The sequence below is a fragment of the Camelimonas sp. ID_303_24 genome (assembly GCF_053543495.1).
Genome location: NZ_JBLLJM010000013.1, coordinates 57,672 through 114,551, shown reverse-complemented (window position 1 = coordinate 114,551; position 56,880 = coordinate 57,672). Strand labels below are relative to the sequence as shown.

Annotated in this window: 46 protein-coding genes, 1 tRNA gene and 1 pseudogene (1 of these 48 cut by a window edge); 26 read left to right on the top strand and 22 right to left on the bottom strand. The window is 67.7% G+C overall.

From position 1 onward, the window contains the following. The 4 genes from sppA to ACERNI_RS13100 form a co-directional block, all read right to left on the bottom strand. Positions 1-486 carry the 5' portion of a signal peptide peptidase SppA gene (gene sppA / locus ACERNI_RS13115; protein WP_448833721.1) on the bottom strand. 474 nt of this gene lie to the left of the window's left edge, so 486 of the gene's 960 nt are visible here — the first part of the coding sequence; the start codon lies at positions 484-486; the stop codon falls past the left edge of the window. Between the two features lie 273 nt (positions 487-759). Continuing rightward, a complete protein-coding gene (rpsA, locus tag ACERNI_RS13110) occupies positions 760-2,466 on the bottom strand; it encodes a 30S ribosomal protein S1 (RefSeq protein ID WP_448833720.1) in 1,707 nt (568 codons plus the stop codon). 348 nt (positions 2,467-2,814) lie between these two features. Further along, entirely contained in the window at positions 2,815-3,540 is a 726-nt protein-coding gene (locus ACERNI_RS13105; protein ID WP_448833719.1) for a DsbA family protein, read from the bottom strand. Positions 3,541-3,549: 9 nt separating this feature from the next. After that, positions 3,550-3,753 (bottom strand): DUF1192 domain-containing protein, encoded by a 204-nt coding sequence (locus ACERNI_RS13100; protein ID WP_448833718.1) that lies wholly within the window; start codon positions 3,751-3,753, stop codon positions 3,550-3,552. Positions 3,754-3,899: 146 nt separating this feature from the next. Here ACERNI_RS13100 and ACERNI_RS13095 point away from each other — a divergent pair, with 146 nt between their 5' ends. From ACERNI_RS13095 to ACERNI_RS13075, 5 genes are all read left to right on the top strand, one after another. Further along, the gene (locus tag ACERNI_RS13095) at positions 3,900-4,907 is read left to right on the top strand and encodes an NAD(P)H-quinone oxidoreductase (RefSeq protein ID WP_448833717.1); all 1,008 of its coding nucleotides are present in this window, start codon (positions 3,900-3,902) and stop codon (positions 4,905-4,907) included. Between the two features lie 230 nt (positions 4,908-5,137). Then, entirely contained in the window at positions 5,138-5,866 is a 729-nt protein-coding gene (locus tag ACERNI_RS13090; RefSeq protein ID WP_448833716.1) for a DUF1013 domain-containing protein, read from the top strand. Positions 5,867-6,157: 291 nt separating this feature from the next. Then, positions 6,158-6,601: an RrF2 family transcriptional regulator gene (locus tag ACERNI_RS13085; protein WP_448833715.1), complete on the top strand. Its 444-nt coding sequence runs from the start codon at positions 6,158-6,160 to the stop codon at positions 6,599-6,601. A 3-nt stretch (positions 6,602-6,604) separates the two neighbouring features. Next, positions 6,605-7,498, top strand: a complete 894-nt coding sequence (locus ACERNI_RS13080) for an NAD(P)/FAD-dependent oxidoreductase (protein ID WP_448833714.1) — start codon at positions 6,605-6,607, stop codon at positions 7,496-7,498. 125 nt (positions 7,499-7,623) lie between these two features. Beyond that, positions 7,624-8,574: an aldo/keto reductase gene (locus ACERNI_RS13075; RefSeq protein WP_448833713.1), complete on the top strand. Its 951-nt coding sequence runs from the start codon at positions 7,624-7,626 to the stop codon at positions 8,572-8,574. Between the two features lie 231 nt (positions 8,575-8,805). Here ACERNI_RS13075 and ACERNI_RS13070 read toward each other — a convergent pair whose 3' ends face one another. Continuing rightward, positions 8,806-10,746 (bottom strand): propionyl-CoA synthetase, encoded by a 1,941-nt coding sequence (locus ACERNI_RS13070; RefSeq protein ID WP_448833712.1) that lies wholly within the window; start codon positions 10,744-10,746, stop codon positions 8,806-8,808. Positions 10,747-11,137: 391 nt separating this feature from the next. On the opposite strand from ACERNI_RS13070, the gene ACERNI_RS13065 reads away from it, so the two are divergent. Beyond that, positions 11,138-12,766: an acyl-CoA synthetase gene (locus tag ACERNI_RS13065; RefSeq protein WP_448833711.1), complete on the top strand. Its 1,629-nt coding sequence runs from the start codon at positions 11,138-11,140 to the stop codon at positions 12,764-12,766. A gap of 187 nt (positions 12,767-12,953) precedes the next feature. Here the strand turns inward: ACERNI_RS13065 and ACERNI_RS13060 are convergent, their stop codons facing one another. After that, positions 12,954-13,154, bottom strand: coding sequence for a YdcH family protein (locus ACERNI_RS13060; protein WP_448833710.1), 201 nt, complete (start codon positions 13,152-13,154; stop codon positions 12,954-12,956). 437 nt (positions 13,155-13,591) lie between these two features. Here ACERNI_RS13060 and ACERNI_RS13055 point away from each other — a divergent pair, with 437 nt between their 5' ends. The 3 genes from ACERNI_RS13055 (at position 13,592) to ACERNI_RS13045 (ending at position 15,655) form a co-directional block, all read left to right on the top strand. Further along, positions 13,592-13,867 (top strand): YdcH family protein, encoded by a 276-nt coding sequence (locus ACERNI_RS13055; protein ID WP_448833805.1) that lies wholly within the window; start codon positions 13,592-13,594, stop codon positions 13,865-13,867. Between the two features lie 129 nt (positions 13,868-13,996). Next, a complete protein-coding gene (purE, locus tag ACERNI_RS13050) occupies positions 13,997-14,524 on the top strand; it encodes a 5-(carboxyamino)imidazole ribonucleotide mutase (protein WP_448833709.1) in 528 nt (175 codons plus the stop codon). A 63-nt stretch (positions 14,525-14,587) separates the two neighbouring features. Next, complete coding sequence (locus tag ACERNI_RS13045) at positions 14,588-15,655, top strand: 5-(carboxyamino)imidazole ribonucleotide synthase (RefSeq protein WP_448833804.1); 1,068 nt, start codon at positions 14,588-14,590, stop codon at positions 15,653-15,655. A gap of 15 nt (positions 15,656-15,670) precedes the next feature. On the opposite strand, the gene ACERNI_RS13040 is transcribed toward ACERNI_RS13045, so the two are convergent. Further along, positions 15,671-16,231: a sugar O-acetyltransferase gene (locus tag ACERNI_RS13040; RefSeq protein ID WP_448833803.1), complete on the bottom strand. Its 561-nt coding sequence runs from the start codon at positions 16,229-16,231 to the stop codon at positions 15,671-15,673. 247 nt (positions 16,232-16,478) lie between these two features. On the opposite strand from ACERNI_RS13040, the pseudogene rpsU reads away from it, so the two are divergent. Then, a pseudogene (rpsU, locus tag ACERNI_RS13035) lies at positions 16,479-16,697 on the top strand (30S ribosomal protein S21); the annotation flags it as partial. A gap of 662 nt (positions 16,698-17,359) precedes the next feature. Further along, positions 17,360-18,193 carry a tetratricopeptide repeat protein gene (locus tag ACERNI_RS13030; protein ID WP_448833708.1) on the top strand — a complete coding sequence of 278 codons (834 nt, stop codon included), beginning with the start codon at positions 17,360-17,362 and terminating at the stop codon, positions 18,191-18,193. 211 nt (positions 18,194-18,404) lie between these two features. Here ACERNI_RS13030 and ACERNI_RS13025 read toward each other — a convergent pair whose 3' ends face one another. The 4 genes from ACERNI_RS13025 to ACERNI_RS13010 all read right to left on the bottom strand — a co-directional run bounded on the left by ACERNI_RS13025 (position 18,405) and on the right by ACERNI_RS13010 (position 22,428). After that, entirely contained in the window at positions 18,405-18,560 is a 156-nt protein-coding gene (locus ACERNI_RS13025; protein WP_448833707.1) for an aa3-type cytochrome c oxidase subunit IV, read from the bottom strand. 122 nt (positions 18,561-18,682) lie between these two features. Then, on the bottom strand, positions 18,683-20,008 hold the full coding sequence (locus ACERNI_RS13020) for an ABC1 kinase family protein (RefSeq protein ID WP_448833802.1): 1,326 nt from the start codon (positions 20,006-20,008) through the stop codon (positions 18,683-18,685). An 88-nt stretch (positions 20,009-20,096) separates the two neighbouring features. Continuing rightward, complete coding sequence (locus tag ACERNI_RS13015) at positions 20,097-20,510, bottom strand: RidA family protein (protein ID WP_448833706.1); 414 nt, start codon at positions 20,508-20,510, stop codon at positions 20,097-20,099. A gap of 61 nt (positions 20,511-20,571) precedes the next feature. Further along, the gene (locus ACERNI_RS13010) at positions 20,572-22,428 is read right to left on the bottom strand and encodes a M3 family oligoendopeptidase (RefSeq protein WP_448833705.1); all 1,857 of its coding nucleotides are present in this window, start codon (positions 22,426-22,428) and stop codon (positions 20,572-20,574) included. 429 nt (positions 22,429-22,857) lie between these two features. Between ACERNI_RS13010 and ACERNI_RS13005 the strand changes: the two genes are divergently transcribed. From ACERNI_RS13005 to ACERNI_RS12995, 3 genes are all read left to right on the top strand, one after another. Then, positions 22,858-24,519 (top strand): sigma 54-interacting transcriptional regulator, encoded by a 1,662-nt coding sequence (locus ACERNI_RS13005; protein ID WP_448833704.1) that lies wholly within the window; start codon positions 22,858-22,860, stop codon positions 24,517-24,519. 154 nt (positions 24,520-24,673) lie between these two features. Continuing rightward, positions 24,674-27,052 carry a L,D-transpeptidase family protein gene (locus tag ACERNI_RS13000; protein ID WP_448833703.1) on the top strand — a complete coding sequence of 793 codons (2,379 nt, stop codon included), beginning with the start codon at positions 24,674-24,676 and terminating at the stop codon, positions 27,050-27,052. A 451-nt stretch (positions 27,053-27,503) separates the two neighbouring features. Next, positions 27,504-29,333: a DUF882 domain-containing protein gene (locus ACERNI_RS12995; protein ID WP_448833702.1), complete on the top strand. Its 1,830-nt coding sequence runs from the start codon at positions 27,504-27,506 to the stop codon at positions 29,331-29,333. A 182-nt stretch (positions 29,334-29,515) separates the two neighbouring features. Here ACERNI_RS12995 and ACERNI_RS12990 read toward each other — a convergent pair whose 3' ends face one another. Continuing rightward, the gene (locus ACERNI_RS12990; RefSeq protein ID WP_132007796.1) at positions 29,516-29,782 is read right to left on the bottom strand and encodes a DUF2312 domain-containing protein; all 267 of its coding nucleotides are present in this window, start codon (positions 29,780-29,782) and stop codon (positions 29,516-29,518) included. 527 nt (positions 29,783-30,309) lie between these two features. Here ACERNI_RS12990 and ACERNI_RS12985 point away from each other — a divergent pair. Both ACERNI_RS12985 and pyk read left to right on the top strand, forming a co-directional pair. After that, the gene (locus tag ACERNI_RS12985) at positions 30,310-30,735 is read left to right on the top strand and encodes a DUF1036 domain-containing protein (protein ID WP_448833801.1); all 426 of its coding nucleotides are present in this window, start codon (positions 30,310-30,312) and stop codon (positions 30,733-30,735) included. Then, positions 30,732-32,180, top strand: a complete 1,449-nt coding sequence (pyk, locus tag ACERNI_RS12980) for a pyruvate kinase (protein ID WP_448833701.1) — start codon at positions 30,732-30,734, stop codon at positions 32,178-32,180. Before ACERNI_RS12985 ends, pyk begins: the two co-directional genes overlap by 4 nt. Positions 32,181-32,509: 329 nt before the next feature. Here pyk and ACERNI_RS12975 read toward each other — a convergent pair whose 3' ends face one another. The 4 genes from ACERNI_RS12975 to cpdR all read right to left on the bottom strand — a co-directional run bounded on the left by ACERNI_RS12975 (position 32,510) and on the right by cpdR (position 34,357). Then, complete coding sequence (locus tag ACERNI_RS12975; RefSeq protein WP_448833700.1) at positions 32,510-33,139, bottom strand: tetratricopeptide repeat protein; 630 nt, start codon at positions 33,137-33,139, stop codon at positions 32,510-32,512. Positions 33,140-33,400: 261 nt separating this feature from the next. Beyond that, positions 33,401-33,526: a type B 50S ribosomal protein L36 gene (gene ykgO / locus ACERNI_RS12970; protein WP_448833699.1), complete on the bottom strand. Its 126-nt coding sequence runs from the start codon at positions 33,524-33,526 to the stop codon at positions 33,401-33,403. 145 nt (positions 33,527-33,671) lie between these two features. Then, positions 33,672-33,746: transfer RNA gene (locus tag ACERNI_RS12965), tRNA-Val, on the bottom strand. A gap of 248 nt (positions 33,747-33,994) precedes the next feature. Further along, positions 33,995-34,357, bottom strand: a complete 363-nt coding sequence (cpdR, locus tag ACERNI_RS12960; RefSeq protein ID WP_132007805.1) for a cell cycle two-component system response regulator CpdR — start codon at positions 34,355-34,357, stop codon at positions 33,995-33,997. A 449-nt stretch (positions 34,358-34,806) separates the two neighbouring features. On the opposite strand from cpdR, the gene ACERNI_RS12955 reads away from it, so the two are divergent. The 3 genes from ACERNI_RS12955 to ACERNI_RS12945 all read left to right on the top strand — a co-directional run bounded on the left by ACERNI_RS12955 (position 34,807) and on the right by ACERNI_RS12945 (position 37,208). Continuing rightward, positions 34,807-35,697 carry an N-formylglutamate amidohydrolase gene (locus tag ACERNI_RS12955; RefSeq protein ID WP_448833698.1) on the top strand — a complete coding sequence of 297 codons (891 nt, stop codon included), beginning with the start codon at positions 34,807-34,809 and terminating at the stop codon, positions 35,695-35,697. Between the two features lie 204 nt (positions 35,698-35,901). Continuing rightward, entirely contained in the window at positions 35,902-36,690 is a 789-nt protein-coding gene (gene hisN / locus ACERNI_RS12950) for a histidinol-phosphatase (protein WP_448833800.1), read from the top strand. An 80-nt stretch (positions 36,691-36,770) separates the two neighbouring features. Next, positions 36,771-37,208 (top strand): HIT family protein, encoded by a 438-nt coding sequence (locus tag ACERNI_RS12945; RefSeq protein WP_448833697.1) that lies wholly within the window; start codon positions 36,771-36,773, stop codon positions 37,206-37,208. 57 nt (positions 37,209-37,265) lie between these two features. Here the strand turns inward: ACERNI_RS12945 and ACERNI_RS12940 are convergent, their stop codons facing one another. After that, positions 37,266-38,294 carry an alpha/beta fold hydrolase gene (locus tag ACERNI_RS12940; protein ID WP_448833696.1) on the bottom strand — a complete coding sequence of 343 codons (1,029 nt, stop codon included), beginning with the start codon at positions 38,292-38,294 and terminating at the stop codon, positions 37,266-37,268. A 158-nt stretch (positions 38,295-38,452) separates the two neighbouring features. Here ACERNI_RS12940 and ACERNI_RS12935 point away from each other — a divergent pair, with 158 nt between their 5' ends. The 3 genes from ACERNI_RS12935 (at position 38,453) to ACERNI_RS12925 (ending at position 45,771) form a co-directional block, all read left to right on the top strand. Then, positions 38,453-38,956 carry an Hsp20 family protein gene (locus tag ACERNI_RS12935; protein WP_448833695.1) on the top strand — a complete coding sequence of 168 codons (504 nt, stop codon included), beginning with the start codon at positions 38,453-38,455 and terminating at the stop codon, positions 38,954-38,956. Positions 38,957-39,421: 465 nt separating this feature from the next. Beyond that, positions 39,422-44,179: a glutamate synthase large subunit gene (gltB, locus tag ACERNI_RS12930; RefSeq protein WP_448833799.1), complete on the top strand. Its 4,758-nt coding sequence runs from the start codon at positions 39,422-39,424 to the stop codon at positions 44,177-44,179. A 173-nt stretch (positions 44,180-44,352) separates the two neighbouring features. Then, the gene (locus ACERNI_RS12925) at positions 44,353-45,771 is read left to right on the top strand and encodes a glutamate synthase subunit beta (RefSeq protein ID WP_448833694.1); all 1,419 of its coding nucleotides are present in this window, start codon (positions 44,353-44,355) and stop codon (positions 45,769-45,771) included. A gap of 225 nt (positions 45,772-45,996) precedes the next feature. Here the strand turns inward: ACERNI_RS12925 and ACERNI_RS12920 are convergent, their stop codons facing one another. After that, a complete protein-coding gene (locus tag ACERNI_RS12920) occupies positions 45,997-47,283 on the bottom strand; it encodes a DUF459 domain-containing protein (protein ID WP_448833693.1) in 1,287 nt (428 codons plus the stop codon). Positions 47,284-47,843: 560 nt separating this feature from the next. Between ACERNI_RS12920 and galU the strand changes: the two genes are divergently transcribed. Together galU and ACERNI_RS12910 are read left to right on the top strand one after the other, a co-directional pair. Then, complete coding sequence (gene galU, locus ACERNI_RS12915) at positions 47,844-48,722, top strand: UTP--glucose-1-phosphate uridylyltransferase GalU (protein WP_448833692.1); 879 nt, start codon at positions 47,844-47,846, stop codon at positions 48,720-48,722. A gap of 318 nt (positions 48,723-49,040) precedes the next feature. Next, positions 49,041-50,042 (top strand): KpsF/GutQ family sugar-phosphate isomerase, encoded by a 1,002-nt coding sequence (locus tag ACERNI_RS12910; protein ID WP_448833691.1) that lies wholly within the window; start codon positions 49,041-49,043, stop codon positions 50,040-50,042. A gap of 37 nt (positions 50,043-50,079) precedes the next feature. Here the strand turns inward: ACERNI_RS12910 and ACERNI_RS12905 are convergent, their stop codons facing one another. The 3 genes from ACERNI_RS12905 to hemH all read right to left on the bottom strand — a co-directional run bounded on the left by ACERNI_RS12905 (position 50,080) and on the right by hemH (position 52,785). Continuing rightward, the gene (locus ACERNI_RS12905; protein ID WP_448833690.1) at positions 50,080-50,523 is read right to left on the bottom strand and encodes an NfeD family protein; all 444 of its coding nucleotides are present in this window, start codon (positions 50,521-50,523) and stop codon (positions 50,080-50,082) included. A 38-nt stretch (positions 50,524-50,561) separates the two neighbouring features. Beyond that, positions 50,562-51,527, bottom strand: coding sequence for an SPFH domain-containing protein (locus tag ACERNI_RS12900; protein WP_448833689.1), 966 nt, complete (start codon positions 51,525-51,527; stop codon positions 50,562-50,564). Between the two features lie 190 nt (positions 51,528-51,717). Next, complete coding sequence (gene hemH, locus ACERNI_RS12895; RefSeq protein WP_448833688.1) at positions 51,718-52,785, bottom strand: ferrochelatase; 1,068 nt, start codon at positions 52,783-52,785, stop codon at positions 51,718-51,720. Between the two features lie 232 nt (positions 52,786-53,017). On the opposite strand from hemH, the gene ACERNI_RS12890 reads away from it, so the two are divergent. Further along, entirely contained in the window at positions 53,018-54,586 is a 1,569-nt protein-coding gene (locus ACERNI_RS12890) for a bifunctional metallophosphatase/5'-nucleotidase (RefSeq protein WP_448833687.1), read from the top strand. Positions 54,587-54,749: 163 nt separating this feature from the next. After that, the gene (locus ACERNI_RS12885; protein ID WP_448833686.1) at positions 54,750-55,505 is read left to right on the top strand and encodes a uracil-DNA glycosylase; all 756 of its coding nucleotides are present in this window, start codon (positions 54,750-54,752) and stop codon (positions 55,503-55,505) included. 99 nt (positions 55,506-55,604) lie between these two features. Here the strand turns inward: ACERNI_RS12885 and ACERNI_RS12880 are convergent, their stop codons facing one another. Continuing rightward, entirely contained in the window at positions 55,605-56,849 is a 1,245-nt protein-coding gene (locus ACERNI_RS12880) for a phenylacetate--CoA ligase family protein (protein WP_448833685.1), read from the bottom strand. Positions 56,850-56,880 lie beyond the last annotated feature (31 nt).

Sequence of the window (56,880 nt, the reverse complement as noted above, 5' to 3'; positions counted from 1 at the left end):
GCCAACCCGGTCAAGCAGGCCGGCGAAGTTGGGAAATTGCATGATGACGCCGATGGAGCCGACCAGCGAGGTCTGCCGGGCGACAATGCGATCAGCGCCCATGGCGGCGATATAGGCGCCGGATGCGCCAAGCGTATTGATCACCGCAACGGTCGGTTTTTTCGCCGCCACGGCGCGGATGGCGTTGTAGACGTCTTCCGAACCAGCGACCGTGCCGCCTGGGCTGTCGATGGAGATCACCACCGCCTGGACATTGCTGTTGTCGCCCACCTGCTTCAGCAGATCGAGCGTCGACCGCGCGCCGGTGATCATGCCGCTGAGGCTGACCCGCGCCACATGCCGGCCGCCGGGCAACCGGTCCCGCGCCGCCGACAGGCCAACCGCCACGACCGCGACAATGGCGGCGAGAATGGCGAGCGCCCGCCAGCCGGTCAGGCGCCGCCGCAGGGCGCGCCGGTCGGTGAGCAGTTCGGCATTGGACAACATCTGGCCTCGACTCCACCCGTCTGCCGCTCCGGCGCGAACCGGAGCGCATGCCTCATTTGCCCGTCCCGGCGCGATCTGTCACCCCAAAAAACGCATAAATTACAGCGGGGCGAGGTTTTTCCTCGCTCACAATTGTGGCGGCAACGGCCGCCCGCCGGCGGAACGGCCAGTAACGCCCCAAACACAAACGGCCAGGCTGCGGGAGCCTGGCCGTCTGCGCGATCATGTCGCGACGGCCCGGAGGCCGCCGCAGCGATGTCTTGCTTCTTCGTCTTACTTCTTCTCGTTGGCGCGACGCAGCGCGGCGCCGAGAATGTCGCCAAGCGAAGCGCCCGAGTCGGACGAACCGTAGTTGGCGATCGCTTCCTTCTCCTCGGCCACTTCCAGCGCCTTGATCGACAGCTGGATGCGGCGGGCCTTGCGGTCGAACTGGACGACGCGGGCGTCGACCTTCTCGCCGGCGGCGAAGCGCTCGGGGCGCTGGTCGGCGCGGTCGCGAGCCAGCTCGGCGCGCTTGATGAAGGAGGTCAGGTCGCTGTCGGCGATCTTCACTTCCAGACCGCCGTCCTTGACCTCGAGCACCTCACAGGTGACCACCTGGCCGCGACGCAGTTCGCCAGCGTCAACGAAGGGGTCGCCGGCAAGCTGCTTGATGCCGAGCGAGATGCGCTCCTTGTCAACGTCGACGTCAAGAACCTGGGCGCGCACAACGTCGCCCTTCTTGAACTCTTCGATGACCTGCTCGCCAGGACGGTTCCAGTCGAGATCCGACAGGTGAACCATGCCGTCGACTTCGCCGTCGAGACCGATGAACAGACCGAACTCGGTCTTGTTCTTGACCTCGCCCTCGACCTCGGAGCCAACCGGGTGCGCTTCCGCGAAAGCTTCCCACGGGTTCTGCAGGGTCTGCTTGAGGCCCAGCGAGATGCGGCGCTTGACCGGATCGACCTCGAGGATCTGAACGTCGACTTCCTGGCTGGTCGAAACGATCTTGCCGGGGTGGACGTTCTTCTTGGTCCACGACATTTCGGAGACGTGGATCAGGCCTTCAATGCCCGGCTCCAGTTCAACGAACGCGCCGTAGTCGGTGATGTTGGTCACGCGGCCGGCGAGACGCGACTCAACCGGATAGCGCTGGGCGATGCCCTCCCACGGATCGGCCAGCAGCTGCTTGATGCCAAGCGAGATGCGGTGCGTCTCGTGGTTGATCTTGATGATCTTGACCTGGACGTTCTGGCCGATGGTCACCACCTCGGACGGATGGTTGACGCGGCGCCACGCCATGTCGGTGACGTGCAGCAGGCCGTCAATGCCGCCGAGGTCGACGAACGCGCCGTACTCGGTGATGTTCTTGACGACGCCCTCAATGACCTGACCTTCTTCAAGGTTGGCCACCAGCTCGGAACGGGCCTCGGCGCGCGTCTCTTCCAGCACGGTGCGGCGGGAAACGACGATGTTGCCGCGACGGCGGTCCATCTTGAGGATCTGGAACGGCTGCGGCACGCCCATCAGCGGGGTGACGTCGCGAACCGGACGGATGTCAACCTGCGAACGCGGCAGGAAGGCCACGGCGCCGTCCAGATCAACGGTGTAACCGCCCTTGACCTGGTTGAAGATGACGCCCTGCACCTTCTCGTTGCCCTCGAAGGCGCGCTCGAGCTTGATCCAGCTCTCTTCACGACGCGCCTTGTCACGGCTGATGACGGCCTCGCCGAGCGCATTCTCGATGCGCTCCAGGTAGACCTCGACCTCGTCGCCGACGGCGAGCGGCTGGTCGCGGCCAGGACCGTTGAATTCCTTGAGCGCCACGCGGCCTTCGGTCTTCAGACCGATGTCGATGACGGCAACGTCCTTCTCGATCGCAACGACCGTGCCCTTGATGACCGAGCCTTCCTGGGCTTCGGAGCGGCCGAAGGATTCTTCGAGCAGCGCCGCGAAATCTTCATGCGACGGCTGATAGGCGGTGGAAACTGAAGACATGCATGCTCCTGGAGCCCCATGGGGCCCATGCGTCGACGGCTGGCGTTGGGTTCCGTTCCACCTGCGGCGATGCGGCCTGGAGGGCCGGATCTTCTGCCTTGCGGCAGGCCGACGCAATCTATTGAACCGCCGGCGGAAACGCACTGGCGAAATGGCGAAATCAGCGCATCCCCAAGGAACCCGCCCATACATCTCCGCCATCATGCCAGATGGGCGCTGATATAAGGCAATGCGCCCCAATTCACAAGCTTTCGCCACGAGCTTTTACGGCAGGCTTTTGCAATCAAACCAGCTTCGCCACGGCGCCGTTTGTCTCCACCCGCCCACGCCGGGTCCGGACGCACGCCCTCACGGCCCGGCCAGGGCGCGCTCCCAGGCCAGCGCCTGCTCAAGCCGGTCATTGCCCCAGAACAGTTCGCCATCGCTGGCGATGAACGCCGGGGCGCCGAAAATGCCGGCGGCAATGGCAGCCTCCGTCTGGGTCCGCAGCGCCAGCTTCACCGCGTCGGAGCCCGCCGCCTGCAACACCGCATCCACATCCAGGCCTGCGCTGGCCGTCGCCAGCGATCCTCCAAAGCCTGCGCTGGCGACTGCCAGCGGGCCCTCAAGACCTGCGCTGGCGACTGCCAGCGCCTGGCGCAACGCCGCTTCCGAGAGGCCAAGCCCCTGCTCGAATTCGGCCGCGAACAGCGCCACGGTGTAGGCCGGCAACGCGGCTTCCGGCAGGGCGAGGGCGATGCGCGCCGCCTGCAACGAGTTTTGCGGGAATGGCTCCGGCCGCGTCAGCGCCAGACCAAGCCCGTCGGCCAGGCGGGCCACGTCGCGCCAGGCATAGACGCCCTTGGCCGGATAGACGTTGAACGGCGAGTCGCTCCAGCCGCTGGCGGCAAAGATTGGCCCCAGCAAAAACGGCCGCCATTGCAGGATGACGCCCGCGGCCGCAGCCTCGGCCTGCACGCGCCGGGCGGCGATCCAGGAATAATTGCTGGCAAAATCATACCAGAATTGCAGGCAGGGCTGATGTCCGCGCCGGGCCTGGGGACGCGGTGATCTTTCATCGGAGGGGCCGGTCATCCTGTGTCCTCAGAATTTGAACACGGAAGCGGCGGCGTCGCGGGAGGCGGCCTTGCCGGCCCGCGCCTGCTCCAGTCGGGCAATTTCAGCCCGCAACAGGGCGATGCGCTCGTCAAGCTCATGCAGCGACAGCGTTGACAGGTCCTGACCGACCTGGTGCTCCGGCTGCTGGCCTGGCCGGCTGCGGGGCTCATCCCCGAACGGATCGCTCATCACGCCCTCCTCTCGCGCTGCGTGCGCCGCCGCCATTGTCCGGCGGCGGCGTTTGCAACAAGGTAGCCGCAGCCTGGGGCCGGGTCGACGGTTGATTCCGCCGGCGCCGGACGGCCTCCCAGCCGCAGCATTACGGAGCCTTGCGCATGTCAACGCCTGACGCCCTGCCGAAATCCATGAACGCCATCGAAATCACCGCGCCAGGCGGCCCGGACGTCCTGAAACTGACGCAGCGGCCGGTTCCCGCCCCCGGCGCCGGCGAAATCCTGGTCCGGGTGACGGCGGCGGGCGTCAACCGGCCAGACGTGCTGCAGCGCGCTGGCGGCTATCCGCCGCCGCCCGGCGCCTCGGACCTGCCAGGTCTGGAGATCGCCGGCGAGGTCGTCGCGGCAGGCGATGGCGCCAACCGCTTCCCCGTTGGCGCCCGGATCTGCGCCCTGGTCGCGGGCGGCGGCTACGCGAAATACGCCGTTGTGCATGAAAGCAACGCCCTGCCTGTCCCCGCCGGCTTCAGCGACCTGGAGGCGGCGGCGCTGCCGGAAACCTTCTTCACCGTCTGGACCAATGTGTTTGAACGCGGCGGCCTTGTCGCCGGCGAGACCCTGTTGGTGCATGGCGGGACCTCGGGCATCGGCACCACCGCCATCATGCTGGCGAAGGCGTTTGGCGCACGGGTGTTCGCCACCGCCGGAACCGATGAGAAATGCGCGGAATGCCTGCGCCTTGGCGCTGACCTCGCGATCAACTACCGCACCCAGGATTTCGCGAAGGAAGTGAAAACCGCCACCGGCGGCGCCGGCGTCGAGGTCATTCTCGACATGGTCGGCGGCGACTACATCCAGAAGAACTACGAGGCCGCCGCCATGGACGGGCGCATCGTCCAGATCGCCTTCCTCAACGGGCCGAGGGCCACGGTGGATTTCACGCGGCTGATGATGAAACGGCTCACCCACACCGGCTCAACCCTGCGGGCGCGCCCGGTGGCGGCCAAGGCGTCGATCGCCCGGGCGCTGGAGGAAAAGGTGTGGCCGCTGCTGGCTTCCGGGGCCATCCGTCCGGTGATTCACGCGCAATTTCCGCTGGCTGAAGCGGCTGCGGCTCACGCCCTGATGGAATCCAGCGCCCACGTCGGCAAGATCATGCTGGTTCCCTGATCCAGCGCCGCCTGTGCGCCGGTCATCGTCAGAACGGCCGGGAACGGGGCGCGAACGTGATTGCGCTCCGGCCCGTCGGGGTTTATATCTGTCACGTTCCCCTCCAGTTCTGATTTTCGTATCCGCAGGATACGCGCTCCGGCCGAAAGCCGGGTCGGAGCACAGGAGGAGTTTGCTTTTTCCGTTCTCCGCGCGCGGCGCGTCGAGAACCCATCGGAGGAATTGATCGCATGTCCGCCGGACCGCTGATGCCGAAAGCCACCGCCATCTGGCTGGTGGACAACACCTCCCTGACGTTTGAGCAGATCGGCGACTTCTGCAAGCTGCACCCGCTTGAAGTGAAGGGCATCGCCGACGGCGAAGTCGCCGCCGGCATCAAGGGCCTCGATCCGGTGACGGGCGGCCAGCTCGCCCGCGAGGAAATCGAGAAGGGCCAGAAGAACCCGGACTACCGCCTCAAGCTGCAGGAATCGCGCGTGCGCCTGCCAGAGGTGAAGCGGTCGCGCGGCCCGCGCTATACGCCAGTGTCGCGTCGCCATGATCGCCCCAACGCCATCCTGTGGCTGCTGCGCAACCACCCGGAGCTGAAGGACGCGCAGATCATGCGTCTGGTCGGCACCACCAAGAACACCATCCAGCAGATCCGCGAGCGGACCCACTGGAACATGGCCTCGCTCAGCCCGATGGACCCGGTGACCCTGGGCCTCGCCTCGCAGATCGACCTTGACCTCGAAGTGAGCAAGGCCGCCAAGGACCGCCCCCCGTCCATGGACGAAGGCGGCCAGACCCTGCTGCCGGCGGAAGTCACCACCGCCGAGCCGGAAAGTCCGTTCGGCGGCAATCCGTTCGGCGAAATCAAGCCGCCGCGCCGCGAGGAAGAGAAGATCGACGTCGGCTCGGTGTTCTCGAAGCTTGGCGGCGCCGCGAAGCGCGGCCACGACGAGGACGACGACTTCTGAGGCGGCCCCGGCCCGAAGCATCCGCCAGAATATATAATCCATATCAAAGCAATGGCCGGACCCAGCGTCCGGCCATTGTCTTTTTGACGCGCGCGCTCAGGGCAATCCCCGAGGCGGAAAACCGGGAGCGCCCGGCCGCCCACCTCCGGTGATCGCCATCCGTCGCCGACCGGTCCCGCCCGGGCCTCGCGCCCCAAACCATTTCCCTGAACACGCTCCTGGGTCACGGCCAGGCGATGGCGGCAGCGTTTGCGGTTGCGTTGCGCCTTAATTCGTAATAATCGAAGTTACATGAAACGCGACAGCCGACTTTCCTCCGTGCTTCACGCCCTGCTCCACATGGCTGAACGCGATGGGCCGATGACGTCCGAAGAGCTCGCCCACTGCCTGCACGCCAATCCGGTCGTGGTCCGCCGCACCATGGCGTTCCTGCGCGAGGCCGGCATGGTTGGCTCCACGCCGGGGCGCGCCGGCGGCTGGGTTCTGACCGCGGACCTTGGCGCCATCAGCCTGCGCCAGTTGCATGAGGCGCTGGGCGAGCCGGCGATCTTCGCCATCGGCAATCGCAACGAAACGCCTGTCTGTCTTGTCGAACAGTCGGTCAACGCCGTTCTGAACACGGCGTTCGCCGAAGCGGAAGCCCTGCTGATGCAGCGGTTTGAACACATATCACTCGCCGATCTGGCGGCGGATTTCAGGCGCCGGCTTCCCCATGCCGGCGTGCAAGGGGAATGAACCATGCGCCATGATGTGATTGTGATCGGCGGCGGCTACGCCGGCATGGCGGCGGCGCTGCAGCTGCTGCGGGCGCGCCGCCAGGTGCTGGTGATCGACGCTGGCCAGCGCCGCAACCGCTTCGCGCGCACATCGCACGGCTTTCTGGGCCAGGACGGCGCCGCGCCGGACGCCATCGCGTCCACCGCCCGCCAGCAGCTTGAACGCTATCCCACCCTGAGCTGGATCGACGGCGAGGCCGCCCAGGCGTCCGGCGCCCGCGATGCCTTCAGCGTCAGCATGCCGGATGGCGTGGTCCATGGGGGCCGCCGGCTAGTGTTTGCGACCGGGGTCGCCGATCTGCTGCCAGAGATTCCTGGCCTTCAGCAGCGCTGGGGCGTCTCGGTGTTCCATTGCCCCTATTGCCACGGCTATGAGCTGGCGCGCGGCCGCATCGGCTGCATCGCCACGGGACCGATGTCGGCGCACCAGGCCGCGCTGCTGACCGAATGGGGCGACGTCACCCTGTTCACCAACGGCGCGCTGGAGCTGGACGCCAGCGCGCGGGCTGAGCTGGCCCGGCGCGGCGTTGCGATCGAAGCCACCCGGGTTGCCGCCGTGACGCGGCAGGCGACGGTGCAACTGGCGGATGACCGGACGGCCGACTTCGCCGGCCTGTTCGTCGCCCCTCGCAACATTCCGGCCTCTTCCCTGGCCGGGCAACTGGGGTGCGCGCTGGAGGATACGCCCTTTGGCCAGCAAATCCGCACCGACGCCACGAAGGAAACCTCGGTTCCAGGCGCCTTCGCCTGTGGCGACGCGGCGCGCGCGCCGCACTCCGTCTCGCTGGCCGTGGGCGACGGCGCATGGGCGGGCGGCCAGGTGCACCGCTCCCTGGTGTTCGACCACGCCGCGTAAACGCATTCCCCGGTTGCACGGCTTCCTGTTGCGCCGCGCCCCGACGCCGTCCAACCTGTCGCCGCGACAGGGCGCTGCGCGCGCCCGGCGCGACGGACGCGGATCAGCCGGCAGGGAGGCATTTCATGGAAAAGCGGGAACTGGGTCGTTCAGGCATTCACATTCCGCCGCTGTGCTTCGGCGGCAATGTTTTTGGCTGGACGGCGGATGGCGCCACCTCCTTCGCCCTCCTCGACGGCCTGCGCGAGGCGGGGCTCAATTTCATCGACACGGCGGACGTCTATTCGGTCTGGGCCCCGGGCCATGTGGGCGGCGAGTCGGAAACGGTGATCGGCGACTGGCTGGCGGCGCGCGGCGGCCGCGACAGGATGGTCATCGCCACCAAGGTCGGGGCGCAGCTGGCGCCGGACAAAAAGGGCCTGAAGCGCGGCTGGATTGAAAAGGCCGTCGAGGATTCCCTGCGGCGCCTGCGCACCGATTACATCGACCTCTACCAGTCGCATTTCGACGACCCGGACACGCCGGTGGAGGAGCCGCTGGAGGCCTACGCCGCGCTCATCAAGGCCGGCAAGGTGCGGGCCATCGGCGCCTCCAATTTTTCGGCGGAGCGCCTGGCGGCGGCGCTGGCCGCCAGCGACAAGGGGTTGCCCCGCTACGAAACCTTCCAGCCCGAGTACAATCTCTATGCCCGCGACAGCTATGAGGGACCGTTGCAGGAGCTGTGCGCCGCCGGGGGCCTGGGGGTGATTCCCTATTTCGCCCTGGCCGCCGGCTTCCTCACCGGCAAATACCGCTCTGAGGCGGATTTCGGCAAAAGCGCCCGTGGGGCCAGGTCGATCCAGAAATATCTCAATCCGCGCGGCTTCAGAATTCTGGACGCGCTCGACGCGGTCGCCGCCCGCCATGACGCGACGCCGGCGCGCGTCGCCCTGGCCTGGGCGATGGCGCAGAAAACCATCACCGCGCCCATCGCCAGCGCCACCAGCCTCAGCCAGTTGCAGGAACTGGTCGCCGCCTCGCAACTGCGCCTCACCGGCGCCGACCTCGGCGATCTCGACGCCGCCAGCGCCCGCTGACCCAGCCCAAGGCAACATGAGCAGGGGGGACATGATCATCCGGCAGAGGGCGTCTCCCGGGCGGCGCGCCCCTGCCTGATGGGACAGGCTTTCGCGGACAGCCGGACCTGTTCCGGCCATCCGCGCACCCCCGCGCTTCCTGCGCATCGACAACCCGACGCCCACGCCGCAAGGACGAAGGCGAGGACAAAAGCGAAGGGAACGGGAGCCAAGCTCCCCTCCCCGGCCAGTTCAGACGCGCGGCTTGCCCAGCGCGTCGGCGACCTCGTCCAGCACCGTCGCGTCCTCGATGGTTGCCGGCATGGTCCAGGTCTCGTCGTCGGCGATCTTCTTCATCGTGCCGCGCAGGATCTTGCCGGAGCGCGTTTTCGGCAACCGTCCGACCGTCACCACGGTCTTGAACGCCGCGACCGGGCCGATTTTCTCGCGCACCAGCGCCACCACTTCCTTCTCGATGTCGATGGGGCTCTGGGTGACGCCGCTTTTCAGCACGATGAAGCCGCAGGGAATTTCGCCCTTGATGGCGTCCTTCACGCCAATCACCGCGCATTCGGCCACAGCCGGGTGCATGGCGATGACCTCTTCCATGCCGCCGGTGGACAGGCGGTGGCCAGCGACATTGATGATGTCGTCGGTGCGGCCCATGACGAAGATATAGCCGTCCGCGTCAATGAAGCCGGCGTCGCCGGTGCGGTAATAGCCAGGGAAATCCTCCAGATAGCTGGAGCGGAAGCGCGCCTCGTCATGCCACAGGTTCGGCAGGCAACCCGGGGCCAGCGGCAGCCTGATCGCCACCGAGCCCATGGTTCCCGCCGGAACCTGCTTGCCGGCCTCGTCGAGGATCTGCACGTCGTAACCCGGCATTGGCACGCCGGTTGACCCATATTTCACCGGCAACTGGCCCAGCCCCACCGGATTGCCGGCGATGGCCCAGCCGGTTTCCGTCTGCCACCAGTGGTCGATCACCGGAACCTTCAGCACCTTTTCGGCCCACTGGATGGTTTCCGGGTCGGCGCGCTCGCCGGCGAGGAACAGGGTGCGAAAGCCCTTCAGATCATATTTGCTGACCAGCTTGCCCTCGGGGTCCTCCTTGCGGATGGCGCGCAGCGCCGTCGGCGCGGTGAACAGCGCCTTCACCCCATGCTCGGAAATGACCCGCCAGAACGCCCCGGCGTCCGGCGTTCCCACCGGCTTGCCTTCATACAGCACGCTGGTCGCGCCATAGACCAGCGGCGCGTAGACGATGTAGCTGTGGCCAACCACCCAGCCCACGTCCGAGGCGGTCCAGAACACCTCGCCCGGCTCGATGCCATAAAGCCCCTTCATCGACCAGTTGAGGGCGACCAGATAGCCGCCCGTGTCGCGCACCACGCCCTTGGGCTTGCCGGTCGTGCCGGACGTATAGAGCACGTAGAGCGGCGCCGTGGCGTCCACCGCCACGCAATCCACTGACTTGCCGGCGACCCGGGCCTTGTCCACCAGCGCCGCCCAGTCATGGTCGCGGCCCTTGCACAGTTTCGCCTCGGCCTGCGGACGCTGCAGGATCACGCAGGCGCCAGGCTTCGCCTCCGACATCTCCAGCGCATCATCAAGCAGCGGCTTGTAGGGCACAATGCGCGCGCCCTCGACGCCGCACGACGCCGCCAGCACCACCTTGGGCTTGGCGTCGGCGATGCGCGTCGCCAGCTCGCGGGCGGAGAAACCGCCGAACACCACCGAATGAATGGCGCCAAGCCGGGCGCAGGCCAGCATGGCGAACGCCGCCTCCGGCACCATCGGCATGTAAATGACGACCCGATCGCCCTTGCCGACGCCCAGATCATGCAGCACGGCGGCGAGCAGGGTCACCTCGGCCAGCAGACCATTGTAGGAAATCACCCGCTTCGCGCCGGTTACCGGGCTGTCATAGATGATCGCCGGCTGGGAGCCGCGCCCGCGCTCGACGTGACGGTCAACCGCGTTGTAGCAGGCGTTCAGCCGGCCGCCCTCGAACCAGCGGCCGTAGACGCCCGCGGCCGGGTCAAAAATCCTTGTCGGCCGCCGCATCCAGTCGATGCCCTGCGCCGCTTCCTTCCAGAACTCCTCCGGATGGCGCGTGGCGCGCTCCCGGACGTTGAAATAGCTGCTGGCGTTCGCTGGTTGCGCGCCCGCGGCTCCCGACTTCTGGACCACGTTGTTCCTCAGGGTTGGAGCGCGCCAAAGCAGCGCGCCCTGGGTAACGATGCGACGGCGCCAGGGGCAGGGCATCAAAGCCCGCGGCAAACCCGGGACCAGCCGCACGGTCGCCCGCGACCGGCGGCGGATATCCAACGTCTGGAAGCCGGCCGTCTCCGGCCAGGACCAGGCGTCGCCGCTGACGCGAACCATCCCGATCATATCTCCAGCCGTGCGCCAGCGCACCCTCAACCTGTGCATGACGCCCCCTGGCCGGTCGGGGTATGCCAAACCGTCCCTCGCGCCTTGCCCGGAAAACATTTTTCCGTTTCAACCTTCGCCGGATTGCCAGCGCGCGCGGAAACGTGTCCATTCCGCCAGAAAACGCCGTACTCCGGAGACCTGCCCCATGACGTCGATGTACGCTCGCGATCTTGATCGCGTCCCGGCGAATTTCCAGCCGCTCACGCCGCTGACCTATCTGGCGCGGGCAGCCGCGACGTTTCCGGAGCATGTGGCCGTCATTCATGGCGGCCTGCGGCGCAGCTATCGCGAGCTTTACGCCCGCAGCCGCCGCCTCGCCTCGGCCCTGCGCCAGGCCGGCGTCGGCCGCCTCGACACGGTTTCGGTCATGCTGACCAACACGCCGGAAATGGTGGAGTGCCACTACGGCGTTCCCATGTGCGGCGCGGTGCTCAATACCCTCAACACCCGCCTCGACGCGGCCATTCTCGCCTTCACGCTGGATCACGCCGAAACGAAGGTGCTGATCACCGACAGGGAATTTTCCGCCGTCGTGAAGGAGGCGCTGGGCCTGGCGAAAGTGGCGCCGCTGGTCATCGACGTTGATGATCCCGAGTTCGACGGGCGCGGCGAGCGCCTTGGCGCCCAGGACTATGAGGCGTTCATTGCCGCTGGCGACCCGGAGTTCGCCTGGGTGCACCCGGATGACGAGTGGGACGCCATCTCGCTGAACTACACCTCCGGCACCACCGGCGACCCCAAGGGCGTGGTCTATCACCATCGCGGCGCGGCGCTGCTGGCCATGGGCAATGTCATCAGCTGCGGCATGCAGAAGCATCCGGTCTATCTGTGGACGCTGCCGATGTTCCACTGCAACGGCTGGTGCTTCCCGTGGACGGTATCGGTCGTCGCCGGAACCCATGTCTGTCTGCGCCAGGTGCGCGCCAGCGCCATTTACGCCGCCATCGCCGACCATGGCGCCACCCATCTGTGCGGCGCGCCCATCGTCATGGCCACCCTGCTCAACGCCCCCGACGACGAGAAACGCGCCTTCAGCCACAAGGTCGCCTTCACCACCGCCGCCGCGCCGCCGCCCGAGGCGGTGCTGGCCGGCATGGCCACCGCCGGCTTCGAGGTCACCCACGTCTACGGCCTCACCGAGAGCTATGGCCCCGCCGTCGTCAATGAATGGCATGCGGAATGGAATGCGCTGCCGGCGGCGGAGCAGGCCACGAAGAAAGCCCGCCAGGGCGTGCCTTACCCTGTGCTCGACGGTCTCGCCGTGCTGCATCCGGACACCATGGAGCCCATGCCCGCCGACGGCGAAAGCCTTGGCGAGGTGATGATGCGCGGCAACGTCATCATGAAGGGCTATCTGAAGAACCCCGCCGCGACGCAAAAGGCCTTCGCCGGCGGCTGGTTCCACACGGGCGACCTCGGCGTCATGCACCCCGACGGCTACATCCAGCTGAAGGACCGCTCGAAGGACATCATCATCTCCGGCGGCGAGAATATTTCATCGATCGAGGTGGAGGACGCGCTCTACAAGCACCCGGCCGTCGCCAGCGTCGCCGTGGTGGCGAAGCCCGACGACAAATGGGGCGAAACCCCCTGCGCCTTTGTCGAACTGAAGCCAGGCAAGACGGCGACGGCGGAAGAGCTGCTGGACTGGTGCCGGCAAAACCTGGCCCGCTACAAGGTCCCGCGCGCCATCGTTTTCGCCGAGATTCCCAAAACCTCGACCGGCAAGCTGCAGAAATTCCAGTTGCGCGAAAAGGCCCGCAACCTGCCGTGAGGCCGGCAGCCCGCGCGCAACCGGCAGCCGGGATCGCGCGCGGGCGCCAAAGAAAAGGCCAATAAAAAAGGGCGCGGCGTAATGCGCCGAACCCCAAACTTGAAAGATCAGTTATATGCTCTTGCCGGGCGCCTGCCAGCACCCGCTGACCCATGTGCGAACCGGCTGCGGCAGCCGCGGACGACGGTCAGTGCAGGGAGGCCGCCGCAAGCGGCATATCCACCTGCTGGCGCAGACGCGCGATCTCGTCCTTCAGCTGCAGCTTTTTGCGCTTGAGCTCACTCAGGGCGATATCGGGCGTAGCCGGCTGCCTCCGTGCGACTTCCAGTTCCCGTTCAACAGCGCGATGACGCTTTTCCAGTTCGGACAGATGGGACTGCACGCTCATGGCGTATCCTTTCGTCGTTGCGGACGACGGAAGTGTGACATGCCGAAGATGGCCATTGGAAGGCCCCCATTCGGGCGCCAGCGCCGGCGAGGCGACGGCCATTCGCCACGCCGATCATGTCCCGACGCGTCCTTTTGGGAGGTTTCCGGTGATTCCCGCACGCTGCCCGCGCCATATCGGCGCTGCCCTTACGGACTGCCGCAGCGGCGCATCACACAATTGTGATACCTTGCCCTGCATGTCGCCGGCCCGCATAATCCGGCGGGGAAATTGCCCGGCGCAACAATCCGCGAACTCTCCGCAGCAGGCTGGAGTTTGCGCAGGCAGGAGTATGCCCAGGCTGGAGTTTGCCCGACAGGCTCCGGCACAACGATCCGCGCCAATCACGGGCAGCTACGACCTGCAGCTACGACCTGCAACAACGACCTGGATGCATGATGATCGAGTCCAACGAACCAGGCGCCGAACCAGCAACGATCGTCCTCCCCCCGAGGGCCGCGAACGCCGCACCGGAGGACGCCTCCGACCGGCTCGGGGTCGAGCTGGCGCGCCTGCGTCAGGAGCACCGCGACCTCGACGCCGCCATCGCCGCCCTGGGCGAAGCCGGCAGCGTTGACCTGCTGCAATTGCAGCGGCTGAAGAAGCGCAAGCTCCTGCTCAAGGACCGCATCCGGCGGCTGCAGGATGAGCTCACGCCGGACATTATCGCCTGAGGTTTTTCCAGGCCGCCGCTGTTCGCGGGCAATACCCCCCTGTCCGAAAAGACTTGACCCTTCGGCCGAAAAGACTTGCGCGCCGTCCAGGCTCCCGATAACAGCGCTTTTTCTGTGTGAGAGATCTTGATGGCCAGAAGCACGGGCGACAGATCCCGAAAGGGTGCTGACGCGGCGGTTCCCGTCGCGATTATCATGGGCAGCCAGTCCGACTGGGCGACCATGCGGCACGCCTCGGAAACGCTGGCGGCGCTTGGCGTCGGCCACGAAAGCCGCATCGTCTCGGCCCACCGCACGCCGGAGCGGCTGTATGACTTCGCCCGCGGAGCGCGCGACGCCGGCTTCAGGGTCGTCATCGCCGGCGCCGGCGGCGCGGCCCATCTGCCCGGCATGGCCGCGGCGCTGACGCCCCTGCCGGTGTTCGGCGTGCCGGTCGAATCAAAGACGCTGTCGGGCAAGGACAGCCTGCTCTCCATCGTGCAGATGCCAGGCGGCGTGCCGGTGGGCACCCTCGCCATTGGCAAGGCCGGCGCCATCAACGCCGCGCTGCTCGCCGCCGCCGTGCTCGCCCTGAACGACGCCGACCTCGCCGCCCGCCTCGATGCGTGGCGCGCCAGCCAGACCGCCAGCGTCGCGGAATTCCCCACGGACGACTGAAATCCATGCCAGCGGCGGCCGCCTCCCTGCGACGGCAACCGCCCCGATGAGATCCGAAACGTGATGCTGCAACCAGGCGCAACCATTGGCATTCTGGGCGGCGGCCAACTCGGCCGCATGATGGCCATCGCCGCCGCGGGCTATGGGCTGAAGGTTTGCGTCTATTGCCCGGACGCCGGCAGCCCGGCCTTCGAGGTGGCCGCCAGCCATATACAGGCGGCCTGGGACGACGAGACGGCGCTCGCGGATTTCTGCGCCCGCGTCGACGTCATCACCTATGAATTCGAGAACATCCCGGCCGCGACCGTCGCCTTCCTGATGGCGCGCAAGCCCATGGCCCCCGGCCTCGCCGCCCTGGAGACCTCGCAGGACCGGCTGACGGAAAAGACCTTCGTCGCCGGCCTCGGCATTGGGGTGGCGCCGTTCGCCCAGGTCGATTCGGTCGCCGATCTCGAAGCGGCGCTGGAGCGGCTGGGTCGCCCGGCGATCCTGAAGACGCGCCGCTTCGGCTATGACGGCAAGGGCCAGGTCCGCATCAACGACGGCGACAGCGCCGCTGCGGCATTCGCCGCCATTGGGGCGGCGCCGGCGATCCTGGAAGGCTTCGTGCCGTTCGATCGCGAGATTTCCGTTATCGCGGCGCGTAGCGCGACAGGCGAATTCGCCGCCTTCGACGTGTGCGAGAATGTTCACCGCCACCATATTCTCGACGTCACCAGCATCCCGGCCAGCATTGCCCCAATGGTGCAGGAAAAGGCTGTGGCGGCGGCGCGCGCCATCGCCGGAGCGCTCAGCTATATCGGCGTGCTGACCGTGGAAATGTTTGTGCTGGCCGATGGCGAAACGCTGCTGGTCAACGAAACCGCGCCGCGCGTGCACAACTCTGGCCACTGGACCATTGAGGGCGCCCGCACCTCACAATTCCAGCAGCACATCCGCGCCGTCTGCGGCTGGCCGCTGGGCGACGCCACGCGGCTTGGCCGGGCGACCATGACCAATCTGATCGGCGACGACATCGACGCCTGGCGGACGATTCTGGCCGAACCGGGCGCCAGCCTGCATCTGTATGGCAAGGCCGAGGCGCGCCCCGGCCGCAAGATGGGCCACGTCACCCGGATCATCCCGGAATAGGTCACGCGGAACTGTTCACGCTTGCGGCCTGACGGGCCGGGCCGGGTTGCCCACCACCGTGGCGCCGGCGGCCACATCGCGCGTCACCACCGCCCCCGCGCCAATGATCGCCCCGTCGCCCACGCTGACGCCAGGCGTGATGATCGCCCCGCCGCCGATCCAGACGTCGGCGCCAATGCGCACCGGCTTGCCGAATTCGATGCCTTTGGCCCGGCTGGCCGCGTCGCGGGGATGATCCGCCGCATAGATCTGCACCATCGGGCCAATCTGCGTGCGCGCGCCGACCGTGACGGCGCAGACATCGAGAATCACGCAATTGAAGTTGAGGAACACGCCGTCGGCCAGCGTGATATTGAAGCCATAGTCGCAATGAAACGGCGGCCGCACCACGGCGCCGGCGCCCACGCCGCCCAGCCGTTCGGCCAGCAGCGCCCGGCGGTCGTCCGGCGACGCCGCCAGGGCCGCGTTATAGCGCGCCAGCCAGGCGAAGGTCGCCCGCGCCTCGGCCTGCAATTCCGCATCGCCCGGATCATAGGATTCGCCAGCCAGCATCTTCTGTTTCTCGCTGCGCAGCATCACGGCCCACTCCTCTTTTCATCAGGCTGTTCTGGCCATAGACGCGGAGCCTGGCGATTTCGCGTCAGCCATTCCGGCCATGAGACGCTGATTCAGCGATTGCGCCGAACTGGCTCCAGAAACTCGCAAACACGTCATGCTCTATGGACACGATGGCGGTTATCTGGTACCGCAAGTCCAACGGCGCCATGTATCGTTCGCTCCGAACGGTAGCCTTTTTTCAATTCAAACACTGGGACGAATTCGCGTGCAGGTACTTGTCCGTGACAACAACGTCGACCAGGCCCTCCGGGCCCTGAAGAAGAAGCTGCAGCGGGAAGGCGTTTTCCGCGAGATGAAGCTTCGCGACCATTACGAGAAGCCCTCCGAGAAGCGCGCCCGCGAAAAGGCCGAGGCCGTCCGCCGCGCCCGCAAGCTGGCCCGCAAGAAGCTGCAGCGCGAAGGCCTGCTGCCGATGAAGGCGCGCGCCAGCCGCTAAGGCCCGCCAGCCGCAGCCATGATCGCTGCGGCCCTGCGTGTCCGCGCCAGTTTGCCGGGATGACCTGGCGGTTCAGCCGCCGGTCCGGATACAGATTTCGCAGACGCGTCTGACGGCCCCACGGGGCCGTTTGTCGTTTCTGGAACAGGGCCAACCTGAAACAGGCCCGGTCTGGAGCAGACAACCCGCCCGCGCCCGGCGAAAAAGCCCCGAAAGAGCGCCCCGAAAGAGCACCCTGAGAGAGCATCCGGCGAAAGAGCGCCCGGAGGGGCGCCAAGCGTGCGCCAGGAGCGCGGCCAGAGCAGATGGGCATGCGTGCCTTCGCCTATCCGGTGAGGCATATGGGCCCGCAACGCCCGGCGCCCGGCGTTTCGCCGCCGGCGCAGTCCGCCAGCCCAGCCCCTTTGCAGCCCGCCATTCCGGCGCCGTTTGTTAACCAGGTTCCGTCATATGCTGGGAGAATCCGTCCCGGACCGGTGTGCGACGCGGTCACGCCGCGCCACAAAGCACGCCTGTCGGGCGCCTGGTTCAGCGTCCGCCACATGCTCGCCCAGATTGGCTGCATGGACAATGAACCCGAGTTCAGTCTGATCGCCGGCAGGACAAGCGTCGCCTGCCGTATCTGTCGAGGGATCGCCGTGCCACTGTCCATGTCCAGACCAGCCGCCGCGGCCCTGTCCGCCGTCGCGCTCGCGCTCGCCCTCGCGGCCTGCGGCGAAACCGTCAATCCGCAGCGTTCGACCAATATCGCCGAGGTGGTGAACCAGGACCCGGCGGTGACCGGCGCCAATATCGGTTCGCTGAGCGAGGCGATCCGCGCCAATCCCAACGACGCCCGCGCCTACAATACGCGTGGGACGGCCTACGCCCGCACCGGCGACTATCGCAAGGCGATGGACGACTTCAACCAGGCCATCCGTCTCGATCCCAATGACGCGGCCGCCTACAACAATCGCGGCCTCGCCTATCGCCAGACCGGCAACAGCCAGGCAGCGGCGCAGGACTTCTCCAGCGCCATCACCGCCAACCCGAACTATGCGCCGGCCTACATCGCCCGCGCCAATCTGCGCCGCGCCCAGAACGATCTCACCGGCGCCCTGTCCGATCTCGACAACGCCATCCGCCTGAACCCTGAGTCGGCTGAGGCGCGGCATTCGCGCGGCCTCGTTTACCAGCGGCAGGGCAGCCACGCCCAGGCAGTGCAGGACTTCAGCTCCGCCGTCGACCGCAACCCGTTCGTGGCGGCCCCCTACGCGGCGCGCGGCCAGAGCGAGCTGGCGCTGGGTCACAATGACAAGGCGCTTGAGGATTTCAACGCGGCGCTGAACGTCAACAACAAGCTGGCGGACGCCTGGGCCGGCCGTGGCCTCGCCCAGGAAAAGCTCGGCAATGTCCAGGAGGCGCGCGGCTCGTTCAACAGCGCCCTCGGCATTGATCCGAACAATGAGGTGGCCCGCACCGCCCTGCGCCGCCTCGGCGGCTGACCCCGGAATCCGTCGGCTCCTGCAAAATCCGCCGGGGGCTGCAAAATCCGCCAGGGTCTGATGGAAACCGCCGTCAGGGCCCGGCAGGCTTCAGGCGCGCCTTGCCGCAAGCAAACTGCCCGGCTCCTCGAAAAAAAGCCCGGCTCCACATGGAGCCGGGCTTTTTTATCTGGAAGGTCGCCCCGCCTGAATGGCGGCGGGGCCCTGCGCGTCAGAGCAGGAACCAGGCCATCAGCACCAGAATGAGAATGATGGCGCCGACGCCCCACTTCGAACCCTTGAGGAAGCCCTCATAGGTGTTCTCATGCGCCGGATAGTCCATGTCCGGATGTCCGCCCGTCGTGACGGCGTTCGAATGGTTCGCCATGTTCCTGGTTTTCCCCGATTGAGAGCGTTTCGTTGTCGTGTGGCCGTCCGCGCGGCGGCGGACGCAAAAACTCAAAGCTGATCTAGCCGAAGCGCGGGCCGCTGGCAAATGCCCGTTGCGTCTCAGGCTCCGGGCTGGTCAAGCCCCGCCTGCGCCAGCGCCACTCCCTGCCGTTCGGCCAGCCCTTGCGGAGTGAAGCCGGCAATGGTTTCCGCGAACATCCGGTGAAAATTCAGCCGGGCGTCGAGGTGCAAAAACACCGCGCCCAGCCCCACCGCCGCCCGGTCCATGAAAACGAACTCGCGCGGTATCCTGAGCGGCCCCAGCTGTCGCAACGCCTGGTGCACCTGGAACGCCTCGCGCCGCCCATAGGCGCCGGGCGCGACGCCATCTGCAATGGTCCGCTCCCGATCGTCGAGCAACGGGCCGTAGATGAACCGCGCCCAGACGTTGAGCACCGCGATCACATCGGCGTTGAGGTTGGCGAAGCCCCACGTCTCATAGGCATGGGCGACCTGATCCGGCCGGTCATGCAGCAGGCCCTCGTACAGGGCGACGACGCCGCTGACGAAACGCGGCGAAAACACCCGGACGCAGCCATAATCGAGCAGATTGACGCCCTCCGGCTCGCCGGACGCGCCGGTGAACACGGTGTAATTGCCCGGATGCGGGTCGCCGTGGATGACGCCGAACCGGCCGAAGGGCCGCCACCAGGCGGCAAACATGGCCTCGGCCAGCCGGTTGCGAATCGCCTGTGCCTCATCGCGCCGCTCCAGCATCGGCCCGCCGTCGAGCCAGGTCAGGGTCAGCAACCGGCCGGTCGACAGCTCCGGCCGGACGCGCGGCGTGCGCACCTCCGCCACGTCGGCGAGCATGTGATTGTAGAGCGCCACATGCTTCGCCTCCCGGAGATAATCCAGCTCTTCCCGCAGACGTTCGGCCAGCTCCACGGCGATGTCGCGGGTGTCGATCGCCGCGCCCATGCGCCGGTGCAGCGCCAGCGCCACGTCGAGTTGCTTCAGATCGGCGGCGACGGCCGATTGCATGTCGGGATATTGCAGTTTGCACGCCAGAGCCTCGCCATCGGGGCTGCTGGCCCGGTGCACCTGGCCGAGGGAGGCGGCGGCCGCCGGGGTGAGGTCGAAACTGGCGAAGCGCCCGCGCCAGTCGGCGCCCAGCTCGGCCATCATGCGCCGGCGCACGAAGGCCGGTCCCATGGGCGGCGCCTGCGACTGCAGCTTCTGGAACTCCGCCGCATATTCCGGCGGAACCAGATCGGGAATGGCGGCGACCAGTTGCGCCACCTTCATCAACGGCCCCTTCAGGCCACCCAGCGCTGCGGCCAGCGCCGCAGCCTCAGCGGCCGGATCACCGCCGCGCAGCCGCGCCCCGGCGACGCGCGCCGCCGCCCCGCCAAGCCCGGCGCCAACACGGGCATAGCGCGCCATGCGGGCGCCGAAGCGGTTGCCTTCCCTGTCCTGCTCGCCGCTCACGCTGGTCCTTTCCATAAACCGGGGCCCTTTCTGTCACCCCGCCTCAGGGCAACACGGCTTCCGCCTCGATCTCCACGCTCGCGGCCGGATCAAGCAGCGCCGTCACGCCGACGATGGTCATGGCCGGGAAGTGCCGGCCCAGCGAGGCGCCCCAGGCCGCGCCAACCGCCGCGCCATGGGCGTTGAAGTCGCCAATTTGCGTCAGATACGCGCGCAGCGAGACGATATGCTCCGCCCTGCCGCCAGCCGCCTGCACCACCGCCACCACATTGGCCAGGGCCTGGGTGAATTGCGCGCCGAAATCCGCATCCGCCGCCACATGATGCGCCCCTGGCGCCACGCCGGTCTGGCCGGCGACGCGCAATGCGCGACCACCCGTGGTCACCACGCCCTGGGCGTAACCACGCGGACGCGGCCAGCCTTCCGGCAGAATTGCCGTGAATCCAATATCCGACATAGATTTCCTCCCGTATTTTTTCAGTTTTGAACGGTCTGCGGCAGGCCCGTTGGGCTTGGCGTCAGTCCGGCAGGCTTTCGAGTTCGGCAATGAAGCCCTCGATCATGCCAAGACCAATCTGCCAGAACGCCGGATCGGCGGCGTTGAGGCCGAAGGGGGCCAGCAGCTCCGAATGGTGCCTGGTGCCGCCGGCCGCCAGCATCTCCAGGTACCGTTCGGCAAAGCCTTCGCGGGCGTTCTGGTAGACGCCGTAGAGCGAGTTCACCAGGCAGTCGCCGAAGGCGTAAGCGTAGACATAGAACGGCGAATGGATGAAGTGCGGGATGTAGGCCCACCAGGCGCCGTAGTCGTCGCCAAGCCGGATCGCCGGGCCAAGGCTCTCCGCCTGCACCTCCAGCCAGAAGGTCGCGAGTTGCTCGCTGGTCAGTTCGCCCTGGCGGCGCGCCTCATGCACCTTGCGCTCAAAGCTGTAGAAGGCGATCTGGCGCACCACCGTATTGATCATGTCCTCCACCTTGGCGGCGAGCATGACCTTGCGCTCCTGCGGCGGCGCGGCGTCGAGCATGCGGCGGAAGGTGAGCATCTCGCCGAATACCGAGGCGGTTTCCGCCAGGGTCAGCGGCGTCGGGGCCATCAGCGCGCCCTGGCGGGCGGCCAGCACCTGGTGCACGCCATGGCCCAGCTCGTGCGCCAGGGTCATCACGTCGCGCGGCTTGCCGAGATAATTCAGCATCACATAGGGATGGGCCGAGGGCACCGTCGGGTGGGCGAAGGCGCCGGGCGCCTTGCCAGGCCGCACTGGCGCGTCGATCCAGTTCTCGTCGAAGAAACGGCGGGCGATGCGCTCCATCTCAGGGGTGAATTCGCCATAGGCCGACAGCACCGTATCGCGCGCCTCATCCCAGCGGATGGTGCGCTGCGCTGATTTTGGCAATGGCGCATTGCGATCCCAATAGTCGAGCTGCTCCTTGCCGAACCAGCGCGCCTTCAGGCGGTAGTAGCGGTGCGACAGGCGTGGATAGGCGTCGCGCACGGCGCTCACCATGGCGTCCACCACCTCGCGCTCCACCCGGTTGGCCAGATGGCGGGCGTCGGCCACGTCGCTGAAACCGCGCCAGCGGTCGGAGATGTCCTTGTCCTTGGCCAGGGTGTTGGTGATCAGCGTGAAGGTGCGGATATTGTCGGAGAACACCTTGCCCAGCGCCGCCGCGGCGGCCTTGCGCTTTTCAGGGTCGGCGTCCTGCAGCAGGTTCAGGGTCGGCTCGATCGACAGGCTGGCGCCATCGATCTCGAAACGCAGGGCCGCGATGGTCTCGTCGAACAGGCGGTTCCAGGCGCTGACGCCGGTCACCGATTTTTCGTGAAACAGCCGCTCCACGTCGTCTGACAGCTCGTAGGGCTTCTCCTTGCGCATGTCGTCCAGCCACGGGCGCCAGTGCGCCAGTTCCTGGCTGTTGCGCAAATGCCCCCAGGCCGCGTCGTCGAGGCGGTTCAGCTCCAGCTGGAAGAACAGCAGATGGGCGCTGGCCGCAGTGGCGCGCTCCTGGGCGTCGCCATAGAATTTGGCGTGGGCCGGGGCCGAGGTGTCGCCGAAATAGATCAGCCCGGCATAGGACATGATGCGGCCAAGCGTTTCGGAAATCGCTTCGAAGGCGCGGATCGCCCTGTCCAGCTCGCCAGGGCCGCCAGCCTCGCCGGCCAGCGCGGCGATGCGCCCGCGCCAGGCGTCGGCGAAATCGGCGCAGCGCCCTTCGATACTGTCGAAATCAGCCTTGAAGGCGTCCGAATCCATCCCCGGATACAGCGCCGAGAGGTCCCAGCGCGGCAGGTCGCCCAGTTCCGGCGCCACCCCGGCCCCGACCTTTTCGGGGCTGCGGGCGACGGACAAACTGCTCGTCACTGAAACGGCGCGCGACATCAACACTCTCCAGATCTCTTCCAGGACATGCAGCCAGCGAACCGGCGGCTGCGCCCCTAAGGTGGCGATGCCAACGCCATGTGGCAATGCGCTGGCGCACGGCGACGGAATCTTTGGAAAACCGCCAGAGCCGGACCCGGCGGCCGGCCGGCGCAGGCGCCGGCGCTGCGGCGCAACCGCCAGGAAGCGGCGCGCGACATATTCCGCCGGCAATCCGGGAAATCTGCCGACAGCGTTAACACGGACTTTACCGTTGTGCGCCAGCATGCCCCGTAACGACACATCCGACAGTCCGTCGGCACAATTGCGCAGCCGGTCCCCCGGTCCTGCGCGCGAACGCGGACAGAAGGACAGGGCAAAACTCCGGCCAGCCTGACCGGAGTTTCGCCCGGAGCATGAAAGCGACAGCCGCGAATGGCGATCCCGGTCATGGCGACACAGCCCAGCAACAGCGCGCCGCCCATCTGCGGCGAACGGTTTTCAGGTGAGCTGGCGAATCCGGCTTCCCTGACAAATCCGGCGCACGCCCGGCTGCCGGTGGGTGCGCCCGGCGACGACATGGTGCTGGTGGTTTGCGACGGACAGCCGGACCGGCAGTTGCGCGCCGCACTCGCGACCCTCGCCGCCCAGGAGCGCGTGGTCGTTTGGGTCGCCCCCGGCCTCGCGGCGGTACAGAACATCCTTGCCGCGCAGAACAGTTCCGCCGGACAGCCGGGCGGCCTCAGGGCCGTGGTCGCGGCCGACGGCGACGAGGCGGCGCCGGTGCTCGATCTGCTCGAAATTTTGCGGACGCTGGGCGTCAGCGCGCCGCTGCTGGCCGCCCCACCGCAATCGCCGTTCGACGTGGCGGTTCTACAGGACGCCGGCGTTGAATTTCTGGCTGGCGTCACGCCCGAGCGCCAGATGCGCAGCCTGCTGGAGCGGTTGCAAAACGCCCAGGGCGATGCGCCCGGCGGCCGGCGCGGCGAACGTCGCGCCGAACTGTCGCTGGACGATCTCGCCGCCGCTGGCGAAACCATGGCCCGGGCGTCCGCCCAGGGCCGGCGCGCCCTGCGCACCGGACTGCCGGTGCTGGTGGAAGGCGCGCGGGGCTCCGGAAAATTCACCCTGATCCGGGCGCTGCACGCCGCCGGCATGCGCCGCCAGCGCCCGCTGCGCCAGCTCGATGCGCCCATGCTGCGCGCGGGTCTCGACGCCGCCATCGCCGCCATGGGCGTCGACGTGGAGCGCGGCCTGATCAATGACGAGGCTGGCGGGTCGCTGTATCTGCGCAATGTCGATCGCTGGCCGGCGCCCGCCCAGGCGGCGCTGGCGGAATTGCTGCGCCGACGCGGCGCCCGCCACGGCCGCGTGACCGCTGCATCGCCGCTGCGCATTTTCGCCGGCTCGCGCCAGCCGCTGATTGACCTGGTGCGCGAGGGCCGGTTTCGCGAGGACCTGTATTATCTGCTGTCGGTCGCGCCGCTGACCCTGACGCCGCTGGCCCTGCGGCCGGAGGATATTCCGGGCATGGCCCAGGCCATGCTGGAGCGCCTGCGCGCCGGGCGCGCCGCGCCGCTGCAGCGGGATTTTCCCGAGGCTTTCAGCGACGCCGCCTTGCAGCGGCTGCAATCCGACGCCTGGCCAGGCAACGCCAGCCAGTTGCGGGCGCGGGTGCTGCGCGCCGCCCATGCGGCGTCTGGCCCCGTCATCACCGCCGACCACGTGGCGCCGCCGCGCCCCACGGACGCGCTGGCCGGCGACGCCGGCTTCTGGCTGACAGAGGACATGTCGGCGGACATGGCGACCGACGGCGGCGCGCTCCCGCCTGGAGCCTCCCCAGGTACTGGCGGCCAGCTTCACGACATTCTGGATATTTTTGACGGCCAGGGCGATCTGCGACCGCTGGCGGAGATCGAGGCTGGCGTCATCCGCTTCGCGGTGCGCCACTATCGCGGCCAGATGTCCGAGGTGTCCCGTCGCCTGGGGATTGGCCGCTCCACACTCTACCGGAAGCTGAAGGATCTGGACATGATGCCGGAGCGGGACGCGCTGGCGAATTGTGACGCGGCCAGAAGCTGGCCGGAAGGCGCGGCCGCCCAACGATCCTGAACGTATCCGACAGGTGCGCCGGGGTGATCTGACGCATGCCTGATTTACGTATTGCCAGGCGAATCAGCATCAATTCGCCGGACTGAAACATCGTCGGGACGGCGCCAGACCAAAGCGGCGCATGGATACACAAGGTTTGGGGAGCCGAGCTGGCATGACGCTGCGCGCTGACAGGTCGATACTGAGCGTTTTTGCCCTTGCCACGGCGCTGGCGGTGAGCGGCGTCGCCGGAGCACAACCCTATTCCCGGCCCATGCGGCCGGATGTGGCCCAGCCATGGTCCATGGATTCGCAGGATGCGCAGTCCAGCGACGACGATGCGAGGGATTGGAGAGGACAGGAGCCCCAGGGGCGGGATTTTCAGGAACAGGGGCCCCCGGAACAGGAGGCCCCGGAACAGGACTTCCAGAACCAGGAGCCCGAACAGTCGGAGCCGGAAGAGCGCGGGCAGGAAGAGCGCGGGCAGGACGGCCGGCGGGACCAGGACGACCGGCGGGGTGCGGCGCCAGATCATCCCGACGCGCGTCGCGACGACGACGGGGACCGGGGCTACGATCAGGAGCAGCCCCGCACGGACGCGCCAGACGACGGCGCTGACGACGTCAGCGATGACGACATGCAGCAGACCCTTCGGACGGACAGGTCGCAGCAGATCATCACCCTGTACCATGAGCCGCCGACGCCGCCGCTTGTCCAGACGCCCTCTGCCCAGGCGCCCTCTGCCCAGGCGCTCCTTCCCCACGCGCAAACGCCAGACCAGGCCCAGACGGGCGCACAGGCTGGCGCGGCGGCGGCAGGCGGCGACATCACCGCTTCCATCAGCCCTGCCCCGTCAATGGACGCCGCCCGCGACCAGGCGGCTCCCGCATCCCCCCTTCCGGGCGAAACGCCGAGGGCAAACGACGCCATGCGCCCCGCTGTCGCGGCGCCAGCCGACCCGGCGCCTGCCGGCGCACCCGGCGGCGCCAGACCTGTGGAGCCTGGGCAAGCAGCGTCGATCCCGCAGGGTGGATCCGCCTTCCCCGAACTTCCGCCGCCACCCGAAGTCGACGCCAGCGCGCTCCAGGCTGCTTCCCTTCTCGAGCGGGCCCGCGCCCTGCTCGAAACGCCGGCGGCCTTCGCCGGCAGCCGCCTCGACGCCGCCCAGCAGGCGGAATTGCGCAAATTCTATGCGGAGCGCACCGCCCCCCTGTGGATCGAACGCGGCCAGTGGACGGCCGCCGCACGCGCCGTGCAGGGCAAGCTGGAGCATGCCTGGGAAGAAGGCATGGAGCCGGCTGACTACCCCGCCGCGGATCTGCCCACGGTCGGCGCTACGCCAGACGTGCTCGCCGCGGCGGAAATCCGCCAGTCGGTCAATGCGGTGAAATACGCCCGCGACGCCTCCGGCGGCCGCATCGACCTGCCGCGCCTGTCGCGGCTGATCACGCCGAAGCTGGATTTGCCCGGCGCGGCCTCGGTGCTGAACCGTCTGGCCGACGCGGGGAAAAGCGCCGACGCCGACGCGCTGCTCGGCGATTACAATCCGAAACACCCCGGCTATGTCGCCCTGCGCGGCAAGCTGATCGAACTGCGCGCGGCCCGCCCGCCAGAGCCGCCCGTGGCGCGGGTCCCCGAAGGCCCGGCGTTGCGCGTCGGCATGAGCGATCCGCGCGTCTCGCTGGTGCGCAGCCGCCTTGGCCTGACGCCGTCCGAGGACGTGCTGTACGACGGAGCCCTGGCGACGGCGGTGGCGGAATTCCAGCGCCAGCGCGGCCTGAAGCCCACCGGCGTCCTCACCCGGCAGACCGTGGTGGCCATGGCCGGAGATCGCGTGCCCGCCGCCCAGGATGAGACAGCCCTTGTCGTCAACATGGAGCGCTGGCGCTGGCTGCCGCGCGATCTGGGTCCCAACTATATCTTTGTGAACATTCCGGAATACCGGATGCGCGTCGTGCGCGACGGTCACATGACGCATGAGGCGCGCGTGGTGGTCGGCAAGGCGGAAACGCCGACGCCGGTGTTCTCGGACACGATGCAATACGCCGTGGTCAATCCGTACTGGAACGTGCCGCCGTCGATCCTGAAAAAGGAGTTCCTGCCAGGGCTGGCCCGCGACCCGAACTATGCGGCCCGGCGCGGCTACGAGGTGGTGCGGCGCGGCAACAGCATCCACGTGCGCCAGCCGCCGGGCGAGCGCAACGCCCTCGGCCACATCAAGTTCATGTTCCCCAACGATCACGCCGTCTATCTGCACGACACGCCCTCGCGCGCCCTGTTCGGCCGGGACAGGCGCGCGTTCAGCCATGGCTGCGTGCGGGTCGACGATCCGCTGCGCTTCGCGGAACTGGTGCTGGGGCCGCAATGGCCGCAGACGCGAATCAAGAAGATGATCGGCCGCGGCGAGCGCACGGTGCGCCTGCAGGAGCCGCTGCCGATTCACCTCGCCTATTTCACGGCGTCGGTGGATGGGGCCGGCAAATTGCATGCCCGCGAGGATATCTATGGGCTGGACCGCCGCATGCAGACGGTCCTCAGCCAGACGCACCGCTGACCGGATCCGCCGCCCCGCCAGAGCCATGCGGCAATCGGGCGCCAGCCGCCCGTCCGGAAATGACACACAGGCGTCACACGGGAGGGCGCCCCAAAAAATGCCGTTACATCAATTGATTGCCAAAAAATGCATCACATCCGCTCAGGTTTATGGCGGGAAACGGCGAAGCAGGCTAACCTCGCGTTAAGGCTTCTGGTCGAAAAGTCTGGCGCAGGAATACACAATTGTGCCGGCGGCTTCCCTGCCCGGCGCAAGAACAGTCAGCTGGCCCAGGGGGCTGGTTATATGGCCGGTTATGGCCGGCATGCGGCGCGGATCGCGCCTGCCGGCCATCCATCAGGGGTGAACCAGCTTGTCGTTGCCACGGCTCCAATTTCCTTTCCGTCCTGTGGCCACCCGCGCGGCCAGCCTGTCCATCGCTGGCAGCGTCTGGCGGCGGATCAGCGGCCTTGTGGACAGGAGTGGATTCAGGCTGGGCCTCGGCGCCATCGCACTGGCGGGGGCAACGCTCACGGGCGCCTCCGAAACCCAGAACGCCATCGCCAACGGCGATACCCGCACCCTTACCCTGTATTACGCCCACACCAAGGAAACGATCTCCGTCACCTTCAAGCGCTTCGGCTCCTATGACCGGGCGGCGCTGAAGCAGCTCAACTGGTTCCTGCGCGACTGGCGGCGCGAAGAGCCCACCAACATGGACCCGCGCCTGTTCGACCTGGTGTGGGAGGTGCATCGCGAGCTTGGTTCGCGCGAGACGATCCATGTGCTCTCGGCCTATCGCGCGCCGGCCACCAACGCCATGTTGCGCCGCCGCTCCGGCCGCGTTGCCGAACATAGCCAGCACATGCTCGGCAAGGCGATGGACTTCTACCTGCCGGACGTGCCGGCGGCCCGCATCCGCGCCGCGGCCGTGCGTCTGCAGCGCGGCGGCGTCGGCTATTATCCATCGTCATACAATCCGTTTGTGCACCTGGACGTGGGCTCGGTGCGGGCGTGGCCGCGCCTGTCCTACGAGCAGCTGGCCAGCATTTTCCCGGATGGCAAGACCGTCCACATTCCGGCGAATGGCCGGCCGATGGCGCGCTATGAACTGGCGAAAGCCGAGATTCTCGCCCGGGGCGGCTCGGTAGCGGGAGCCACGGCCTACGCGGCGCAGGAAAACACGTCGAAGAAGGGTTTCTGGGCCAAGCTGTTTGGCGGCGGCTCCGATGAAGGCGAGGACGTCGCCGAGCAGAAGGCGATCGCCGTCGCGCCGCCTTACAAGCCGCGCACCGCGAAGGAGGCCGCAGCCACAGCCCAGCAGGTGGCCTGGGCTGAAGGCAACCAGACGACTGGCGACGCCGGCCTGCTTGGCTTCTTTGGCGGCGGCAAACAGCAGCAGGCCCAGCAGGTCGCCGTGGCGGCGCCGCCGCCGCCTTCCGCCGATCGCCTGCCGCCGCTGGAGCCACAGCCGAGCCGCATCGCCGAGATGGCGCCCGTGCCGGCCTCGCGCCCGCAGGATCCTGCCTCGCTGGCCGCCATGCGGCCTGACGACGACGGCCAGCCGGAAGCCAGCCCGCAGATGGGCATCGTACCGCTGCCGCCACGCCGCCCGGACGATCCGGAACTCAATATGGCCACCGCCGCGCTCAGCACCGACGCCGTGGCCGCCAACACCATCGACGCCGCCATGGCGCCGCTGCCGCCGGTTCGCCCCAGGGGGCTTGGAAACGTGGCGGGAACCGGAGAGAACACGGCCCAGGACGACGCGCAGGACAGCGCGCCTGAAGCCCCGGCCGTGGCGACGGATGACGCGGCGCCAGCCGCTGTCGCCTCCGCGCCATTGCCGCCAGCACGCCCCGCCGATCTTGCCGGGCCATCGCCCGAAGCGCGCGCCGTGGCCGCCATTACTTCAGGACGGCGCAAACCGGCCGTGGCAAGCGACGCGCTCGCCTACGCCGCGTCGCCCGAGACGACTTCGGCCCTGTCGCCGTTGCCGCCGCAGCGCCCCATGGAGTTGCGCGGCGCAGCGGCAGCTCCCAGGGCAGGCGCCTCTGAACGCCCTTCCGGAAAGGCTGAAAAGAAGCAGCCCGCGGCCCGCAACGCGCCGGCGACGGAAACCCGGCGCCAGCCTGAAACGGCGGCCGCCACGCCCCCCCGCAAACCGGAAAAGACCGGCGGCAACCTGCCGGATCGCATCGCCAACGCCTACTCCGACACCACCTTCTCCAGTGAGGCGGACAAGGATGACACGGGCGCCGCATTCGCGCGGGCCCTGCTGGCGCGGCGAAAGGTCGACTGACCCCGCGCGGCGGCGAGACGCAAATTCCGCAAGCTGCGCTCCGAACAAAAAAACCCTGGCCAACCGGCCAGGGTTTTTTTGCTGCAGCCAGCGCAAGCGCCGGAGCACGCGTCACGGGGACCCTGCGCTCCCGGAAAATCTCATGACGAAGTTTATGGCCATGTTTCCGGGAAGCCGTGGGCTCACGCCATGCCGAGCGCCTGAAGATAGAGCTCCAGGATGGCTTCCTCTTCCTGGCGCTCCGCCTGGTCCTTCTTGCGGATGCGCAGGATCTGGCGCACGGCCTTGGCGTCGAAGCCCCGCCCCTTCAGCTCGGCGAACACTTCCTTGATGTCGCCGGCGATGCCCGCCTTCTCTTCCTCAAGCCGTTCGAGGCGCTCGATGAACTGCTTCAGCTCGTCTGCGGCGACGCCGGAGTCGGCGACGTCGGCCATGCCGGGATTGCTCATGGGTGTCCGGTTTCCTTGTCTGGGTGACGGCGGGGCCGGCGCGCCAGCTGGCAGGCCAGGCGCCAGAAACGCCGTCGGGCCGGGAGCGCGCCCGGCCAGGTGATGACGCGGTTATATACTGCGCCAAATAAATCGAATCCGTTAATCACGGCGCCCCCCGAAACGGGCAAGCTCCAGGGCTACGTCCTCCGGGGCGACTTCGCCGCCGGCCTCCCCTCCCGGAAAAAGCAGGCGCTGTCATGGCGCCGCGACGACGCAACTTCAGTCTGGCCGCGCAGCCGCCCGAAAGGCATGATGCGAGCAGGCGATTCGTCCCGCCGGCATCAAACGCCCGTTTTCCGGGAGCATGCCAGGCGCCACATATTCGCCGCCGCCCTGGCGCAGCTTGCGCCTTGCCCTCCAGCCTGCGGAGTCTTCCGCTCCGGTTGTCATTTCGCCGTCCCTTTTTCCTGTCAGGTTTCAGCGTGGAGCCGTTTGCAATGTCGTCGCCAGGTCTTCCGGCAAAAGCCATTCGCGCGGGCGCCCGCATGGCGCTGTGTCTGGCTGTGACGGGGGGCGCGCTGGCGCTGACATCCGGCGCCGCCCGGGCGGACCTGCGCATGTGCAACATGACGGGCAGCCGCATCGGCGTGGCGCTGGGGTATCGCGACGCGCAGGGATGGATCACCGAAGGGTGGTGGAATCTCGGCGCGAAAGGTTGTGAAACCCTGCTGCGCGGTGCGCTCGCCGCCCGCTTTTACTATATATATGCGGTCGATTATGACCGCGGCGGCGAGTGGTCCGGCAAGGCCTTCATGTGCACCCGCGACCGCGAATTTTCCATTCGCGGCGTCGAGAACTGCCTGGCGCGGGGCTATGACCGCAATGGCTTCTTCGAGGTGGACACCGGAGAGCAGAAGAGCTGGACCATCCAGCTGACCGACACGCCAAGGACGCCGGAGAATTCCAGATGAGACGTATGCGACGGGTCAAGGTTGTCGCCACATTAGGCCCGGCTTCTTCCACCGCAGACAGGATCGAGGCGCTGTTCCGCGCGGGCGCGGACATGTTCCGCATCAACATGAGCCACACCTCCCGCGACGCCTTGCGTGAGCGCGTCAACGACATTCGCGCCGTGGAAGCGCGCGTTGGCCGCCCCATCGGCATCCTCGCCGACCTGCAGGGCCCCAAGCTGCGCCTCGGCGTTTTCGCCGGCGACAAGGTCAATCTGGACCGGGGCGCGGCCTTCACGCTGGACAACAGCGACGCGCCCGGCAATGTCGACCGGGTCAAGCTGCCCCACCCGGAAATTCTCGACGCGCTCGACGTCGGCCACCGCATCCTGGTTGATGACGGCAAGGTCGAGCTGGTGGTCACCGGCGTGAAGCGCACGAAGCAGAAGACGGCTGTCGCCACCACGGTCGTCGTGCCGGGAACCGTGTCCAACCGCAAGGGCGTCAGCCTGCCGGACACCACCATTCCGGTCTCGGCCCTCACCGACAAGGACCGCTCGGATCTCGATGCGGCGCTGGAATGCGGCGTCGACTGGATCGCCGTGTCGTTCGTGCAGCGCCCCGAGGACGTGGCCGACGTCAAGAAGACGGCGCGCGGCCGCGCCCTGGTGATGGCCAAGATCGAGAAGCCGCAGGCGGTGACCCGCCTTGACGAGATTTTCGAGCTGGCTGACGGCGTCATGGTGGCGCGCGGCGACCTCGGCGTGGAAATGCCGCTGGAGCAGGTGCCCGGCATCCAGAAGCAGATCACCCGCATGGGCCGCCGCCTCGGCAAGCCGGTGGTCGTGGCCACGCAGATGCTGGAATCCATGATCAGTTCGCCGGTGCCGACCCGCGCCGAGGTATCGGACGTGGCCACGGCCGTGTTCGAGGGCGCCGACGCGGTGATGCTGTCGGCGGAGAGCGCCGCCGGCCAGTTCCCGGTTGAGGCCGTCTCGACCATGAACCGCATCGGCGAGCAGGTGGAAAGCGACCCCAACTTCCGCACCATCATCACGGCGCAGCGCACCCAGCCGGAATCCACTGGCGCCGACGCCATTGCCGCCGCGGCCCGCACCATCTCCGAAACGGTGGACATCCGCACCATTGTGGCGTGGACGGCTTCCGGCGCCACCGGCCTGCGCATCGCCCGCGAGCGGCCGCAAACGCCTATGATCGCCCTGACGCCGCGCCACACCACCGCCCGCCGCCTGGCGGTGGCGTGGGGCGTGCACGCGGTGGTGACTGAAGACGCCCATGACGTGGACGATATGACCGAGCGCGCCTGCGCCCTCGCCTGTTCGGAAGGCTTCGCCGCCCCGGCGGACCGGGTGCTGATTGTCGCCGGCGTGCCCTTCGGCTCCCCCGGCGCCACCAACATGCTGCGCATGGCCTTCATCGGCTCCACCGGCAAGGGCGCGGCCTGACGCTCTCCAGGCGGCGCCAGGCGCTTCCTGCAAGGACAAGGGCTTCCTGCAAGGACAAGGCTCTTCATGCAAGGACAGGCGTTTCCCGCAAGGAAATGTGGCGCGTTGATCCGGGCTTTGCCGGTGGCGGGGGCGTCAGCGTCGTCGCGGTCCGGCATGCCGGCGGCGCCCATCATGCCGGCGGCGCCCATGCCATGGCGCTTTCCGGTCAGACGGCATCGTCCGACCGACCAGAAGTCGCTCAAAGCAGACGTTCCCATGGCCAGGCCACACTGCCCGGCCATGGGCTGCCAAGATCCGTCCCGACAATCGTTGCGGCGCCGAAGCGGCTACAGATCGCGCCCGTCCACGTCCGGCGCCAGCCGGTCGACGCGCTGCTTCAGTTCTGGCTGGAACGGATTCAGCGCCAGTGACCGGCGCCAGGCCTTCAGGGCGTTGCGGCTGTCCTCATTGCGGCTGAAAATCACGCCGAGCGCGGCCAGCGCCTGATAGTGGCGCGGCTCCAGCGTCAGGGCGCGCTGCAGGTCGACGGCGGCCCGCTGGTCATCGCCCAACAGGGTGAACAGGGCGGCGCGGCGGTTCCAGGCCTCGGCCCAGCCAGGGCGCAGCACGATTACCCGGTCCAACAGCTCCACCCCCAGGGCATGATCGCCGCCCAGCGTCGCCACCACGGCCCGCCGCATCAGCAGGTCGGCCGTGGCGCTGCCCGAGCGCAGCCACTGCTCCTCGATGCGGCGCGCCACGCCCGCGCCCTCCTCCTCGTCGGTAATTTTGCCGAGGCGTTCGAACAGGCGGTCAACCTGGTCGCCGTCGGGGCGCGGCGCGGCCTTCCCGGCCGTGGCGCCGGCGCCGTCACCGGCAGCCCTGGCCACTGGCGCACCGCCAGCCAGCAGGACGCAGGCCAGCATGATGGCGCATGGAGCGACGTGAAATGGGGAAACGCGGGATCGCAGGGTCATGGGCCGATCATACGCCAGCGCCCGGAAGCCGTTCAAGCAACGCCGCCATCTCTCCGCGAGGCCCACGCCGCCCGGATGAGGCCGGGCAGACGTAAACAGGGAAGACGCAAGCGGGGCGGCAGGGACCATGGCGCGCGAAAGCCGGCCAGGGAAGAACCAGACTGCGGCGGGCAACAAAAAACGCCCGCGCGGGGCGCGGGCGTCATGAAAGCGTATCTGGCGCGCCGGCTTTGCCCTGACGGGCTTGCCTGCGGCGGCCAATCAGCCCTGACGGACCTTGTAGCGCTTCTGGGTCTTGTTGATGATGAAGACGCGGCCCTTGCGACGAACGAGCTGGTTGTCGCGATGGCGGCCGAGCAGGGCCTTCAGAGAATTGCGGACCTTCATGTTCCGGTTCCTGTATGGCGCGACGCAACCGCCTCGCCGGTTGGCGCATTTCACAGAAAGCGCCTTGCGTCGCGAACCATGAAACACGTCTGACTGGGTTCAAAGCCCCGGCGGCCGGTTGCGGCCTCACAGTGCTTTAATGAAATGGTGGGCGCGACAGGGATTGAACCTGTGACCCCTACGATGTCAACGTAGTGCTCTCCCGCTGAGCTACGCGCCCATTTCCGTCGCTGTCTGCCTCAAAAGAGAGACCATGACAAGTCATCCGGAAAGGAATTTTTATCACCAGCCTGTGGCCCGCCTTGCGACGATCCCGCCTGCTGGAGCCTTGCGGAGCCGGGCGCTCAGCAAGTGAGTGGGCTAATAGCCCCTCCCCGGACCGCTGGCAACACCCCCCGTGTTGATAACTTCATATCGCCAGGGAAAACTGCCAGGAAAACGTCCCGGAAAACTGCGCGGCCAGGAAATTCACGCCGCCAGCATCTTCTCCACCTCGGCCACCAGATCGCGCAGGTGGAACGGCTTGGAGAGCACCCGGGCGTCGCGCGGCGCCTGCGAATCCGCGTTCAGCGCCACGGCGGCAAAGCCGGTGATGAACATGACCTTGAGATCGGGATCGAGCTCGGTGGCGCGGCGCGCCAGCTCGATGCCGTCCATCTCGGGCATGACGATATCGGTCAGCAGAAGTTCGAACGGCTCCTCGCGCAGCCGGTTGTATGCCGAAAGACCGTTGTCGAATGACGCAACTTCATAGCCGGCGTTTTCCAGCGCCTTGACCAGGAAGCGACGCATGTCGTTGTCGTCTTCAGCCAGCAGGATCTTGTTCATCATCGGGATCACATGTCGCCCATTGTCTCGCTGCAGGTTTTAACCACATCGTCGTAAAGAAGCGGTGAATTTTCGGCGCCGCCGCAAAAACGCCCACTGCGCGCGCCCCGCGACGGCCTCCAGAGCGGGCCATGCGAACGGCCATCCCAAAGAACCATCCCGCCCCGGAGCGCGACGCGCCCGGAGCGACCCTGCGGTTTGGCTGTTCGCCCCGAACCGGCGCGCGCTCCCCATGCCGCGCGGCATGAGCGCTTCCGGAAAAAGCTCTATGGACAAGCCGGCGCGACTGCAGTCCACTATGGCGGCGACAAGATGCCGGCGCGCCGCCGCCCCGCCCGAATGGCCGCCAGATCCCCGGCCAGGCGGTCCTGCGGGGCCGCGTCGCCCATATTAACGCCGTTTTCCGGTTCAAGCCGTTTTCCGGCCCGGCCGCCGCCTGCAGGACCTGATGCATGCCCCTTGAAACGGAGCCCGTATTCGATCCCCCGTTCGTGGTCACGGAACCCTTGCTGCAAGTCGCGCCCGTGGTGTTCAACGCGCCCCATTCAGGCCGCGACTATCCGCCGGAGTTCATCGCCGCCAGCCAGCTCGATGCGCTGGAGCTGCGACGTTCGGAGGATGCGTTTGTCGATCTGCTCGCGGCGCCAGCGGTGTCGCTGGGCGCGCCGCTGCTGCACGCCTGTTTTCCCCGCGCCTTTCTCGATCTGAACCGGGAGCCATGGGAGCTGGACCCAGCGATGTTCAGCGCGCCGCTGCCGGCCTGGGCCAACACCCGCTCGCCGCGCGTCGCCGGCGGCCTCGGCACCATCCCGCGCGTGGTGGCGGAAGGGCGCAACATCTGGCGCGAACGCCTGCCGCCTGAAGCCGCCCTGCATCGCATCGACACCCTGTACAAACCCTACCACCGCGCCCTGCGCCGGCTGCTTGCCCGCACCCAGCGGCAGTTCGGCGTCGCGGTGCTGGTCGATTGTCACTCCATGCCGTCCACCAGCACGCCGCGCCGTCTCGGCGGCACGCCGGACATCGTGCTGGGCGACCGCTATGGCTCCAGTTGCGCCCCGGCGATCATGGATGCCCTGGAGCAGGGCTTTGCTGACGCCGGCTATCGCGTCACCCGCAACGCCCCCTATGCCGGCGGCTTCATCACCGAGCATTATGGCGCGCCGCTGGCCGGCCGCCATGCGGTGCAGATCGAGATCAACCGCTCGCTCTACATGGATGAGCAGCGCATCGAGCCCGGGCCTGGCTGGGCCAGGTTCAGCCGCAATCTGCTGGGGGTGTTCGCCAGCTTCCTGCCCATGCTCACCGCCAGCCTGCCAACGCAGCGGCTCGCCGCCGAGTAGCCGCCAGTTCCAGACGCCCGGCCCCCAGACGCCTGACATCGCAATTTCATCACCGCTATGGCATGAATGGCGCTGGCGCAGCCGCATGCGCAGGACCTGCCCGCCCGGGGCCGGATCGCCATGGAGCGCGGCTGTCAGAAGACCACGTTGCAGCGCGCCGGCCGGCGCGACCCAACGCCGGCGCCGGGGGAGAAAGACAGCATCGTGACGGCCATTGATTTCGCCGCGTTCGTGAACGACCTCGCCGATCTGTCGGCCCGCACCATCGCGCCATTTTTCCGTTCGGCCATGACCATGGAGAACAAGGCCGGCCATGGCGCCTTCGATCCGGTGACCGAGGCTGATCGCGCCGCCGAGGCGGCGATGCGCGCCCGCATCCGCCAGACGTTTCCGGCCCATGGCATCGAGGGCGAGGAATATGGCGACGAGGGCTCCTCGTCCGAATACGTCTGGGTGCTCGACCCCATCGACGGCACCTCGGCCTTCATCAGCGGCCTGCCGCTGTGGGGGACGCTGATCGGCCTGAAGCGCAACGGCGCGCCGGTCTATGGCATGATGTGCCAGCCGTTCATCGGCGAGAAGTTCTACGGCGACTGCGGCCAGAGCCGCTATCAGCGTGGCGCCGCGACCAGGGTGATCCGCACCCGCCGCTGCGCCTCGCTGGCGGAAGCAACCCTGTCCTCCACCTCGCCGCACCTGTTCAGCGCCACAGACGCGGAAGCCTTCGGCCGGGTGCGCGACGCCGTGCGCCTCACCCGCTATGGGGCGGATTGCTACGCCTATTGCCTGCTCGCCGCCGGCCACATCGACCTGGTCATAGAAGCAGGCCTGAAGCCGTGCGACATCGCGCCGCTGGTTCCCATCATCCAGGGCGCTGGCGGCGTGGTCACCACCTGGGACGGCCAGCCGGCCACCCAGGGCGGGCAGATCATCGCCGCCGGCGATCCTGCCATCCACGCGGCGGCCATGCGGCTGCTGGCCGGCGCCGCCTGACTGCGGCCGCCAGGCGTCAAACCAGGCAACAGACCTCCAGAAACAATACTTCCAACCAGTAAAAACAGGGGAAACCGCCCGTGAGCACCGGCTGCCTTTTCTGCGCCATCACCGCTGGAACCATTCCGGCCCAGATCGTCTGCGAAAGCGAAAATCTTGTCGCCTTCCTCGACATCCAGCCCGTGCGCGAGGGGCACACGCTGATCGTCCCGCGCCAGCATTACCCGTTCTTCGACGACATGCCGCCGGAACTGGCCGCCGAGATTGTGGCCATGGGGCAGAAGATCGCCCGCGCCCAAAAGGCGCTGTACGGGGTGGCGCGCGCCGGCTTCCTGTTCACCGGCGTGGACGTGCCGCACGTCCACGCCCATGTGGTGCCGATGCACGAGACCACCGACCTCACCTCACGGCGTTACATCGCCGAGGAAGAGCTGACGTTCCGCCCCACGCCGCGCGCCACCCCGGAGGAATTGCGCGCCGCTGGCGAAAAGCTCAAGACCGCGCTCCATCCGGCCTGATCCTGCGGAGGCGGGACCTCCCACGCATCAGGTTGCGCGACGCGCGCCGCCGCCGGCTCAGGCTGCGCCGCCTTCCACGCCGAGGGACTGCGGCGCGAACTCGGCGGCGCTTCCGGGAATGAAGGCGTCGAAAGCCGCGAAGAAGGCGGCGCGAATGTCATCGCGCTCCATCAGAATTTCGTGCCGCGCCTCCGGCAGCACGATCGCCCGCCCGGTTTTCAACCGCAGCGCCAGCCGCTCGACCGCCGGGGTGGAAACGATGCGATCGGCGCCGGCGGCGACAATCAGCACCGGCGTGGCGATGGCGCGGGTGAAATCCGGCGTCGCCATGTCGGCGATGCAACGGAAAGCGGCGTTCAGCCAGCCCACGGTGGGATCGCCAATGCCAATGTCCAGCCCGGCCTCGCGCGCCGCCGCCAGCAAGGCGGCGTTGCGGGCGTAACGCCCGGCGTCGCCGGTCAGCGGGTTGCCCTCGAACGGCTTCATGGAAATCGACTGGGCGCCGCCGCCAGGAATCCACGCCCGCGCCAGCCCCGCCATGCTCAGGGCGCGGGCGAGGCCGCGCGCCGCGCCCGGCGCCACGGGCAGGGCAATATCGACCATCGGCGCGCTCAGCGTCACCCGGGCGAAACGGGTGAAGCCATGAGCCAGCGCCTGGAGCAAGATGGCGCCGCCCATGGAATGGGCCAACCCGAACAGCGGGCGCGGCCAGTAGTCCGGCACCGCCTGGGCGACAACCGCCTCCAGATCGTTCCTGTACAGATGAAAATCCGCCACGTGCCCCTTCGAGCGGTTAGGCAGGTCGCGATCCGACAGTCCCTGGCCGCGCCAGTCGAAGGTCACCACGGCGAAGCCACGGCGCAGCAGGTCCTCGATGGTTTCGGCGTATTTCTCGATGAACTCGGCGCGCCCCTGCATCAGGCAGATGGTGCCCTGGGGAGCCGGCATCCGATGCGGGTCGAGACGGGCCGGCCAGCGGACCGCCCGCAAGGTCTTGCCATCCCTGGTGATGACGCTGAGCGCCTCGTGGCCATCAGGCAGGCGATAACCTGCGGTTTCGGCAAAACGCCATCCCTCGGTAGCCATGAAAACGTCGCCCCCGGCGCAACCATGTTGTCAACACTACTTGAAATACCGCCATTGGGCGCCGAACTGAAGGGAGCGCAGGCCACAGTGGCTGTGCAATCCCTGCCTGTCCGCGCTCAAACGAGGCGGACTGCATGTCGCTCACAGGAGGATATGCCATGCGACACTTCGATCTCTCCCCGCTTTATCGCTCGACCGTTGGTTTTGACGGCGTGTTCAACATGCTCGACAAGCTCGCCGCCGTTGACGGCGTCTCGGGCTATCCGCCGTACAATATTGAGCGGACTGGCGAGAACGCCTACCGCATCACCATCGCCGTCGCCGGCTTCACCACGGACGAGCTGTCGCTTGAACTGAAGGAAAATACCCTGACGGTTCGCGGCGAGAAGGCGCCGCCCGCCGCCGACGCCCGCACGGAATTCCTGCATCAGGGGATCGCGGCGCGCGCTTTCGAGCGGAAATTCCAGGTGGCCGACCATGTGCTGGTGACCGGCGCCCGGCTCGACAACGGCCTGCTTCATGTTGAACTGGTCCGCGAGATCCCGGAAGCCAAGAAGCCGCGCATGATCCCGATCGCCGCCAGCGGCAGCCCGGCGCGCGACCTGAGCCCCAGCCTGCAGGCAGGCGCGGAAGCCGGCAAAACGCCGCGCGCGGCGCACTGATCCGCCATTTGCCAGTTCTGCCTGGAGCCTGCGTGGCTCTGGCTGTCGGGCGCCCCGGTTCCGGGGCGCCTTTTTTTGTATTTGTCTGCACAAAACTTGTGCTGACATTCTTCGCCCCACATATCTTGTGTGTAGTCTGGAAATCTGCCAAAGTGCGTTTAGGACAGTGCTACTGTCCATTATCGGGCGCAGCAGGCGCTCCTTTGGCGAGGCAGATCGGCGAAGCTATGAACGCGGCTGAGCGAAAAAGCCTGGAAACTACCATCCGCACCGAGCGGATCGCTGACGCACGCGTGGCCTGACCGGATCAACGGGCCCGCGAGGAGCGGGCGCAAGGCCAGAGCGACCGACCCTCGATGACTGCCGCCTGCAATGGACATCTCCAATGTCCGGCGTGGGACCAATCTGGCGTTGAGCCGCCGCTTGCCGGCGGCGCAAGAGTTTTACGTCGAGGGCCAGCACAACATGCGCGACAATCCAGGCCGTTTCGCCAGCACGAACGATAACGCCAGCCTCCCCGCCGCGGCTGGCCCTGCGCGCAGCGTCGACGCCGCCGCGCTGACGACCCGTCGCGTCACGGATCCGGGCTTTCCGGCCCCAGCTGGCCTCTACGACCCCGCCAACGAGCACGACAGTTGCGGCGTTGGCTTTGTCGCCAGCATGCACAACCACCGCACGCACGACATTGTGCAGCATGGCCTGTCGATCCTGAAGAATCTGGAGCATCGCGGCGCCGTTGGCGCGGATCCCAAGGCCGGCGACGGCTGCGGCCTGCTGCTGCAGATGCCGCATGACTTCTTCGCCGCCGTCTGCCCGCCGCTCGGCATCCAGCTGCCTGGCCCTGGCGACTACGCCGTCGGTCACTTCTTCATGCCGCGCGACGCGGACGGCAAGAAGGAGATCGAGGCGATCGTCGCCGACAAGGTCGCCGCCGAAGGCCTCGCGCTGCTCGGCTGGCGCGATGTGCCGGTCGACAATTCCGGCCTTGGCTATTCCGTGCTGCCGACCGAGCCGCACCACCGTCAGGTGTTCATCGGTCGCGGCGCCGACATGACTGCGGGCGAGACGGGCGCCGACGAATTCGAGCGTCGGCTGTATCTGGTTCGCAAGGTCATCTCCAACGCCATCTATGACCGTCAGGACCCGCGCATGGCCGGCTATTACGCCGTGTGCCTGTCGTCGCGCACCCTGATCTACAAGGGCATGCTGCTCTCCAACCAGCTTGGCGACTATTACAGCGATCTCAACGATCCGCGCATGACCTCGGCCATCGCGCTGGTGCACCAGCGCTTCGCCACCAACACCTTCCCGACCTGGTCGCTGGCCCACCCCTATCGCATGGTGGCGCACAACGGCGAGATCAACACCGTGCGCGGCAACGTCAACTGGATGGCGGCGCGGCAGGCTTCGGTGTCGTCGCCGCTGTTCGGCGAGGACATCTCGAAGCTGTGGCCGATCTCCTACGAAGGCCAGTCGGACACCGCCTGCTTCGACAACGCGCTCGAATTCCTGGTGCGCGGCGGCTATTCGCTCGCCCACGCCATGATGATGCTGATCCCCGAGGCCTGGGCGGGCAACCCGCTCATGGACGACGAGCGTCGCGATTTCTACGAGTACCACGCCGCCCTGATGGAGCCGTGGGACGGCCCCGCCGCCATCGCCTTCACCGACGGGCGCCAGATCGGCGCGACGCTGGACCGCAACGGCCTGCGTCCGGCCCGCTATTTCGTCACCCGCGACGGCCTCGTGGTGATGGCCTCGGAAATGGGCGTGCTCACCTTCCCGGAAGAGGACATCGTCGAGAAGTGGCGCCTGCAGCCAGGCCGCATGCTGCTCATCGACCTTGAGAAGGGTCGCATCGTCTCCGACGACGAGATCAAGAAGGAACTGGCGACCATCCACCCCTACCGGGAGTGGCTGGAGCGCACCCAGATCGTTCTTGAGGACCTGCCGCCGGTTGAGCCGCGCGCCGCGCGCGCCGACGTCGCCCTGCTCGATCGCCAGCAGGCATTTGGCTACACCCAGGAAGACCTGAAGCTGCTGCTTTCCCCCATGGCCGTCACCGGCCAGGAAGCGGTCGGCTCCATGGGCACCGACACGCCGATCGCGCCGCTGTCCGGCCGTCCGCGTCCGCTGTTCAACTATTTCAAGCAGAACTTCGCCCAGGTCACCAACCCGCCGATCGACCCGATCCGCGAGGAGCTGGTGATGAGCCTGGTGTCGTTCATCGGCCCGCGCCCCAACCTGCTCGACCATGAGGGCACGGCCCGCCTGAAGCGCCTGGAAGTGCGCCAGCCGGTGCTGACCAATGGCGACCTGGAGAAGATCCGCAACATCGGCGCGGTCGAAGACCAGTTCGACACCAAGACGCTCGACATCACCTACCCGGCCGACAAGGGCGCCGCGGGGATGGAAGAGGCGCTGAAGCGCCTGTGCGAGCGCGCTGAAGACGCCGTGCGCGGCCGCTACAACATCGTCGTGCTGTCCGATCGCCAGGTCGGCCCGGACCGGATTCCGATCCCGTCGCTGCTGGCCACCGCCGCCGTGCACCATCACCTGATCCGCAAGGGCCTGCGCACGTCCGTGGGTCTGGTGGTCGAGACCGGCGAAGCCCGCGAGGTGCACCATTTCGCCTGCCTCGCCGGCTATGGCGCGGAAGCGGTGAACCCGTATCTGGCCTTCGACACCATCCTCGACATGCACGCCCGCGGCGAGTTCCCGGCGGAAGTCGACCGCAAGGAAGCGGTGAAGCGCTTCATCAAGTCGGTGGGCAAGGGTCTGCTCAAGGTCATGTCCAAGATGGGCATCTCGACCTACCAGTCCTATTGCGGCGCCCAGATCTTCGACGGCGTCGGCCTGTCCAGCGATTTCGTCGCCCGTTACTTCACCGGCACCGCGACGCCGATCGAAGGCGTTGGCCTCAGCGAAGTTTCCGAGGAAACCGCCCGCCGTCATCGCGACGCTTTCGGCAACGCGCCGATCTACCTCAGCGCCCTGGATGTGGGCGGCGATTACGCCGTGCGCATGCGCGGCGAGGCGCACGCATGGGAATCGGACACCGTCCGCGACCTGCAGCACGCGGTGCGCGGCAATTCCCGCGACAGGTACCGGGCCTTCGCCCAGCGCATCAACGAGCAGGGCGAGCGCCTGCTGACCATCCGCGGCCTGTTCGGCATCCGCACGGCCGAAGACGACGGCCGCCAGCCGGTTGCCCTGGAAGAGGTGGAGGACGCGACCAGCATCGTGCGCCGCTTCGCCACCGGCGCCATGTCCTATGGCTCGATCTCGCGCGAGGCGCACACCACCCTCGCCATCGCCATGAACCGGATCGGCGGCAAGTCGAACACCGGCGAGGGCGGCGAGGAGCCGGATCGCTTCCGCCCGCTGGCCAATGGCGACTCCATGCGCTCGGCCATCAAGCAGGTGGCTTCCGGCCGCTTTGGCGTGACCACGGAATATCTGGTCAACGCCGACATGATCCAGATCAAGATGGCCCAAGGCGCCAAGCCCGGCGAAGGCGGCCAGCTCCCCGGCCACAAGGTCGACGCGGTCATCGCCCGCGTGCGCCATTCGACGCCGGGCGTCGGCCTGATCTCGCCGCCGCCGCACCACGACATCTATTCGATCGAGGATCTGGCGCAGCTCATCTACGACCTGAAGAACGTCAACCCGAAGGCTGACGTCTCGGTGAAGCTGGTGTCGGAGATCGGCGTCGGCACGGTTGCCGCCGGCGTCGCCAAGGCGCGCGCCGACCACGTCACCATCTCGGGCTTCGAGGGCGGCACCGGCGCCTCGCCGCTGACCTCCATCAAGCACGCGGGCTCGCCGTGGGAGATCGGCCTCGCCGAAACCCACCAGACCCTGGTGGCCAACAAGCTGCGCAGCCGCATCGTCGTTCAGGTCGACGGCGGCCTGCGCACCGGCCGCGACGTGGTCATCGGCGCGCTGCTCGGCGCGGACGAGTTCGGCTTCGCCACGGCGCCGCTGATCGCCGCCGGCTGCATCATGATGCGCAAGTGCCACCTCAACACCTGCCCGGTTGGCGTCGCCACCCAGGACCCGGTGCTGCGCAAGCGCTTCACTGGCCAGCCCGAGCACGTCATCAACTACTTCTTCTTCGTCGCCGAAGAAGTGCGCGAGCTGATGGCCGCCCTGGGGTACCGGACCTTCGACGAGATGGTCGGCCAGATGCACATGCTCGACCGCCGCCAGGTGGACGCGCACTGGAAGTCGCGCGGCGTGGACTTCAAGAAGCTATTCCACAAGCCGGACGCGGATGGCCCGAAGGCGATCTATCACAACGAGTTCCAGGACCATCACCTGGAAGCGGTGCTCGATCGCCGGCTGATCGCCGCCGCCGCCCCCGCCCTGGAGCGCGGCGAAAGCGTGCAGATCGACATGACCACCTGCAGCGTCGACCGCTCCACCGGCGCCATGCTGTCGGGTGAGGTGGCGCAGCGCCACGGTCACGTGGGCCTGCCGGACGGAACCATCAATATCCGCCTTTCCGGCACCGCCGGCCAGGCCTTTGGCGCCTGGCTCGCCGCCGGCGTCACCCTCGACCTCACCGGCGAGGCCAATGACTATGTCGGCAAGGGCCTCTCGGGCGGACGCATTGTCGTGCGGCCTCCGGCGCATTCGGGCATCGTGCCGGAGAAGTCGATCATCGTCGGCAACACGGTGATGTACGGCGCCATCGCTGGCGAGTGCTACTTCCGCGGCGTGGCCGGCGAACGCTTCGCGGTCCGCAACTCCGGCGCCATCGCCGTGGTTGAGGGCACGGGCGACCACGGTTGCGAATACATGACCGGCGGCGTCGTGGTGGTGATTGGCCAGACTGGCCGCAACTTCGCGGCCGGCATGTCGGGCGGCGTCGCCTATGTGCTGGACGAGGCCGGCGACTTCGCCAGCCGCTGCAACCTCTCCATGGTCGACCTTGAGCCGGTCACCGAGGAAGAGGAGCTGATGGAGAAGCGCCACCAGTCCGGCGATCTGGACTTCAAGGGCCGCATTGACGTGCTGGCCAACATGTCCAGCCAGGATGCCGAGCGCCTGCGCCAGCTCATCGCCGACCACCTGCGCTATACCGGCTCGGCCCGGGCGCAGCAGATCCTCGACAACTGGGCGGATTACCTGCCGAAGTTCGTCAAGGTGATGCCGGTGGAGTATCGCCGCGCCCTGCAGGAAATCGAGCAGGCCCAGCGCCCCGTCGCCGCCGAGTAAGGCGCACGGCCCGCCGGGCGGCCCACGGGTCGCCTGGCGCGCGCTCCGGTTGTCATCAGGACAGCCGGGTCCCAGATCAACCAGAGGTTCGGGCGGTACGGCGCGCCAGCGCAGCAGGCCGCTTCCGCAAAGCGCCGCGGCTCGACGCCGCCTGGAAAAGGCAAACGCAGACGATGGGCAAGGTTACCGGCTTTCTCGAAATCGACCGCCAGGATCGCAAGTACCGGCCAGCTTCGGACCGCATCCGCCACTACAGGGAATTTGTCATTCCGCTGGGCGAACAGGGCGTGCGCGACCAGGCGGCGCGTTGCATGGATTGCGGCATCCCGTTCTGTCACAACGGCTGCCCGGTCAACAACCAGATCCCGGACTGGAACGATCTGGTCTACAACGGCAATTGGGACGTGGCGCTGCGCAACCTGCACTCCACCAACAATTTCCCGGAGTTCACCGGCCGCATCTGCCCGGCGCCGTGCGAGGCGTCGTGCACGCTCAACCTCACCGACAGCCCGGTGAACATCAAGTCCATCGAGTGCGCCATCGTCGATCGCGGCTGGGAGCACGGGCTGATCGAGCCGCAGACGCCGCAGACGAAGACCGGCAAGCGCGTCGCCGTCATCGGCTCCGGCCCGGCCGGCATGGCCTGCGCCCAGCAACTCGCCCGCGCCGGCCATGACGTGCATCTCTATGAGAAGAACGCCCGCGCCGGCGGCCTGCTCCGCTATGGCATCCCGGACTTCAAGATGGAGAAGCATCTGATCGACCGCCGCGTCGCCCAGATGGAGGCCGAGGGCGTCACCTTCCACTACGGCGTCAATGTTGGCGTCGACGTCACCGTCGATTCGATCCTGGCTGACCACGACGCCATGGTGCTGAGCGGCGGCGCCGAGCACCCGCGCGACCTGCCGATCCCCGGCCGCGACCTGGCGGGCGTGCACTTCGCCATGGAATTCCTGCCGCAGCAGAACCGCCGGGTTTCCGGTGAGAACACCGGCCGCACGGCCCCGATTCTCGCCACTGGCAAGCATGTCGTTGTGATCGGCGGCGGCGACACCGGCTCGGACTGCATCGGCACCTCGGTGCGTCAGGGCGCCCTGTCTGTCACCCAGCTCGAAATCATGCCGCAGCCGCCGGCCAAGGAGAACAAGCTGCTGACCTGGCCGGACTGGCCGCTGAAGCTGCGCACCTCCTCCAGCCACGAGGAAGGCTCCGAGCGCGACTTCGCCGTGTCGTCGGTGCAGTTCACCGGCAAGAATGGCGCGGTGAAGGCTGTGACCTGCGTGCGCGTCGGCCCGGACTTCAAGCCGCTGCCGGGCACCGAGTTCGAGCTGAAGGCCGATCTGGTGCTGCTGGCCATGGGCTTCACCCAGCCGGTGCACGAGGGCATGCTCACTGACCTTGGCGTCGATTTCGACCAGCGCGGCAACGTCGCCGCCAACATGCTCAGCTACAAGTCGTCGCGCGAGAAGGTGTTCACCGCCGGCGACATGCGCCGCGGCCAGTCGCTGGTGGTGTGGGCCATCCGCGAAGGCCGCCAGTGCGCCCGTTCGGTTGACGAATTCCTGATGGGTTCGAGCGAACTGCCGCGCTGACAGCGGCATCGCTCCTGACATGACAAGGGCGCGGGTAATTCCCGCGCCTTTTGTTTTGGCCAGCCCGCCACACCCGGACGGGCGAATGTCGCCCATTCCCGCCCGGGGATTGGCGCGACGCCCCCAGAAGATTTTCCAATCAGAATGGATCGGAAGGGCTCCTGCATCCTTTGTTTTGATGCAAATTCCGCCCGATCAGACGATGCCGTCCGACCGGAAGCGCTCCTAGCCGCCGGGACGCGGCCAGCGGAAATCATCGGCGCGGCCAGGCTCAGGCGCGGCGGGGACGCCTTCGCGCAACGCCTTGCGCGCCGCCGCGTCCGCCAGACCTTGCCGGCCGCCGTCGAGCGGCGCCAGCCTGGCGTCTGGCTCCTGGCGCACCAGGTTCAGCGGCAACACTGGTCCAACCTCGGGCTTCGCCACGGGTTTGGGCGGGGATACCGCCACCGCTGGCGCCGGCTGTTGTGGCCCGGGCAGGCTGAACGGATCAATCAGGGGCGCAGCGGGCGTGACGGCCTGGCGGCCCTGCAGCCGCCGCGCCTCCACCATGATGAAATGCGCCAGCTTGCGCGCCCCGGCCCTGGTCAGGGCCACGCCATCATCCTCGCGCAGACGCGCCCTTTCGCCGGTTGTGGCCGGCCCATAGACGGCGAAGCCGCCGCCATCGTCGGCAAATACCGCCCAGGCGTCGACGAAGCCACCGCCCGCCTTGTCCGCAGCGGCGCGCAAGGCGCCGTTCAACGCGGCGTAACGGCTGGACAGCTCCTTGTCTGCGACCGGCGGCAACCCCACCCAGACCACGGGGGCGCGACGCGCCGCCATGTTGGCGGATACGCCGGCAACCAGTGCGCCGAGTTGTGGCTCCGACAGCTTCGCCCACTCAGGCGCGGCCACGACGACGAGCACGGCGGTTTTGTCCGGTCCCGCCAGCACAGCCGGCGCCGCCGCCAGCAACTGCGCGGCGTCGGGCCCGGAGCCCTGCCCCCCCTCCCCGCCAGCGCGCAACATCTTCACCCCGGCCACCGGCCGGTCGGCCAGCGCCGCCTCCAGCCCCTCGCCAAGGCTCGCGCCTGGCGCTGGCGGGGCCAGCAGATAGACAAATTCGGTCTGTTCGACCGCAGGGCGCGGCGCCGCTGCCGGAGGCGCCGGGCGTCGCACGGTCTTGCGCGGCTCCTGGCGCGGCGGGCGCGCCACCGCTGGCGGACGCGGACGATAGCCTGGCTGATATCGCGGCCGCTGCGGCGTCCCGAACAGGCTGTCAAAAAAACCGCGCTGCTGTGCCTGTGGCGCCGGCGCCTGCTGATAGCGCCCGGCGCCGCGCGCCGGAGCGCGCGGCTGGCTGCGGCCGCCGGAGGGCCGGCTGAACATGGGACGACGCAAATCCATGTCGAGCGCCAGCACCGCGCCCGCAGGCAATTGCGCATTGACGCCCGCCAGTTGCTCTGGCGCGACCAGCAACCAGGCGACCAGCGTCGCCGCCGCCATTCCAACCGGTTTCAGAGCTTTGCCCATTGCTCTCCCGTCCGCTGCGCCCAGGGAGACGCCCGCGCCGCGTAACAGCGCCGCATCGCCGGAACGGCGCGTCACGCCGTCAATCGAATATAGCCCGGGATCGCCCGCCCGTCATCGCGCGCCAGTCATAACGCGCCAGTCATCGCAACTCCGAAAGGCGGATGAAGGGGAAGGCGGACAAAGACGGCGCGTCAGGCGCTGCCCGCCCCTCCCGGCGCAGCGATCGCCCCCGGACTGAAGCCGGCTCCAGAGGATGTGATCGAAAATCCGGGGAGAGGTCAGATCCGTCACACGCCGGTCACGGATTGGTCACATCCCCCCAGAGAATGGCCGGCATGACATCGCCAATCATTTTACCTTAACCGGGGGAAAGAAAACTGCGGCCGTCGCACGTCTTGTCCCCGTGGGACGTCCCCGGCGCAAGCCAGGGGCAAGATGATTCAGGTTCGCAATTTTTCGGCCCAAACGGCCTCCTTTTCAATCCATCAGCCAGTTATTAAGCTGTCAGTGTCACGGATACGGACAGTTCCCGCCGACCCAACAAGCCTCCAGGATTTTTCATGCAAAAACCGATCCGCAAAGCCGTTTTTCCGGTCGCTGGCCTCGGCACGCGCTTCCTGCCCGCCACCAAGGCGATGCCCAAGGAGATGCTGACTGTCGTGGACCGGCCGGTGATCCAGCACGCGGTGGACGAAGCCCGCGCCGCCGGCATCGAACACTTCATCTTCGTCACCGGCCGCAACAAGGGCGTGATCGAGGATCACTTCGACAACCAGTTCGAGCTTGAACGCACGCTCGCGGAGCGCGGCAAGACGAAGGAGCTGGAGCAACTGCTGGCCGAGCTGCCTGGCGCGGGCCAGACCAGCTTCACCCGCCAGCAGGCGCCGCTGGGCCTCGGCCACGCCGTGTGGTGCGCCCGCGAGATCGTCGGCGACGAGCCCTTCGCCCTGGTGCTGCCGGACATGCTGCACTTCGGCCAGACCCCCTGCCTCGCCGACATGCGCGCCGCCTATGACAAGGTCGGCGGCAACATCATCTCGGTATACGAAGTGCCGGAGGACCAGGCCAACCAGTACGGCATCGTTGGCGTTGAGCCGCCGCGCGACGGCGTCTATCCGATCACCCAGATGGTCGAGAAGCCGAAGGCTGGAACCCAGCCGTCCAACCTCGCCATCTCCGGCCGCTATATCCTGCAGCCGGAAATCTTCGACCTGCTGGCGAAGCAGGAGCGCGGCGCCGGCGGTGAAATCCAGCTCACTGACTCGATGATCCAGCTGGCGCAGAAGGACCGCTTTTACGCCACCCGTTTCGACGGCGAGATCCATGACTGCGGCTCCAAGCTGGGCTTCCTCATGGCCAACGTCTCCTACGCCCTGTCGCGTTCCGACCTGGCCGACCAGCTCCGCAACGAGCTGAAGAAGCTGCTGGCGACGCACTGACCCACCGCGGGCAGCCGCAGGCAACGCCATGCATGAAACGCCGCCGTTTTCCGTCAGGAAGCCGGCGGCGTTTGCGTCTGCGGCCCAGGGCGACTATTTATGGCCCGAGCAAGCGAGGCGGCGCGGCTTCGCCTGAAGAAACCGCGCCGCGTCAACATGATGGCGCATCGCCTGTGAGCCGGCCTCCCAGGAATGCGCCTGAACCCCATGCGCCTGAACCCCATGCGCCTGCCCCCCATGCGCCTGGACCCATGCGCCCGAACCCGTTCATGGCCCGTCGTCGTTCCCGGGCCCGCAGATACCGGATATTGCCTGTCGATGAGCAGCCTGCCCGCCCCCAGCCCGACGCCTGACGCCGGCAGCGCCATCGCCTCGGCGCTGCGCACCCTCGCGACGGAAAAGGCCGGCCTTGATGCGCTGGCGGCTGCGTTCGCCAACGGTCTCGGCGCGCCATTCACCGCCGCCGTGGCCCTGATCAACGCCAGCCGCGGCCGGCTGATCGTCACCGGCATGGGCAAATCGGGCCACGTCGGCCGCAAGATCGCCGCCACCATGGCTTCCACCGGCACGCCGGCCTATTTCGTGCACCCGGCCGAAGCCAGCCACGGCGATCTCGGCATGATCCAGACCGACGACGTGATCCTGGCCATGTCCTGGTCCGGCGAAACCACCGAGCTGTCCGACCTGGTGGCCTATTCGCGCCGTTTCCGCATTCCGCTGATTGCCCTGACCTCGCGCGAGACCTCCGCCCTCGCCCGCCAGGCGGACGTGGTGCTGGCCCTGCCGGCGGTTGATGAGGCCTGCCCCAATGGCATGGCGCCGACCAGCTCCACCACATTGCAGATTGTCATGGGCGACGCCCTGGCCATTGCCCTGCTGGAAGGGCGCAGCTTCTCACGCCAGGATTTCGGCGTGTTCCACCCCGGCGGCAAGCTCGGCGCCCAACTCCGGCATGTGCGCGAAATCATGCACGTCGGCGCCCGCCTGCCGATCGTCAAAACCGGCATGCTGATGCGCGACGCCATCGCCGAAATCAGCAGCAAGGGGTTTGGCTGCGTGCTGGTGGAAGACGCCGGCGGCAAGCTGGCGGGCATCGTCACCGACGGCGACCTGCGCCGCCACTTCAGCCCCGACATCGCCACGACGCCAGTGGACGCGGTAATGTCGCGCAATCCCCGCGCCGTCAGCCCGGACACCCTGCTGGCCAGCGCCCTGGAGTTGCAGGAGCGCAGCAAGGTCACGGCGCTGGTGGTGGTGGAGAACGGCGCCATCGTCGGCCTGGTGCACTACCTCGACCTGCTGCGCGCCGGCGCGGTCTGAAACTGGAGCGATCCGAAGCTGGCGTGGCTACCGGCGCTCACTCCGCCGGTTCGACGACGAAGCCGACGCCTTCCACCGCGACCAGCCGCACCCGCGCGCCCGCCGGCGCGTCCGGCCCGCGCACGCGCCACACCGTGTCATCGATGCGCACCGTCCCGCGCCCGTCCACGATCGCATCATGCAACGGCGCGGTGCGGCCGATGAGGGCGCTGGCCCGGCGGTTGAGCACCACCGGCCGGTCGTCGTCGCGGTCGAAAGCCGAGCGGGTCAGCCAGCGCCCGATGGCCACGGTGGCGATGCTGAACAGGCAGAACGCCGCCAGCGCCGCCTGCCAGCCAAGGCCGAAAGCCGCGTCGACAGCGCCAGCGAGCAGCGCCGCCAGCCCGAACCAGAGCAGGTAGACGCCGGGCGCGACGATCTCCAGCGCCATCAGCGCCACGCCGCCGATCATCAGCAGCCAGCTGGTTTCAATACCGTCCATGGCGTGTCCGCGCGTTCAGGAATGACGGTGGCAATATATCAGACATGCGGCGTCGTGACCGGACCGCGCCGCGCTGGCGCGGCGTTGCCTTCAGCGAACGCCTGCCGCGAAATCTCGGCAATGCCGGCGACAGCGCCAATCAGGCCGGCGGAATCGTAGGGCGCCACCACCACCTTCTGGTTGGGCGAGGCGGCGAGCACCCGGAACGCCTCGATGTACTTCTCCGCCACCAGGAAGTTCACCGCCGTCACATCGCCTTCCGCAATGGCGGCGGAAACCATGCTGGTCGCCTTCGCCTCGGCTTCCGCCTGACGTTCGCGCGCCTCGGCGTCACGGAAAGCCGCCTCGCGCCGGCCCTCGGCGGCGAGAATTTGCGCCTGCTTCTCGCCTTCGGCGCGCAGGATGGCCGCCTGACGCAGGCCCTCCGCCTCCAGCACGTTGGCGCGCTTCTCGCGTTCGGCCCGCATCTGCCGGGTCATCGCCTCGGCAATGGAGGGCGGCGGCAGGATGTCCTTGATCTCGATGCGCGTGACCTTGACGCCCCACGGCGCGGCGGCCTGGTCCATGACGCGCAGCAGCCGCTCGTTGATCTCGTCGCGATGCGACAGCAACTGGTCGAGATCCATGGAGCCGACCACGGTGCGGATATTGGTCATGGTCAGCGTCAGCAGCGCCACCGGAAGGTTCGAAACCTCATAGGCGGCGCGCGGCGCATCCAGCACCTGGAAAAAAGCCACGGCGTCGATGCTGACGCCGGCGTTGTCGCGGGTGATCGCTTCCTGGCCGGGAATATCGAGCACCTGCTCCATCATGTTCATGCGATGGCCGACGCGCTCAATGTAGGGGACGATAAGGCCAAGGCCGGGGCCGAGGGTGCGCGCATAACGCCCAAAACGCTCCACCGTATAGGCATAGCCCTGGGGAATGGTGCGGACGCCGGCAATCACCGTCACGATCACCAGGATCACCACGGCGATGATGAAAATGTTGAACCCCGTCAGCATATGCGCTCCCCTCGTGTTGCGGCCAGGCGCGCGTTCCAGCGAAGCCGATCGCGCTGCGCGCGAGGAAAACGCTCCAGGTCAAAAAGCCAGGGTGAAAAACCTGCGCCCCTGACTTCCTGGCTGTTTCACAATGCCTGACGCCAGACAATCTGCAATCGGGGGGCCTGCGCAAACGTGAAGACGGGGTTGGTCAGATCCAGCCCTGCAATTCGCGCGTCACCAGCGCCCGCAGCATCTCGCCATTCTCGGCGCTGTCATTGAGACAGGGAATCGCCGCGTATTGTTCGCCACCGTTTTCGTGGAAATACTCCGCGTTCTCGACGCCGATTTCCTCCAGCGTCTCCAGGCAATCCGCGGCGAAGCCAGGCGTCACCACCGCCAGCCGCTTCACCCCATCGCGGGCCATCGCCCTGATGGTTTCATCCGTATAGGGCCGCAGCCATTCGCCTTTTCCGAACAGGGACTGGAAACTCATGCGGAAGCGCTCTTCCGGCCAGCCCATCGCCTCGCGCATCAGCCGCCAGGTGACATGGCACTGGCAGTAATAGGGGTCGCCCTTGAGCAGATAGTCCTTCGGCATGCCGTGGAACGACACCAGGATCACCTCCGGCTCAAAATCCAGCTTCGCCAGATGCCCCTTCAGCGACCGGGTCAGCGCGTCGATATGGGCGGGATCGTTGTAATAGGGCGGCGCCACGCGGATGGTCGGCTGCCAGCGCATTTTCATCAGCGCGCGAAACGCCTGGTCCATGGCGGTGGCGGTGGTGGCGGCGGCGTATTGCGGATAGAGCGGAACCATCAGGATGCGGTCGCAGCCCTGAGCCTGCAACGCCTTCACCCGGTCCTCCACCGAAGGCAGGCCATAGCGCATGGCCCAGTCCACGACGATGCGGTCGTCGATCCCGGCCATGGCGGCGGCGAGCTGTTCGGTCTGGGCCCGGGTGATGGTTTTCAGCGGGCTCTCGTTGCGCTCCGTGTTCCAGATCGAGGCATAGTCCCTGCCCTTGGCGGCGGGGCGCTTTGTCAGGATGATGAGGTTGAGCAGCGGCCACCACAACAGCCGGGAGGTCTCGATCACCCGCCGGTCCGACAGGAATTCCTTCAGATAGCGCCGCATGGACCAGTAGTCCGTGCCCTCCGGCGTGCCCAGGTTCATCAGCAGCACGCCGATGCGGCCGTGCAGCGGCCGCCCGTCGTTCCCAGGATGATTATCCGGTTTAAAACCGGAATCACCGGCGGGAGATGCAACGCGCGTCATGTCATTCTGCTTCCGTAACCCGGGAGCGGGTCAGTGAGAGTTGGGATCACATGACGCGTTTTCCAGCAGGCGGTCGCCGCCTCGCCGGAAGAAAACGCGTCAATTCAAAACCCATGGCGAAACCCCGTCCAGCAGGAGCGGAGTTCGCCCTGGCGTCGCCCGCCGGGTCGGGCGTGGCGACAGTCCGGTGCGCCAGATACATACAGCAGCAGGAAGGCTGGGGGGAGAAAGCATGGGTGAGTTAACGCGTCGCGGGGCCATCGGCGCCCTGGCCCTGCCGCTCGCGGCGGGAGCGGCGGCTCCGGCCCAGGCCGCCGCGCAGGACGAGGCGCCGAAGCCGGCCTTCTCGTTCCTGCTGGTCAACGACATCTACCGCATGAACGCCGAGGACGGGCGCGGCGGCTATGGCCGCCTCGCCGCCGTGGTCAAGGCGGAGCGGGCGCGGGGCGTTCCCATGCTGTTCTGCCACGCCGGCGACGCCTTCTCCCCGTCGCTTTATTCGGGGTTTGACCAGGGCGCCCACGTGGTCACGCTGACCAATATGGTGGCGCCCGATGCTTTCGTGCCCGGCAACCACGAGTTCGATTTTGGCCCGAAGGTCTATTTCCAGCGCCTCGCCGAAGCGCGTTTCCCGGTGTTCGGCGCCAATATGCGAGACGCGGGGGGCAAAACCCTGCCTGGCCACCACGACCGCAAAATTTTCGATCTCGGCGGCTTCCGGGTCGGCCTTGTCGGCCTCACCCTGGCGGAAATTCCCATGCAGTCCAACGCCGGCGATCTGAAATTCGCGCCGGTGATGGAGACACTGGCCGAGCAGGCGGCGCTGCTGCGCAAGGAGGGCGCCGAGTTCATCGTCGCCCTGACCCACACCGACCGGGAGACGGATTTCAAGATCATCCGCTCCGGTCTCGTCGATCTGCTGCTGACCGGCCATATCCATGACCTGTTCGTCTATTGGGACGAGCGCACGGCGGCGGTCGAATCCAGCCACGACGGCAATTACGTCACCGCCATCGACATCTACGCCCGCCGCGCACCCGGCCGGGACGACAGGCCCACGGTGCAGTGGAGCCCAGGCTTTCGCGTGCACGACACCCTGCTGGTGCAACCCGACCCGGAGATGCAGGCGCGGATCGACGCCTTCGAGAACGATCTGTCGAAAGCCCTCGACGTTGCCCTGGCGACCCTGGGCGCCGAGCTGGACACCCGCGCCGCCGCCGTGCGCTACCGCGAGGCCAGCGGCGGCGACCTGATCGCCGACGCCATTCGCGCCATGTCCGGCGCCGACGTCGCCCTCATCAATGGCGGCTCGATTCGCGGCAACCGCATCTATCCCGCCGGCGCCACGCTGACGCGGCGCGACGTGCTGACCGAACTGCCGTTCGGCAACAAGACCGTGGTGGTGAAAGCCAGCGGCAAAACCCTGCTGGCGGCGCTGGAAAACGGCTTCTCGCGGCTGGACGCCCGCGCCGGACGGTTTCCGCAGGTCTCCGGCGTGCGGGTTGTCGCCGACCTGTCGCGGCCGGTGGGCCAGCGCGTCACCGAAGCGAGCGTGGCCGGAAAGCCGCTCGATCCTGCGGCCATCTATGCCATCGCCATCAACGACTACATGCTGCGCGGCGGCGACGGCTACGGCATGTTCGCCGCGGCAAGCGGCGCTGCCGGCAATGGCGCCGACGCCGGCAACCGCCTGCTGGCCAATGACGTCATGGGCTGGTTGCGCGAAAAGGGCTCGGTGACACAGCGCGTTGACGGACGCATCCGCATCGACCAGCAGGCGGCGGAAAAGTCAGTGCGATAGTCCGTCAGACAGGGACGCTGGAGCAAGATCCGCTCATCCATACGGACCCGGATTTTGCCATATCGCTTTGAATGGGCCCGGTTTCTTCATGCGAAACCGCGCCCGCTCCGCTGGACAGCGCTCAAACCTTCATCCCGGCGTCAAATCGCTTTATCAGGGAGGCATGACCGTCGCACCTCCCGCCACCATCCGGGCCCCTGCCTCCACGCCCGCCGCCTATGCCGGCGCCGTCGCCCGCTTCCAGGCCAGCGGCAACGGCTGGGCCGCACTGGCGTTCTTTCGCCAGGGCAAGGCCGCCCAGGCCGCCGCGCGCGCCGACGCCCGCCATGACGCGGGGGCGCACATCCTGCCGCCTGCGGATCAGGTTTTCACGGCGCTGGCCCTGACGCCGCCGGAGGCGGTGAAGGTCGTGATTCTTGGTCAGGACCCCTATCCGACGCCCGGCGACGCCCATGGCCTTGCCTTTTCGGTCGACCGGGACGCCGCGCCGCCCCGCTCCCTGCGCAACATTTTTCGCGAGCTGACCGATGATCTCGGCGCGCCGACGCCAGCCACCGGCCGGCTCAGCGGCTGGGCCCATCAGGGCGTGCTGTTGCTCAACGCCTCCCTGACGGTGGAGGCGGGGACCGCCGGGGCCCACCGCAAATTCGGCTGGGAGGCGCTGGCCAACGAGGCAATCGCCAGCCTCGCCAGCGGCGACAGGCCCGTCGCCTTCATCCTGTGGGGGGCCGACGCCCGCAAGTTCGCGCCGCTCATCGACAGCCTGGACGCCGGAGGCCGGCATCTGGTCATCGAAAGCGCCCATCCCTCGCCCCTGTCGGCCCGGCGCGGCTTTTTCGGCTCGCGGCCGTTTTCGCAGGCGAACGCCTTTCTGAAAGCCAACGGTCGCGGCGCCATCGACTGGGGCAGAACCGCGTAAGGCGTGGTGGCGGGCTGGCGCCACCCCTGTTCAGACCAACCGGCGTCCTGCCCCAGCTCCGGCTTTCCTGAAGCGACGCTCTCGTCGCCCGAAAGGCCCCTACCCCACCGGCCGTTCGTCGGCGATCACCTTGCCATCGTTGGGCAAGCTGCCGGGAGCGACGAGACTCACCGCGCCTTTCAGTTTGGTCAGCCCCTGCAGGGTCTGTTGCACCGCGTCGCGCAGATCATCGGTGTGTTGCGGCGCCTCGGCGCGCAGCTCCATGGCGTCGGCCTCGTCCCGCCGCGTGATGACCAGCCGCAGCCGGCCCAGCTCCGGGTGGCGTTTGCCAACGTCGGCGATCTGCTCCGGGCGCACGAACATGCCCTTCACCTTGGCGGTCTGGTCGGCGCGGCCGAGCCAGCCGCGAATCCGCGGCGCGGTGCGGCCGCAGGGCGAGACGCCCGGCATGATCGCCGTGAGGTCGCCCAGCGCCAGGCGGATCACCGGATGCAGCGCATCCAGCGTGGTCACCACCACCTCGCCGACCTCGCCTTCCGCCACCGGCTCACCCGTGCCTGGCCGCACGATCTCGACGATGATGTTCTCGTTCAGCACCATGCCGTCGCGCGCGATCGTCTCATAGGCCACCGTGCCCACATCGGCGGTGCCGTAGGACTGGAAGCCCTCGATGCGACGGGCGGAAAACGCTTCCTGCAGGGATTTGGGAAACGCTGCGCCGCTCACCGTCGCCTTGCGGATGCAGGAAATGTCGTGGCCGTCGCGATCCGCCGCCGCCAGCAGGATATTGAGGAAATCCGGCGTGCCGGCATAGGCGACCGGCCGGAAGGCGCGGATCACCTCAAACTGCTGTTCCGTGTTGCCGGGGCCGGCGGGGATCACCGGGCAGCCCAGCGCCCGGGCGCCATGATCCATCATGAAGCCGCCGGGCGTCAGGTGATAGGCGAAGGTGTTCAGCACCACATCGCCGCGCCGCAGCCCGGCGGCGAACAGGGCCCGCGCCGTACCCCACGGATCAACGCCGGTTCCCTCGCCCTCGAAAATCGGGCCCGGCGACGTGAACAGCCGGCCGAAGTGCGACAGGTCGGACGGGCCGAAGCCACCGAACGGCGGCGATTCGCGGTGTTCGCCGGGCAGCGCCGATTTGCGCAGCACCGGCAACCTGGCGAGGGCAGCGCGATCGCGCACCGCCTGCGGATCGACGCCGGAGAGATGCGCCGCCCAGCCCGGATGGCGCATGGCCGCGGCAACGGCTTCCGGCAGCCGTTGCATCAGGTCGGCTTCGCGCGCCGCCGGGTCCCGGGTTTCCCGCGCATCATAGAAGTCGCCGGCTCCGCTGCTCATGCTCCATCCTCCCGCGTTGTTGTCGCGCCCC

What these genes read in the sequence shown, in the direction of transcription:
- rpsA (WP_448833720.1), bottom strand. Translation starts at nt 2,466, where the DNA reads ATGTCTTCAGTTTCCACCGCCTATCAGCCGTCGCATGAAGATTTCGCG.
- ACERNI_RS13105 (WP_448833719.1), bottom strand. Translation starts at nt 3,540, where the DNA reads ATGACCGGCCCCTCCGATGAAAGATCACCGCGTCCCCAGGCCCGGCGC.
- ACERNI_RS13100 (WP_448833718.1), bottom strand. Translation starts at nt 3,753, where the DNA reads ATGAGCGATCCGTTCGGGGATGAGCCCCGCAGCCGGCCAGGCCAGCAG.
- ACERNI_RS13095 (WP_448833717.1), top strand. Translation starts at nt 3,900, where the DNA reads ATGTCAACGCCTGACGCCCTGCCGAAATCCATGAACGCCATCGAAATC.
- ACERNI_RS13090 (WP_448833716.1), top strand. Translation starts at nt 5,138, where the DNA reads ATGTCCGCCGGACCGCTGATGCCGAAAGCCACCGCCATCTGGCTGGTG.
- ACERNI_RS13085 (WP_448833715.1), top strand. Translation starts at nt 6,158, where the DNA reads ATGAAACGCGACAGCCGACTTTCCTCCGTGCTTCACGCCCTGCTCCAC.
- ACERNI_RS13080 (WP_448833714.1), top strand. Translation starts at nt 6,605, where the DNA reads ATGCGCCATGATGTGATTGTGATCGGCGGCGGCTACGCCGGCATGGCG.
- ACERNI_RS13075 (WP_448833713.1), top strand. Translation starts at nt 7,624, where the DNA reads ATGGAAAAGCGGGAACTGGGTCGTTCAGGCATTCACATTCCGCCGCTG.
- ACERNI_RS13065 (WP_448833711.1), top strand. Translation starts at nt 11,138, where the DNA reads ATGACGTCGATGTACGCTCGCGATCTTGATCGCGTCCCGGCGAATTTC.
- ACERNI_RS13060 (WP_448833710.1), bottom strand. Translation starts at nt 13,154, where the DNA reads ATGAGCGTGCAGTCCCATCTGTCCGAACTGGAAAAGCGTCATCGCGCT.
- ACERNI_RS13055 (WP_448833805.1), top strand. Translation starts at nt 13,592, where the DNA reads ATGATCGAGTCCAACGAACCAGGCGCCGAACCAGCAACGATCGTCCTC.
- purE (WP_448833709.1), top strand. Translation starts at nt 13,997, where the DNA reads ATGGCCAGAAGCACGGGCGACAGATCCCGAAAGGGTGCTGACGCGGCG.
- ACERNI_RS13045 (WP_448833804.1), top strand. Translation starts at nt 14,588, where the DNA reads ATGCTGCAACCAGGCGCAACCATTGGCATTCTGGGCGGCGGCCAACTC.
- ACERNI_RS13040 (WP_448833803.1), bottom strand. Translation starts at nt 16,231, where the DNA reads ATGCTGCGCAGCGAGAAACAGAAGATGCTGGCTGGCGAATCCTATGAT.
- ACERNI_RS13030 (WP_448833708.1), top strand. Translation starts at nt 17,360, where the DNA reads ATGTCCAGACCAGCCGCCGCGGCCCTGTCCGCCGTCGCGCTCGCGCTC.
- ACERNI_RS13025 (WP_448833707.1), bottom strand. Translation starts at nt 18,560, where the DNA reads ATGGCGAACCATTCGAACGCCGTCACGACGGGCGGACATCCGGACATG.
- ACERNI_RS13020 (WP_448833802.1), bottom strand. Translation starts at nt 20,008, where the DNA reads ATGGCGCGCTATGCCCGTGTTGGCGCCGGGCTTGGCGGGGCGGCGGCG.
- ACERNI_RS13015 (WP_448833706.1), bottom strand. Translation starts at nt 20,510, where the DNA reads ATGTCGGATATTGGATTCACGGCAATTCTGCCGGAAGGCTGGCCGCGT.
- ACERNI_RS13010 (WP_448833705.1), bottom strand. Translation starts at nt 22,428, where the DNA reads ATGTCGCGCGCCGTTTCAGTGACGAGCAGTTTGTCCGTCGCCCGCAGC.
- ACERNI_RS13005 (WP_448833704.1), top strand. Translation starts at nt 22,858, where the DNA reads ATGGCGACACAGCCCAGCAACAGCGCGCCGCCCATCTGCGGCGAACGG.
- ACERNI_RS13000 (WP_448833703.1), top strand. Translation starts at nt 24,674, where the DNA reads ATGACGCTGCGCGCTGACAGGTCGATACTGAGCGTTTTTGCCCTTGCC.
- ACERNI_RS12990 (WP_132007796.1), bottom strand. Translation starts at nt 29,782, where the DNA reads ATGAGCAATCCCGGCATGGCCGACGTCGCCGACTCCGGCGTCGCCGCA.
- ACERNI_RS12985 (WP_448833801.1), top strand. Translation starts at nt 30,310, where the DNA reads ATGGCGCTGTGTCTGGCTGTGACGGGGGGCGCGCTGGCGCTGACATCC.
- pyk (WP_448833701.1), top strand. Translation starts at nt 30,732, where the DNA reads ATGAGACGTATGCGACGGGTCAAGGTTGTCGCCACATTAGGCCCGGCT.
- ACERNI_RS12975 (WP_448833700.1), bottom strand. Translation starts at nt 33,139, where the DNA reads ATGACCCTGCGATCCCGCGTTTCCCCATTTCACGTCGCTCCATGCGCC.
- ykgO (WP_448833699.1), bottom strand. Translation starts at nt 33,526, where the DNA reads ATGAAGGTCCGCAATTCTCTGAAGGCCCTGCTCGGCCGCCATCGCGAC.
- cpdR (WP_132007805.1), bottom strand. Translation starts at nt 34,357, where the DNA reads ATGATGAACAAGATCCTGCTGGCTGAAGACGACAACGACATGCGTCGC.
- ACERNI_RS12955 (WP_448833698.1), top strand. Translation starts at nt 34,807, where the DNA reads ATGCCCCTTGAAACGGAGCCCGTATTCGATCCCCCGTTCGTGGTCACG.
- ACERNI_RS12940 (WP_448833696.1), bottom strand. Translation starts at nt 38,294, where the DNA reads ATGGCTACCGAGGGATGGCGTTTTGCCGAAACCGCAGGTTATCGCCTG.
- ACERNI_RS12935 (WP_448833695.1), top strand. Translation starts at nt 38,453, where the DNA reads ATGCGACACTTCGATCTCTCCCCGCTTTATCGCTCGACCGTTGGTTTT.
- gltB (WP_448833799.1), top strand. Translation starts at nt 39,422, where the DNA reads ATGCGCGACAATCCAGGCCGTTTCGCCAGCACGAACGATAACGCCAGC.
- ACERNI_RS12925 (WP_448833694.1), top strand. Translation starts at nt 44,353, where the DNA reads ATGGGCAAGGTTACCGGCTTTCTCGAAATCGACCGCCAGGATCGCAAG.
- ACERNI_RS12920 (WP_448833693.1), bottom strand. Translation starts at nt 47,283, where the DNA reads ATGGGCAAAGCTCTGAAACCGGTTGGAATGGCGGCGGCGACGCTGGTC.
- galU (WP_448833692.1), top strand. Translation starts at nt 47,844, where the DNA reads ATGCAAAAACCGATCCGCAAAGCCGTTTTTCCGGTCGCTGGCCTCGGC.
- ACERNI_RS12910 (WP_448833691.1), top strand. Translation starts at nt 49,041, where the DNA reads ATGAGCAGCCTGCCCGCCCCCAGCCCGACGCCTGACGCCGGCAGCGCC.
- ACERNI_RS12905 (WP_448833690.1), bottom strand. Translation starts at nt 50,523, where the DNA reads ATGGACGGTATTGAAACCAGCTGGCTGCTGATGATCGGCGGCGTGGCG.
- ACERNI_RS12900 (WP_448833689.1), bottom strand. Translation starts at nt 51,527, where the DNA reads ATGCTGACGGGGTTCAACATTTTCATCATCGCCGTGGTGATCCTGGTG.
- hemH (WP_448833688.1), bottom strand. Translation starts at nt 52,785, where the DNA reads ATGACGCGCGTTGCATCTCCCGCCGGTGATTCCGGTTTTAAACCGGAT.
- ACERNI_RS12890 (WP_448833687.1), top strand. Translation starts at nt 53,018, where the DNA reads ATGGGTGAGTTAACGCGTCGCGGGGCCATCGGCGCCCTGGCCCTGCCG.
- ACERNI_RS12885 (WP_448833686.1), top strand. Translation starts at nt 54,750, where the DNA reads ATGACCGTCGCACCTCCCGCCACCATCCGGGCCCCTGCCTCCACGCCC.
- ACERNI_RS12880 (WP_448833685.1), bottom strand. Translation starts at nt 56,849, where the DNA reads ATGAGCAGCGGAGCCGGCGACTTCTATGATGCGCGGGAAACCCGGGAC.